This is a genomic window from Methyloligella sp. GL2 (genome assembly GCF_013341275.1).
Lineage (GTDB): Bacteria > Pseudomonadota > Alphaproteobacteria > Rhizobiales > Methyloligellaceae > Methyloligella.
Genome location: NZ_CP054476.1, coordinates 3102288 through 3157765 on the forward strand (window position 1 = coordinate 3102288; position 55478 = coordinate 3157765).

Below are 55478 nucleotides of genomic sequence, written 5' to 3' on the forward strand. Positions count from 1 at the left end.
GGGATGGCGATGTTGCGCACCGAGAGCAGGTCTTTGAGCGAGAAATGCATGCCGACGCCGAACATCAGCAGGATGACGCCCATCTCGGCGAGCTCGGCGGCGAGGTCCTGATCGGCGACATAGCCCGGCGTGAACGGGCCGACGAGGATGCCGGCGACGAGATAGCCGATAAGTGGTGGGAGCTTGATGCGCTGGGCAATGACGCCAAAGACAAATGCAAGCAGCAAGCCGAGCGTGATCGTGGAGATCAGCGGTGTTGCATGCGGCATCTATCGGCTCACCTTCGTGTTTCGAGCTTTGCGCTCGCCGGAGCCTCTACCGTGACAACGAAACGGAAGGCGGACAAGCGCTTTGGCTTCGTTTTCGCCGGTCTCGCGACGAAATATCGGGAAGCGTGCTTAATCGACGGGCGGGGTGAGCAGCGGCGGCTTGCGCCCGCGCGGGCCGCGGCCGAAGCGGCCGATGATCACCGCAAGGGCGATGGCGATGATCAGCGCGATGGTAAGCGAGATGCTGGAGAGCGCCACGACGCCCGGCCAGTGATAGGCCGACCAGGCGAGCCCGCCCAGGAACCCCATCAGGCTGGAGCCGGTGTAATAGGCGAAGAGATAGAGCGAGGAGGCCTGGGCCTTGGCGTGCTCGGCGCGCACGGCCACCGAGCTCGCCAGCACCGAATGGGCGCCATAGAAGGCGAAGGTGAGCAGGGTGAGCCCGGCAAGGATCATCCAAAGCCCCTCGGCAAGCGTCATCAGCACGCCGGCAAAGATCATGGCGACGAGAGCCCAGAGCACCCGCGCCCGGCCGAGCTTGGCGGCGAAGTCGCTGACGAAAGCGGAGGTGAGAATGCCGATCACCGAGATGCCGAAGATCAGGCTGACCGCAGTCTGGCTGAAATTATAGGGGGGCTCCATCAGCCGGTAGCTGGAATAATTGTACATCGAGACGAAGACGCCCATCAGCAGGAAGCCTTCGACGAACAGGCTGACCAGCACCGGCTCCTTCAGATGGCGTGCGAAAGAGGAGAGGATGGTGTTCAGCCGCGGCGCGCTTTCGCGGAAATGGCGCGAGGCGGGTAGCGCCTTCCAGAACACCACGCTGGAGATCAGCGCCAGCACGCCGATGACGAAAAGCCCGATGCGCCAATGGCCGAAATCGGCGGCGAAGCCGGCGATGAAGCGGCCGCCCAGAGCGCCAAGCCCGGTGCCGGCGATATAGAGCCCCATGGCGAGGCCGGAGGATTTGGCGTCGATCTCCTCGCCGACATAAGCCATGGCGGCGGGCGGCAGGCCGGAGAAGGTGATGCCGGCCAGCGCGCGCAAGATGAGCAGCGTGTTCCAGTCCGGCGCGAAGGCGGTCGCCATCATCAAGGCGGAGGAGGCGAACAGCGAAGCGATCATCACCGGCTTTCGCCCGAACACTTCCGACAGCGAGCTGGCCGCCAGCATGGAGACGGCGAGAAACTGGGTGGTGACCGAAAGCGATAGGCTCGCCTCGGCGGGGGTGACGCCAAAATCGTCGGAGAAGACGGGGAGGATCGGCTGCACGCAGTAGATCAGCGCGAAGGTGGTGAAGCCCGCGGCGAACAGCGCGATATTGACCTTCACGAAGTCGCCGCTGCCGCGGACGATCTTCGCCGCAGGCGGTGCATCGGTGGCGTCGGAAGGCTTATGAGGAATGCGGGCGATGGTGCGAGGTCTCGCAAGACGTGGACGGTTACAAGCGGAGCATGCCGCAGAGAGCCCATCAAGCGACTTAACGTTTCTACGATTTTTGTAGGATGTGCGCCATGCGACGGTTATCGGCGGCGGCCCAAAAGCGAAACGCGCCTGGCGGTGAGCCAAGCGCGTTTCAATTGCTGAAGCTGATCTTCCAGACCAATCGTCTAGTGATCGCCGTGATCGTGCTGGTGATCTTCCATCGCGTCGTCGCTTGAGGACGGGGCCCCGATCGCCTCCACCTTGAAGGTCACCTCGACATCGCCGGCCTTTTCGAAATGCAGCACCGCCTTGAACGGCTCGCCTTTGACGATGGGCTGCTTCAGCCCCATCAGCATCAGGTGATTGCCGCCGGGCTTCAGCTCCACCGTCTTGCCGGCCGGGATCTCCAGACCGTCCTTCAGATGGCGCATCTTCATGACGCCGTCGGTCATGGTCATCTGATGCACTTGCAGCATCTTGGCGATGGGGGTGGTGCCGCCGGTCAGGCGGTCGGCCTCCGCCCCCTTATTCTCGATCTTCAGATAGCCGACGCCGACCTCGACGCCGCCGGGAGTGGCCCGCGACCAGGGGTGGACGATCTTCAGACCGTCTTTGGTAACGTCATGGGCGATGGCGCCCGTGCCAGCGAAGGCGGCGAGCGCGAAAGTGAGCGCCAATGCGCCGCGAAGGATCCAAGACATTTCCTTGCTCTTCCTCATCTAGAAGCTCTTCTGCCAGCCGACGGTCATGGTCCAGTCGGTCTCCATCTGCGGGCCGTTCAGGTCCTGATAGACGGGCAGGCCGAATTCGAAAGCCAGGCGCTGGCCGCGCAAGACGCCGCGCTGGCCGACCATATTGGCGCCGAGCAGAAGCTGCACCTCGTCGCCGCCATAGAAGGCGGGGTTGGCGGTCTGCACCGGGGCCACGATGTTGGGATCGATGCCGTCGATCGGATCTTGGGTCGAGGCATCGATCCGGAACGAGGTGCTGATCCAGGGTGCCCATTCATAGGCCGCCCAGGCGGTCACCTCATGCTTGTCGCCCCAGGCATAGCCTTCGTCATTGGCACTCTCCAGCGGAAGCGTGGCGATATATTGCGCGCCCCAGGAGACGCTGCCCTTGCGGCCGGTATAGGTGATGCCCGGCATCAGATCGTAGGTGCCGGTGCCGAGCTGCATGGAATAGGGCAGCCGCATTGTGGGCCGCATGCCCATGGGCGTCAGCACCCTGCCCTCCTCGTCGATACTGCCGGTGGGCAGGCTCAGGCCGAGATTGAGATGCAGGTGATTCACCGCATCGTCATGCAGCCGGTAGAGCGCGGAGATCTTGGTGTCGCCGATGCCGCTCGCCCCGGTCGAGAAGGTGCCGAGCCGGGTGGTGCCCATCATCCCCTGATAGGTGAGGAGGTCCATGTTCTTGTCGAGATAGGTGACCATGGCCATCAGGGTGAGGTTATCGGTCGGTGCATACATGGCCCCGAACATGTGCATGTCCATGTTCATCTCGGTGGGCACGACGCGCAATGTCGGCGGCTGCATCGGCGCGCCGAAGAAGCGGTTCGGCACCGTGGTGACGATATGGTCGGGCGAGACGCTGTCGTCGCCGATCCGGTTCCCCTCCATGCCCATATGCATATAGCGGTAGGAGAGCATCCACTCGCCGGCATGATGCATATGATCGCCCATCACGCCGATGGGGCCGTGGCTGTCGGCGCGGATGGCATGCTCGTTTCCGATGCTCAAAGCGGTGCCGGGCGGCAGGCTATAGTCGTGGGCTTTGGCATCGTCGGGCGCAAAAAAGGCGCCGAGCGAAAGGGTGATAGCCGCCGCGAGCTCGGCTGGGCTCACGCGGCGCCGGTCCATGGAGGCCGGCAATTTTCCAACAAGCATTGTTCTTCGATCCTTGAAATCCGAACGTAAAAATACAGCCGTCCGAACCGGCTTGGCGCGAAGCTTGCGCGGGTCGGGAGAGACGGCAGGTGATCAGACGTCAGGACGAGAAAGGCGGATCGTGGCCCTTGCGGATGAACGGACGGCGCCCTTGGCTCGTCGCCGTTTCGGCATCGAAGTGAAGCGCGATCCAGACTTTGGGCCCCTCGAGGGCCGGCGCATCGGGCAGGAGCGGGGTGACCGCACCGGCGACGCCCTGGCAGACCGGGCAGGATTTGCCCGGGTCCGGCAGATGCGAATTCTCGATCGGCTGGCCGTCCTGATCGACGGCGACGACGCGCGGGCCGCTCGAGGTGCACAGCACGATGGTCTGGGCGGCGAGCTCCGGCGCCAGCAGCCGGGCGAGCGCCATGGCCGGCACCTGCCAGGCAAGCAGGCAGGTATAGAAAACCAGCGTGGCGATCATCGAGAGGACGACCGGGCGCTGGCGCATGGCCCTTAAGCGCTTCATGGCCGGCATATTGGCAAAACCGCATCCCGCAGGCTAGAAGATGCGAACAGGTGATGTATAAAACATCATTCATGATGTCGCATACCAAAATAGCCATGGATGAGATATAGATCGCTGTGATTACAGCCGCTCAAATGCGTGCCGCCCGGGCACTGCTCAAGCTCGATCAACGGGGCTTGGCGAAGCTTTCCGGCGTCTCGCTCCCCACGATCCAGCGCATGGAGGCCAGCGAAGGCACGGTGCGCGGGGTGGTGGACAGCCTCACCAAGGTGGCGGAGGCGCTGGACCGTGCCGGAATCGAGCTGATCGGCGAAGGTGCGGCGAGCATGGGCGGCGGCCGCGGCGTGCGGCTCAAGGGCGAATAACGGCCGGACCCCGGCCTCAAGGGACGACGAAGCGGCAACAGACATGGCGAGCCCCGCGCAGGAGCCGAGCTTCAAAGCGCTCTTCACACCGAAGCTGATCACGGTGCTGAGGGAAGGCTATGGGCTGTCCGATTTCCGCGCCGACGCCATTGCCGGGCTCACCGTCGCCATTGTCGCCCTGCCGCTTTCCATGGCCATCGCCATCGCCTCCGGGGTGACGCCGGATCGCGGGCTTTATACGGCGATCATCGGCGGGTTTCTGATTTCCGCACTCGGCGGCAGCCGGTTCCAGATCGGCGGCCCGGCCGGCGCCTTCATCGTGGTGGTGGCGACCACCGTGGCGGTGCACGGGGTGGAGGGGCTGCTGCTCGCCACCATGATCTCCGGCGTATTTCTGATGCTCGCCGGTTTCCTGCGCCTCGGCACCTTCGTGAAGTTCATCCCCTACCCCGTCACCGTCGGCTTCACTGCGGCCATCGCGCTGATCATCTTCGCAAGCCAGATCAAGGAGCTTCTGGGCCTCGCCATGCCGAATGGAGAGCCGGGCCCGCTTCTGCCCAAGCTGGTGGCGCTGTGGGACGCACTGCCCAGCATCAGCGTCTCGGCCGTGGTGCTGAGCCTCGCCAGCATCGTCGTCATCATGGGCTTGCGCCGCACCCGGCCGGGCTGGCCTTCCATGCTGATCGCTGTGGTCGGCGCCTCGCTCGCCGCCTGGGGGCTGGGGCTGGATGTGGAGACCATCGGCACGCGCTTCGGCGGCATTCCGGCCTCGCTGCCGAGCCCGGCCTTGCCGGAAATCAGCCTTGCCAAGGCCATCGCGGTGCTGCCGGCGGCGGCCTCCTTCGCGCTGCTCGGCAGTATCGAGAGCCTGCTCTCCGCCGTGGTCGCCGACAGCATGACCGGGCGGCGGCACCGCTCCAATTGCGAGCTGGTGGCGCAAGGCATCGCCAATATCGCCGCACCGCTGTTCGGCGGATTCTGCGTCACCGGCACCATCGCGCGCACGGCAACCAATATCCGCTCCGGGGCACGGGGCCCCGTCTCCGGCATGCTGCATTCGGGCTTCCTGCTGCTGTTCCTGGTGGTGGCCGCGCCGCTTGCCGCCTTCATTCCGCTGGCGGCACTGGCCGGCGTGCTCGCCACCGTCGCCTGGAACATGTCGGAGCGGCATGCTTTCGCAACGCTGCTCAAGGCCAGCCGGGGCGATGCGGTGGTGCTGCTGGTCACCTTCCTGCTCACCGTGTTCGTCGACCTCACCACCGGCATTCTGGTCGGCTTCGCCGCCGCCTCGCTGCTCTTCCTGCACCGCATGTCGCAATCGGTGGAGGTGGAGGCGGGGCTCGCCTTGGAGGATAAGGCCGACCGGATCGAGGGGGAGGCGCGGGAGGCGTACGATCCTTCCGAGGCGGGCGGGCGCGAGATCGCGGTCTGCCGCATCTCCGGCGCGTTCTTCTTCGGCGCTGCGGCGAGCGTCGCCAATGCGCTGGAGCGGATCGCCGCCAAGCCCAAAGCCTATGTCATCGACGTCTCGGCAGTGCCGTTCCTGGATTCCACCGCGGCGGCGACCATCGAAGGCTTCCTGCGCAAAGGACTGCAGCGGGGCACGGCGATCTTCATCTCCGGCGCCAATCCGGCGATCCGCAAGATGCTGCACGCGCAAGGGCTGAAGCCGCCGGAGGTGCATTTCCGAAAAGACCTGCCCACCGCCATGACGGCGGCACGCAAGGCGATCGACGAAGCCAAGGCGGCATCCGCCGTGGCCGCCGCGGAGAGCGCCGACGACGCCGCATTCTGAGCGGAGCGTCTATCCCGCGTCGGCAAGATAGGCGCCGAGTTGATCCATCGTTCCGCTCCAGCCCTGCACCATGCTTCCGCTGTTCTCCTCGAAGGCCTTGCCGCTAGGCACATCGGCAAAGCTGAAAGTGGAAAGCAGGGTCAACGGCGATCCGGAGCAGCTTCGCGAAGAGCTCAGAGCCCTGTCATAAATGTCATAGAGGCTTCACCGGGTTTCGCCATGGTCCGGCTCCCAGCATCACGGCGTTTGCCGTAAACTGACGCGTCGAGGCAACGGACGGGTGAGCATGACCAGCACAGCGGACGCTCCCTCTGGCGCATCGCGCGGATCGGCGGGCGAAGTCTTCGGCGCCTTTCTCAAGCTCGGGCTGACCTCATTCGGCGGACCCGTCGCGCATCTCGGCTATTTCCGCGACGAGCTGATCCTGCGACGGCGCTGGATGGATGACGGCGCCTATGCCGATCTGATCGCGCTTTGCCAATTCCTGCCCGGCCCGGCGAGCAGCCAGGTGGGGTTTGCGCTCGGGCTTTACCGGGCGAAGACCTTGGGCGCTTTGGCGGCTTGGTGCGCCTTCACGCTTCCCTCGGCCATCGCGCTCGTGATCTTCGCATTCGGCGCGGCGGCGTTCGGCGGGCCTGTCGGGGAGAGTATCCTGCACGGGCTGAAGCTGGTGGCCGTCGCGGTGGTGGCGCAAGCGGTTTACGGCATGGCACGGAGCCTTTGCCCCGATGCTGTGCGCGCCGGGATCGCAGTCGCCGCCGCGGTGCTGGTGCTATTCCTCGCCAGCGCACTGGGGCAGATCGCGGCCATCGTTCTCGGCGTCCTCGCGGGACTCGCGCTTTGCCGGGGGGAAACGGTGCAGCCGAGCGCCACGCTGGGCTTCCCGGTCTCGCGGGGCGTTGGCGTTCTCGCGCTCATCGCCTTCTTCGGGCTTTTGATTGGCCTCCCCTTCGCGGCGAGCCTTTCGGGCGCACAAGGCGTCGCCTATGCGGATGCGTTCTACCGCGCAGGCGCGCTGGTGTTCGGCGGCGGCCATGTGGTGCTGCCGCTGCTGCAGGCGGAAGTCGTGCCGCCTGGCTGGGTCAGCGAGGATGCGTTCCTCGCCGGTTACGGTGCGGCGCAGGCCGTGCCCGGACCGCTCTTCACCTTCGGCGCCTATCTCGGCGCGGCCGTGGGGCCGGAACCCAACGGCATCGCCGGCGCCGCGCTCTGCCTGGTGGCGCTGTTTCTGCCCGGCATGCTGCTTCTGGTCGGCGCGCTTCCGTTTTGGGATGCGCTTCGCGGCCGCCCGCTAGTGCAGGCGGGCATGCGCGGGGCCAATGCGGCTGTGGTCGGTATCCTCGCCGCTGCGCTCTATCATCCGGTCTGGCAAAGCGCGGTGCTGGGACCGAAGGATTTCGCCCTGGCGCTCGCCGCCTTCGTCGCGCTCACCGTGTGGAAACTCCCGCCCTGGATCGTCGTCGTGCTGACGGCGCTTGGCGCCGCGGGAATTGCCGCGTTTGCCGGCTAGCGGCGGAGGACGGCGCTGGGCGGGACGCCGAAGCGGCTGCGGAAGGCGTGGGTGAAGCTCGCCTGATGGGTATAGCCGATGCGCCAGGCGATCTCCTTGATCGAAGCGCGTCCTTCAAGCAGCGCGGCCTTGGCGTAATCGAGCCGGGCATTCTGCAAGGCTTGGAACAGGCTCACGCCGAAGCGGGCTCGGAAGGCCGCCTGGAGCCGGCGCGGCGCCATGCCGGCCTCTGCGGCGAGGACGATCAAATCGGGGGGATTGCGCAAGTCGGCGAGCAGCTTCTCGCGCACCCGGTCGAGAGCGCGCTCCTCCTGAACGGTCAGACCGCGGGTCTCCCCCCTGCCATCTTCGGCCAGCCCCTCCAAGGTCGCAGAGACGGCTTGCAGGGCCGCACCTTCAATCGCCATACGGCGGATGCTGCTCTTTCGCCTTGTGCCGGCGACCTCGGCCGCGAGGCTATTGAGGTAGGCGGCAGCGGCGGGCGGCACAGGAAGCGCGCCCGGCTCTTGCGACAGAAGCAGCCGGCGCAGGCGGCGCGGCACGCTCCCCCCGAACCATTCGGCGAGTTGAGCCTCCGATAGGTCGATGCTGACGATCTTCAGCGGCGTATCGGCCGGGGCGGCCCAGCCGGTGATGCCGCCGGAAGCGAACAGAAAGGCGGCGGGCCTGGCCGGATCGAGCGCCAGATCGCGGCTCCTCTGCCCGGAATAGAAGGTGCAGGCGCCGGAAGCGAGGCATTGCAGGTAAAGCGCAGCCTCGCCGTTTGGCGGCGCTTCGAATGCGGTCTCCGCCTCGCAGCACGCCTCGACGCCGCACACCGCAAACCCATCGCTGAAGGAGAGCCGTTCGCATGCGGCGGCATAGCTCGGCGATTGGAACGTCGCCGCCCCTTCGCGCGGGGCACGGACGCGGGCTTGCTCTTTATCGAGCTGCCAATCGGTGCTGGGTTGCATTGACGCCTCTATACTCGGAAAATCACAAACGATTGTGCATTCTCATAAGGAATTTGCGTGGAAACAATGGCGCTACGTCGTCCAAGACTCCAGCGAGACTCCTTGCGGGCCCGCGGCGGACCGACGACTTGCACCAAAATCGAGGGACGAATTCAGTGATGAGACGCATTGCCAGCTTTCTGATCGCCGGAATGATGCTCGTTCTCGGCACCTTTCCTGCCACTGCCCAAGAGGCCTGCCAGGACGCCGAAGGCGTCTCCGACTATCCGGGCATTCCCCGCTACGAGGGCTCCTGTCTGATCGGCTACGAGCATAAGAGCTTCGATGCCTACGATCTGCCATTGGGGCCGGCGGTGAAGAAGGACGGCAAGTGGACCGCCGAGACGGTGCAGGAACTGGAAGGCGAGATGACCCGGCTGCTCTACGTGGCGCCGAAGGGCCGCTCTACCCTGGAGGTCTACCGCAACTACCAAAAGGCACTAAAGGAGCGCGGCTTCGAGACCCTGTTCGCTTGCTCGGGCGAGGAGTGCGGCACGTGGAACAGAGCTTTCGGTCAGTGGGTGATCTATCCGCGCGAGCGGCAGCTCGCCACCAGCGGCCAGGTTTCGGGCATGGCTTTCTCCGGCCTGTCGGACGATCACTATCTGGCCGTGCGCAACAAGGAGGGCACGCTCTATGTCGGGCTCTACGTGGCGCAGAACAATTTCAGCTATTTCAAGCAGACCTTCGAGCACGCCATCGTGCATCTCGACATCATGCAGGTCGCTGCCATGGAAGAGAAGATGGTGGACGCCGATGCGATGGCGAAGAGCATCGCCGAGACCGGCAAGGTGGCGCTGAACAATATCTATTTCGACTTCGCCAAGGCGACTTTGAAGCCGGAATCGAACGAAGCGCTGACCGAGATGGCGAAGCTGCTTTCCCAGCACCCCGATATGTCGGTCTATATCGTCGGCCATACCGACAGTGTCGGCTCTTACGAAGCGAACCTCGCCTTGTCGCGCGCCCGCGCCGAGGCGGTGGTGGCGGCGCTCTCCGGCCAGCACGGCATCGCGCAGGGGCGGATCATTCCGGCAGGGGTCGGACCGCTGGCGCCGGTCGCAAGCAACAGCTCGGACTCGGGCCGGGCGCAGAACCGGCGCGTGGAGCTGGTGCAGCGCTAAGCCCTGCCCCGCGCGGTTTCGCATCTGCCCTCCTGGCGCTTCGGGAGACATGTCTCACGCGCGTTCATTTTACCGTGACCTGAGGCCTTTCAAGCTTGCCTTCCGCCTGCGAGAGCGCGAGCCTTGTTGCACGTCATGCTGGTGCCGGAAGAGACGGCGCAACGCTCATAAGCCCGCAGCCGGCATCGGCTTCTGCTGAGATGAGATATGGGAGAAGCGTTCGATGCCGTGCATTTCATTCCGGGGCTTCGCTCCGGCATTTCGCGTTGGGGCAATTGCCCTGACGACGTGTTTTCTCTTCGCCTTTGCCCTCGCCCTGCCCGCCGCGGCCGAGGACGGCGAATTCGACAATCTTTGCGCCATGGGGCTCGCCACCGGTCAGGTGGTGGAGACCGATTGCTCGATCAATTGGACGAATCCCGCCGGCAAGACCTATTGCTTCGGCTCGGAGGGCTCGAAGACCGCCTTCCTGGAGAACCCGGACGAAAACCTGGAAAAGGCCAAGGAGTTCTTCATCGCCAAGGACCTGGCGGCCAACGGCGCTGAAGAAGGCGCCGCGGTGGGGATGGGCGAGCATGACGCGATGGGCCATCAGGCCAGCCCGATGAGCGCCAAGCCGCAGACCCTCTCCAAGGAATTCACCGAGGAGGATGTGAACCAGGCGGTGAAGCAGGTGATGGATGCCCGCAGCGAAGACGGGGTGTTCCAATTCCACGATCCGCGCATCAACCAGGATTTGGATCTGGTGTTCGAGAAGACCCGTATCGTCCGCGGCATGGCGGGCTATGGCTGGTTCGCCAATCTGATCTTCCACGACGAGGCCGAACCGAAGAAGCAATACGCGCTCGACTTCTGGTTCAAGCCGGAGGGCGAAAAGCTCAAGCTGATGGATATCCGGGTTCAGAAGGGGCCGAAGCGCGACGGCGACGGCTGGATCATGGTCACCCGGCTTCCCGTGGCCTGGTGGTGGCTGCCGGTCTCCGAGCATCCCGGCGAGACGGAGGTGATCCGCGCCTGGCACGTGATGAGCGCGGTGCATAACTACATCGCCGATCACAAGGAGAAGGGCGGCGCGCTGATGGTCGAGAACGAGGAAACCGGCCAATCGGTACCGCTGGAATTCGTCGAGATCCACCAGCCGGTGCGCCGGCTGAAGAAGGACGGCGAGTATTTCATCTGCACCGACTTCCGAAAGAAGGGCACCCAGAACGAGTACTACGACATCGATTTCTGGGTCGACGACAAGACCGGCGAGCTGAAGGTCAACAAGATCAAGATGCACAAGGTGCCGGTGGAGGAAGACGGCATCTGGCAGCAGAAGATGCTCTACGACTTCAAGGACATGGATTTCGACATCACCAATTGATGGTGCGTCTCTCGCGTAGGGCCCCGGCGCCGCACGCGTCGGGGCTTGCCGTTTTTCTCTCTATCCATCGCCAACGCTGAGACCGGGCCGCCGAGCGAAATTTAACGCCGGCTATTTGTCGCCGTCATCCCCGTCATAGCCTTCGTCGCCTTGCGCCACCGCGGTCGCCGCATCGGTTTTGACGCGGGGGGACGGTGCGGAGCTTTCCGGCGCTGCCGGCAGCGACCGGCCATAGACGTGCAAGTCCCGCTGCGGGAAGGGAATGGAGATGCCGTTGCGGTCGAAGGCTTCCTTCACCTGGCGGGTCAAATCCCACAACACGGTCCAGTAATTCTCGCTGCGCACCCAGGGGCGGGCGATGAAGTTCACCGCACTGTCGCCGAGCTCGGAGACGCGGATGATCGGCACCGGATCGATCAGCACCAGAGGATGGGCGGCGATGGTCTCCTCCAGCACCTTCTGGGCCTTCTCGATACTGTCGCCGTAGCCGATGCCGAAGACCAGATCGACGCGCCGCGTGGTGGAGCCGGTGACATTGGTGATGACCTGGCCCCAGACCTGCTTGTTGGGAATGACAATGATCTGATTGTCGGGGGTCACGACGGTGGTGGCGACGATGCTCACGGCCGTTACCGTGCCGGCCACGCCGCCGACATCGACATAGTCGCCCTCGTCGAAGGGGCGGTTGATCATGATCATCAGACCGGAGGCGAGATTGCTGAGCGTGTCCTGGAAGGCGAAGGCCATGATGAAGGAGGCACCGCCGATCAGGGCGAAGATCGGCGTGATGTCGATGCCGAGCGCGGCGATCACCACGAGCAAACCGAAGGCCAGAACCAGCCAATAGACAAACTTCACGATGAAGCTCTGCAGCAGCTTGGAGAGCTGGCGGGCGTGGCGGATCCAGCCTTTCACGGCGCGCCGTACCAGGCGCGCGACCACGAGGAGCGTTAGACCGGCGATCACAATGATCAGAAGATTGCTGCCGACTTTGACGCCGCCATCCCACGCGACCAGCCAGCTGCGCAGCCGCGTTACGATGGTCTCGAAATCGCTGGAGCGTGCTTCCTCCACGAGGATGGCATCGCGGAAGGAGCGGTATTCCTGAATCAGATCCTTGTTGCCGCCTTTCTGCTCGAGGGCGTCGACGACGATATTGAACTTGTTGAACAGCGCATTCCGCTTGTTGATGAACTCGATCAGCGTGTCACGGCTGGCATCCTCCAGCGGACCCTCCGCGCGAAGCACCTCCAACTGCTTCTCCACCACCATGTTGGTCCAGCGTTGGACGATCAGCAGCCACTCGCCGGCAACCTTGGTCAGTTGGTCCTTGGTGAGCGGTGCGAGCCGCATCTTCAGCTCGTTGGCGGGGATGTCGGGATCGACCACCTCTTTTGGAATGGAAAGCGGCGCTGCAGAGGCATCGTTCTTCTCCGCCTCGGGTGCCTTCTCTTCCGGCGCGGCTTCCGCCTTCTTCTCTTGCGCTGCAGCCGGATCGGTAAAGGGGAAGCCCAGCGTCTGGGCGCTTGCGGGGCCGAGTCCAGCGGCAAGAGCACTAATAAGGGCGCAGAGCAGACAGAAGACGGTCAGGAGGTCGCGAACGAGGCGCATTCAATACTCACTTCGTGGCGCTTGAGCGATTGCCGAGCCTTCCGCACGGCAAGGCGTAGCCGACAGCTAAGTCGCAACGATCATTAGAGAAATTTCGGCAAGACGGTGTCTGAGCCGCCGTCTCGCGCGCGCAAGGAACAAAATGTCTATGCAGATATTGTGGCAGGGCCGATGCCTTGCGCGTTTGTGCCTCAGGAAAGGCGGCACTCAGAGGCGAAGCTGAGAGCTGAAACTTGCGTTTTTTGCCAATTAGGGCTTTCGCCGTCCGGGTTTTGGCGGAATCCTTGGGTCGTCCAAGCCTTTCACTCTCAAGCGGATTGCCCTCGGCCCCATGACGAAATCTGTGCTGCTCGATCTGGCAGGCGTTGTCTATCAGGGCGAAGCCGCAATTCCTGGCGCCATCGAGGCCATTGCACGCTTACGCGACGCCGGGCTCGGGGTGCGCTTTCTCACCAACACGACCCGGACGCCGAAAGGCGTGCTGGTCCAGCGGCTGCAGGCTATGGGCTTCGATATCGCCCCCGACGAGGTCTACACCCCGGCGAAGGCGGCCTGCGACTGGCTGAATGCCCACAAGCTGGCGCCGCATCTCCTGGTGCACGAGGATCTGAAACCGGAGTTTTCCGGCTGCGGCGGCGATGCGGGCGAAGCGGTGATCGTCGGCGATGCCGGGCACGACTTCACCTATGAGGCGCTGAATGCCGCCTTCCGCAGCCTGATCGGCGGGGCGGAATTTCTGGCGCTGGCCCGCAACCGCACCTTCAAGGATATCGACGACGAGTTGAGCCTGGATGCCGGCGCCTTCGTGGCGGCGCTGGAATACGCCACCCAGCGGCAGGCGCATGTGCTCGGCAAGCCCTCGCCGGAGTTCTTCCACTTGGCGCTGGAGACGCTGTCCTGCCCGCCGGAGGAGGCGGTGATGGTGGGTGACGATGCGGAATCCGACGTTGCCGGCGCGCTCGCCGCCGGGATCGGTGCCGGGCTCCTGGTGCGCACCGGCAAATACCGCGAGGGCGACGAGGATGCAGTCGAGCCGAGACCGACCGCGGTGGTGGACGATCTCCCCGCCGCGGTCGATTGGATCCTCAGGCCGCGCTGAGGCGAACGACCTTGGCGCCGACTTGGCCCGCTATTTGGCCCGTTACTTCACCCGCTACTTGGCCGGCCGGCCGGTCATCGTGGCGATGGGACCGTAATGCTCCGGGCGCCGGTCACGGAAGATATGCCAATAGTCGCGATGGCGCGCGATCTCGTCGAGATCGAAGCTGTGGGTCAGCACGGCCTCCGCTGTGCTGTCGGCCTCCTGCACCTTTTCGCCGAACTGATCGGCGATGAAGGACGAGCCGTAAAAGGTCATCTCCGTGCCGGCCTTGCCTTCCTCGGTGCCGACGCGGTTGGAAGCCACCAGCGGCACCAGATTGGCGCCGGCATGGCCCTGCTGCACCCGCTGCCAATGGGGCGCGGAATTCCACTGCTCGTTGCCGACTTCGGAGCCGATGGCGGTGGGGAAGAACAGGATCTCGGCCCCCATCAGCGCCATGGATCTGGCGCTTTCGGGAAACCACTGATCCCAGCAGATGCCGGCGCCGATGCGGCCGAAGGCGGTATCCCAGACGCGGAAGCCGGTATCGCCCGGGGAGAAGTAGAACTTCTCCTGATAGCCGAAACCATGGGGAATATGGGTCTTGCGGTAGGTGCCGAGATTGCTGCCGTCGGCATCGATGATCGCGATCGAGTTGAAGCGGGCATTGCCGGCATGCTCGTAAAACGAGACCGGCAGGACGATGCCCAGCTCCTTCGCCAGGGCGCTGAAATGCTCCAGCGTCGAGTGGCCTTCGACGGGCTTCGCCCGCTTCAGGTTCTCGGCCAGCTCGTCCTGGCAAAAATAATGCCCCTCGAAGAGCTCCTGCAGCAGCACGATATTGGCGCCGCGTTCCGCCGCCTCGCGGATGAGCTTCTCCCCCTTGGCAACATTCTCTTCGACGACATCGCTACAGGCCATCTGAGTGGCGGCAACGGTCACTTCGCGCATCGGTCTTCGTCCTTGTCGTTCTTCGCTACCGGAACCTGCTGGGTCACGCAGCCGATCCCGCCGCCGCCCACAGCCTGCCATTCGCTGCGGCAGGTGACGATTTCGCGGCCCGGATAGGCTTCCTGTAGAATCGCGAACCCGCGATCGTCCAGCGCCGGATCGACCTCGGGCGCGACAATCGCGCCGTTGAGCACGTAGGCGTTGGTGTAGGGAATAGCCAGACGCTTTCCTGGCGGTTCGGTGCTGTAAGGCAGAACATCCATTTCGATGATCTCGAGCTGTCGGCCCCGCGCATCGCGGGCCGTGCGCAATATATCAAGGTTCTCCCGCAACAGGTCGTAGTTCGGATTGGATTTGTCCCGCACCACCTGGGCCAGCACTTTGCCGGGCGCGACGTATTCCACGACATTGTCGACATGGCCGTCGGTCCCGCTGTCCTCATAGAGCCCCAAGGGCAGCCAGATCACCTTCTCGATGCCGAGATATTCGTGCAGGTGTTCCTCGATAGTCTGGCGGCTCATGCCGGCATAGCGGTTGACGTTGCGCATGTTCTGCGCCGTGGTGATCAAGGTCCCCTCTCCGTCGACGCTCATGCCGCCGCCCTCGCCGATGAACGAGGTGCGGAAGCATTTCACCCCGAGATGCTCGGCGATCTTCGAGGGCATCTCCTGGGTCTTCGGGCATGCGAATCGTTCGCCCCAGCCATTGAAGCCGAAATGCACCGCGGCCACCTCGCCGATCTCATTGCGGACGAAGACCGGGCCGTTGTCGCGGATCCAGCAGACATCAATCGGGATCTCCACGACCTCCGCCACGTCGCCGCAACGCGCCCTCGCCTCGGCAATATCGGCCGGATCGGCAATGAGAGTGACCGGCTCGAAAGCGGCGATGCCGCGCACCAGAGATTCGATCTCGTTGCGGAAACCAGGGACGTCGGTGCCGGCGCCTTCTTCGATAGGCGGCCAGCTCACCAGAGTGCGGGCGTGCTCGTCGAACCGCGGCGGCATGCGGTAGCCTTCGGCGAAAGGCGTGCTTGGGGTATCGCTCACGATCGTGTCCTTTCCGACAGTGGAGACGAGAGAGGGACGGCGTGATGCCGTCCGGTTTTCAGCTGGGATGGGAGCCGAGGCGCCAGCCGACAAGCTGTCCGGCCGGCGCCTCGGTTGCCGGCTTTAATTGCCGGTCTTGAAGCGGCTCCAGGTCCGGGTGGTCATGCGAAGCGTCTTCGGGTCGCGCGGCAGGTTGGGGAACAGCTTCGCCATCAGATCCTCCGGCGGATAGACGTTCGGGTCGCTCTTTACCGCCTCGTCGACATAGTCCAGCGAGGCCGCGTTGCCGTTGGGATAGAAATAGCTGTTGGTCACGGTGGCGATCACCTCCGGCTCCATCAGATAGTTCAGGAAGGCGTAAGCGTTGTCCGGATCGGGCGCATCGGCCGGGATCGACAGGAAATCGAAGAAGATGTCGGTGCCCTGTTTCGGGATCGAATAGTAGACCTCGACACCGTTGCCCGCCTCTTCGGCGCGGGCGTAAGCAAGCCCGGCATCGCCGCTCCATCCAAGCGCCAGGCAGAGATTGCCTTGCGCCATATCGTTGATCATGGCGGCGGTGTTGAAGTTCGTAATGTAGGGGCGGATCTTCGCGAACAGCGCGTCGACCTTCTTAAAATCCTCCGGGTCGGTGCTGTAGGGATCGAGGCCGAGATAGTTCAGGGCGATGGAGACGATCTCTTCCGGCGAGTCGATAATCGCCACGCCGCAATCGGCGAATTTGGAGACGATCTTGGGATCGAAGATCATCGCCAGGCTATCCACCGGCGCATCCTTCATGCGCTCTTCGATCAGCGCCGGATTGTACATGATCCCGGTGGTGCCCCAGAGATAGGGCACGCCATAGCGGTTGCCCTTATCGTGGCGGGCGAGCAGCGCCATGATCTTGGGATCGAGATTGCCGCTATTGGGCAGCTTGTCCTGATCGAGCGGCGAGAGCGCCCCGATCTTGATCAGCCGGTCGGCCATAAAGGCGCTGGGGAAGATGACGTCGTAGCCGCTATCCCCGGTCAGCATCTTGGTCTCAAGGGTCTCCAGCGTGTCGAACGGGTTATAGATGACCTTGATCCCGGTCTTGTTCTCGAACCCGTCGATCACCTCTTGCGGGATGTATTCCGCCCATGCCGAGACGGTGACGACATTGTCCTCCGCGGCGGCGGGCAGCGGTGCGGCCGTTCCCACCATGGCGAGCGCGATCAGCGCACCGGCGGCGCGGCGTACAAGCATCGTATCCAGCAGTCGTTCAAACATATCGGTGTCGCCCCTATAGATCCTGGAAAGCTGCCAACGGCGTCGCAGCTCAAGTTGATTTCCAGCGATGCTGTCCCGGAACTGCTGCATTGCACAAACGATGTTTATCGATCTGTTCGGATCGATTACATTCATCTGAAAGACATGAAGAAGACGCTGCCACATCTGATCGCGCTCAGGGCTTTCGAAGCGGCCGCGCGGCATGGAAGCTTCAAGAGCGCCGCCGAAGAGCTCTGCGTCACGCCGTCTTCGGTGAGCCATCAGATCGCCAAGCTGGAGGATTGGCTGGGCGTCCCGCTATTCCGCAGGCTGAATCGCAAGGTCGTTCTGACCGACGCCGGCCGCACCTATTTCCACACGGTGTCCAACGCCTTCGAGGAGATCGCGGCGGTGACCGACCTGGTCAGCCAGCGCCACCGGACGGTCTCGGCCAGGAAGCGGCTGAAGATCGTCGCCGATCCGGGCTTCATCGAGACCTGGCTCGGGCCGCGGTTCGACAAGATGCAGTCGGTGATGCCGGAGGTTCAGCTCGATATCGCCTTCGGCGAAGATATCGACGATTTTCTCAAGGCCGATGCGGATGTCGCGATCCATTATGGCCGGGGCAACTGGCCGGAGTTCGACTCCATCCTGTTGCGGACGGGCTACGAGTTTCCCGTCTGCAGCCCAAGGCTGCTGCGGAACGGAACAGTGCTGTCCGAGCCGAAGGATCTGGCCGGCTTCACGCTGCTGCATGAGCGGGACCCATCGGGTTGGACGGCCTGGCTGACGAGTGCGGGCACGCGCCATCCCGGTCTGCTGGAGGGGCCGATCTTCCATTCCACCCAGACCATCTTCAACAAGGTGCGGGCGCTAGAAGGCATCGCGCTCGGCGATGACATCGTCGCGGCCGATCTGCTGCAGGCCGGCGAGCTGGTCAAACCGATCGGCAAGGTGCGGAAGTCCAACTCCTCGCTGTATTTCATGCAGTTCAAGACCGGGGGCGAGCCGGAATTGCGCAACGCCTTCAAGGCTTGGCTGATGCAAGAGCTGGAGGTGCATAGCCGGGCGACGGCGATGCTGCGCGAGGACCTGCCCTACGCGGCGGAGAGCTTAGGCTCTCTCGACACCTGATCTCGCATGGAAAAGGGGAAGTGGCGCGCCGGGGAAGATTCGAACTCCCGACCCCCAGATTCGTAGTCTGGTGCTCTATCCAGCTGAGCTACCGGCGCTTAAGGATTTCGGCCGCAGATTTGCGGAAACCGCATGATGCGGTCCGCCGGTGGAACGGCGGCCCGAGCCGCCCTACCTAATACCTTGTTGGCAGGAAGGCAAGGCCTCCTATCAAGGCTTCGTATTGAGCCTTCGTATCGGCGCTTCGTATTGAAGCTTCGCATGAGACTCGGTTGCGAAGCTTGGAACCCAAACCCGCCGACGCGGTTGTTGCCATAATAAGTGCGCTTCAAATCCGGAGGAGAAGCAGCCATGCAAGCGTATTTCTCTTTTCATAGAGTTTTTGCGGCGGTTTGCGCCGCGCTTATCGCGGTCGCCATTTCGGCGGGCGCCGCTTTTGCCGCGAGCGACTATGTCGGCAAATACGAGACCAAGGACACCCAGGGCAAGCCGATGACCATCACGCTGGCCGATGACGGCAGCGCCTCGGGTCAACGCACCGACGAGGCCCTGAAGGGCACCTGGAAAGAGAAGAAGAATATCGCGGTGATCGACTGGGGCGACGGTTGGACCACCAAGATCAAGAAGAAGGGCGAGGTCTATCGGAAGATCGCCTTCGAGGGCAAGAAGCCGGAAGGCAAGCCCGCCAGGGCCAAAGCCAAGAAGGTCGAGTAGCGCACGGGCGCCTGCGGCCTAGGCCGCACGCCGGCCGGCTTTGCCGCCGGCAACATAATCGGGGATCGCCACCTGGAAGGTGGCGCCCCCCTCATTTCCCGTCAGCTCGATACTGCCGCCATGGGCCTGGACCAGCTCCGCCGCGATCGCGAGGCCGAGCCCGGCGCCGCCCTTGCGCGCCACGCTCTGGAAGGGCTGAAACAGATGCGCCGCGGCGCGCTCCGAAACGCCGGGACCGGTATCGGCAAGCTCGATCACGCTGCTCTCGCCGTCGCGCCAGGCGCGCACCGAAATCGCTCCCTTATTAGCTCCCTTGCCAGCCCCTGTGCCGCCATTGGCGGTCTCGATGGCCTGGAGCGCATTCTTCGCCAGATTGCTCAACACGCGGAAGAGCTGATCGCGGTCCGCGTCTACCTCCAAATCGTCCGGCACGTCGATGCTCCAGTCGACCGTCCCGGCCCGGGGGAGGCCTAGGCTCTCGCCGATCTCCACGACCAAGGGACGTAAGGCGAGGCGCTCGCGCTCCGGCGCGGCTTCCTCCGCCTGGCCGTAATCGAGGGTGCGGGCGCAGAGCCGGATGGCCCGCTCCAGCGAAGCCAGCAGCTTGGGCAGTACGCGCTGCACGGTCGGATCTTCGACCGCGCCGAGACGGTCGGAAAGAAGCTGGGCGCTGGACAGCATGTTGCGCAAATCGTGGTTCACCTTGCTGACGCCGAGGCCGAGGGCGGCAAGCCGCCGCTTCTGGCCCAGCGTATTGGCCAGCTCGTGCTCCATCGCAGCCAGGGTATGCTCGGCCTGGCCGATCTCGTCCTTGCGGTTGGAGGGGCGGATGATGCTGGACGGGCTCTCCGGATCGTCGCGGAAATTCACGATGTTGCGGGTGAGCCGCATCATCGGCCGCACCAGGAGCCAGATCAGCGCCAGATAGACCAAGGTGCCGGTGATGACGGAGATCAGGATCGACAGGCCCAAAATATCCAGGCTGTAACGGATCACCGCGGCGCGGAGCGGCCCCTCCTCCATCACCACCATCATGGTGTCGCCATCGGCCATGCCGGGATCGCCGATCACCCGGATCACCCGGTCGTCGCTTTGGAAATAGAGCGCCATGGTCTCGGCGATCATCATCGGCCAGGACCTGGTCCTCAGATCGTAGGTGGCGTCGATCACCCGCGGCGCCGTCATATTGAGGACCAGCTTCCTTGCGTTCGGCCGGCGCAGCAGCACGGCGAGCACGCCGGCATTCATCAGAAGCTCGTCGCGCAGGCTCATCGGCACTTCGCCATTGGGGGCGGCCTCGGCGGCCAGCGCCGCAATCTCCGCGGCGGCCAGCCGGTCGACCAGCCATTGGTGGCGGAAATTGGAGACCGAGGGCACGAAGACCAGCACTTCGGCCAGCATCACGAAGACGATGGTGAGGAACAGAAGCTTGGCGGAAAGGCCGGGACGCCAGACGAGGCGGCGCCTCTCTTTCCGCTTGCCGGTTTTTGCAGCGTGCTCGTTCACAACGGGCTCCGAAGCTGACGACAGGGTCTTTCTGCCCGGTCTAGCCGAACTTGCGCAGAAAGCCGGCGATACGACGCAAATAGGGTTTACGCAAGAGCGGTTGATAATAGGTGATGGCGGCTCGCTTCGCGAGTTCGGAGAGGGTCGGGTAAGGCAGGATCAGCCCGGCGATATCGCCGATCTTCAGCGCCTTGGCGATGGCCAGGATCCAAAGCCCGATCAGCTCGCCGGCATCCGCCCCGACGATGACGCAGCCGAGGATGCTGCCCTTCTCCGAGGTAATCACCTTGATGAAGCCCGCCGTCTTGTGCTCGGCCTGCGCCCTGTCGTTATCGGCATAGGGCCAGCGCAGGATGCGGATCCTGCCGCCATATTGCTTGCGGGCTTCGCTCTCGGTCAGACCGATCTCGGCCAGCTCCGGATCGGTATAGAGGCTGCGCGGCACGGCACTGAGATCGAGCTTCGGCCGCAGCCGGAACAGCGCATTCTTCACCACCAGCTCGGCGTGATGAGACGCCATATGGGTGAATTGCGGCGGGCCAGTCACGTCGCCTATGGCGTAGACGCGGCCATTCCTTGTCTTCAGCCGGCGGTTCACCTTGATGCCGGTCTCGTCATGGCGGATGCGCGCCTTGTCGAGGCCGAGCCCCTCCACATTGGGCTTTCGCCCGGTGGCGACAAGAAGATGGCTGCCGGTAATCTCCTGGCTGTCATCGGTATTGGCGACGGTGACGGTCAGGCCGCGCGCGCCGAGCGCAACATTCTCCACCTTGGCGGCCGTGTGGAAGGCGATGCCCTCGCCCTTCAGTGCCTCGATCACGACGCGGGCGGCCTCCGGATCGCTTTTGGCCAGCGGCTTGCCCTGATCGACGATGGTGACCTCGGCGCCGAGCCGGCGATAGGCCTGGCCGAGCTCGAGCCCGACGGGACCGGCCCCCAGCACAATGAGATGGGAGACCTTTTCGGTGAGGTCGAAGATGGTCTCGTTGGTGAGATAGGGCACCGTATCGAGCCCGGGGATTTCCGGGACCTTCGGCGAAGAGCCAGTTGCGATGATGAAGCGGCGCGCCTTGATGATCTGCTCGCCCGCCTCCACGGTGCGCTTATTGGTGAAGCGTGCCTCGCCCTGAATCACGGTGACGCCGAGCCCGGTGAAGCGGGCAGCGGAATCGTTGGGTGCGATATCGGCGATGACGCTGTGGATGTAATCGTGCAGGCGCCCGAAATCGACATGCGGGTGGTTTGGCGAGATGCCGAACGTACTCCCCTGGCGCATCCCCTCGGCCAGCTTGGCGGCCGACAGCAGCGCCTTGGAGGGCACGCAGCCATAGTTCAGGCAATCGCCGCCCATGCGCCCGCGCTCGATCAGCACGACGGAAACGCCGAACGCCGCCGCTCCGGCGGCAACCGACAACCCGCCCGAGCCTGCGCCAATCACGCAAAGATCCGGCCGCAATACTTCGTTCATTCAATCCGTCCGATTTGCCGCTAGCTGCTTCTGGCTCCGGTGCCGCCCGATCAATACGGCGTTTTGCGCAACCGTTTTACGATAACCGGCACAAAAGCCAGTAACCCGAGGGCGACGAAGCCTGCAACGAGCTGGGGCGTGAGAAAAGAGGAAGCGTCCAGTTGCAGGCAAGTTTTTGCCGCTTCGGTGCCGGTTTCGGCGGCGCAGCGGGCGGTTTGGGCGGCAATCACGCTGTCGAGCCCGGCGCCGGCGATGGAGAAGGCGAAGGTGCCGGGAATGATGCCGATCACGGTGGCCAGGGTGTAGGTGCGAAACGAAACGCCGAGAAGACCCGGCGCCAGATTGACCAGCCAGAACGGAAAGACCGGCACCAGGCGCAAGAACAGCAGGTAGCTGAACGCGTCTTCCTGGAAATTCTTGCGGAACTTGTCGAGCGGCGTGTCCACCTTGGGGATCAGCGCTTCGCCGAGCGCGCCCTTGGCGATCAGGAACACGATCACCGCGCCGATGCTGGCGGCGACCAGCGCCGCCATGCCGCCCCAGAACCAGCCGAACAGGAAACCGCCGGCCAGGGTCAGAACCGCGCCGCCGGGAAGCGACAGCGCCACGCTCACCGCATAGACGGCGATATAGGCGGCAAGGGTGAGGGCCAGATGGTCGGAGAGCATACCGCGCAAGGCCTCGCGATGAGCGGCGAGCTGCTGCAATGTCAGATAGCGGTGGCCGCCGAGGGCAAAGACGAGCCCGGCCGCGGCGACCAGCAAGATCAGGGGCCAGAGCCGCTTCAGGGACAGCTTGCCGGAGGAGGCCGGCTCGGTGAGCATAGGCATGGCTCCTAGATAGGCGCGCTTCGCCGCTTCCGAAAATGCCAAGTCGCAGGGTTGTGATAAGGCGTCAGCAATTGTGATGCGAGAAAGTCGTTTGCCGCTCTTGCCGGTTGCGTCATGCTTCCTGGCGGATTCGACCGCCAACTCATAAAAGGAGACGTTCCTATGGATATGCGCATCATCACCGCCGCGGTTGCGGGCAGTTTCGCCGCCTTTTCCTTCGCCGTACCGGTCAGTGCCGACTCGCTTTCCGAGCAGCGGGAAGCCGGCATGATCATCCTTGCCGAAGAGATCGAGATGAAGGGCGAGGAAAAGATGATCGAGAACGACGATTTCGACGGCGGAGAGGACGACCGCTACGACCTGACCGACGGCGAGCCGCCGATCGACGACGCCTTTAGCGATGAGCCCGGCGACGACATGATGGGCGATGGCGGCATGGCCTCCGAAGGCGAGGCGATGGACTAGGCCAAAGCGGACCGCGAGGAGGCGGACCCGCGCACGTTTTCTCTCGATCTCGTGAACGGCCGTCACCAATTGTGATCCGCCAAAATCTTCCTAAAACCTGGGGGTTAGGCCAGACTTTGACTGGCTTCTCGGCCCGCCGAGACAGCCTTTTGAACGCACACCAACCACGTGACCTTAGGGAGTTTTTCCAATGGAAAACCGCAACTGTCTGACCGCCACCGCCTTTATCTTCGCCGCTGCGCTGTTTGCAGCCCCCGCCGCCGTTTCGGCATCCCCGGCAGCGCTGTTCGCCAGCCAGGGCGCCAATGCCGCGCCGCAGATCATCCTCGCCGCCGACGACATGATGGAAGGCGACGAAGGTATGATGGACGACGGCATGAAAAACGACGGGATGAAGACCGACGACATGATGGAAGGCGACGACGACATGATGGAAGGCGACGGGATGAAGGATGAGGGCATGATGGAAGGCGACGACAAGATGTAGCCGCCCCGCCGCGAAGGATCGTCGCCTGCCGGGCTGTTTTTTAGATTTATGCAACCCAAATTTGCGGTTTGTGTGAAACTTATCCCGGCGAGACTTCCAAATATGGCAAGTTTCGGGCAAGAATGATTCGCGTTTTGCCGAGGAACTGAACAGCTGATCAACTAGGAGGATCCGCCATGGAATTTCGTCTGACTTTGACTGCCGTTGCAGCTCTTTTTTCCGCAATGGCGCTTGCGGCGCCGGCCTCTGCCTGCCCGATGGGCGCCTCGAATAAGGAAGCCAACGCCAAGCCGATGATCATCCTGGCTGCGGATGAGACCATGGGCGAAGCCGAGAATGCAGACGGTGCCATGACCTCGGGCGACGAGATGGACGATTCCACTGCCGGCAGCGAAGAGCCGATGGAGGAATCGGAGACGTCCGACAGCAAGATGCTGGAAGGCGAGTCCACCGACGAAGGCATGGGCGAGCAAGGGGACATGATCGAAAAGGACGAGATGTCCGAGTAAATCGAAGGTCCCATCCGCGTCCCATTTCGGGCGCGATGCGAAAACGAGGCCCCTTTGCCTTAACGGCAAGGGGGCTTTTTGTTGCGCCGCGTCCGTTGACTTGCGGCCAAGCGCAACCTATAAGCCGGCCAAGTTTTTGATTGGAGAACGGCAGTGAAGCGCACTTTTCAGCCCAGCAAGATCGTCCGCAAGCGGCGCCACGGTTTCCGCGCCCGCATGGCGACCAAGGCTGGCCGCCAGGTTCTGGCACGGCGGCGCGCCAAGGGCCGCAAGCGCCTTTCGGCGTAGCGCCCCCAGGCGGCTGCCTCAGCCCCTGTGACAGCAATAGAACGGCTCAAAAAACGTTCCGAATTCTTGCGGGTACGCGGCGGGGCGCGTTTTGTCACGCCTGGACTTATCCTGCAGGCGCGGGCGCGAAAGCCCGAGACCGAAGCGCCTGAGGATGCGGGCATCCGGTTCGGATTTACCGCCAGCAAGAAGGTCGGCGGAGCGGTGCAGCGCAACCGCGCACGGCGCCGGCTGAAGGAGCTGGTGCGGCTGCATGGGCAAGCTCATGCGGCAAAAGGCTTTGATTATGTCTTGATCGCCCGGTCAGGAACGCTACAACGGCCCTTCATCGAGCTTATCAGCGACCTTGAGCGGGCGTTTCTCAGGGTCCACCGGCCGCGACATGAGAAGCGCTGAGGCTCAAAAAATCCAAGGGCAACAACGATAAAGCCCTGATTCAAGGGGATCGACCTTCCCGGCCGGATGGCCTGCAATGGCTGGCGGCAGCGGGGCAAGACGGCATTTTTTCGGACCAGGATCAGGCTTCGGCAGACGGACATGGACGATAACAACCGCAATTTTATCCTGGCGATCATCCTTTCCATCGGCGTATTGTTCGCCTGGCAATTCTTCTTCGCCCTGCCACAGCAGGAAGAGCAGAAGGCTCAGCAGGAGAAGATCGAGAACCCGAGCCAGCCGGGACCGCAAAAGCCCGATAGCGAGGTGGCGCTGGATGGACAGGTCTCCCCTGGCCCCGGCAATACCGAGCCGCAGCGCAGCCGCGAAGCGGCGATCGCCGCATCCAAGCGCATCGAGATCGATACGCCGAGCCTGAAGGGCTCGATCGCGCTGAAAGGCGCCCGCATCGACGATCTGACCCTGAAGCGCTACCGGGTGACGGTGGAGAAGGACAGCCCCGATGTGATCCTGCTGTCCCCTGCCGGCACGCCGCATGCCTATTACGTCGAATCCGGCTGGGTGGCCGGCAGCAAGACGCAAACGCTGAAGCTGCCCGATGCGGAGACCGTGTGGACGCCTGAGAGCGAGGCGCCGCTGACCCCCGATCATCCGCTGGTGCTGACTTACGATAACGGCGAAGGGCTGACCTTCACCCGCACCATCTCGCTTGACGACGACTACATGTTCAGCGTGAAGGAAGAGATCGCCAATGCCGGCGATCAGGACGTCACCCTGCACCGCTATGCGCTGGTCTCGCGTCACGAGCTGCCGGAGACGGAAGGCTTCTACATCCTGCATGAGGGGCTGATCGGCGTCACCGACGACGGTCTGGAGGAAATCTCCTACAAGGATGCGCTGGAGGATCCGGAAGTCAGCATGAAGAGCCAGAATGGCTGGCTCGGCATCACCGACAAATATTGGGCGACCACCGTCATCCCGCAGCAGGGCAAGGAATTCACCGCCCGTTTTGCCGGGGTGGACAATAACGGCAAGGACCGCTTCCAGACCGACTATCTGGAGTCCGGGCTGACGGTTCCGGCCGGCGGCACCGCCGAGGCCGAGGGCCACGTCTTCGCCGGCGCCAAGGAGGTCGGGCTTCTCGACCACTACTCGGACGAATTCGGCATCGTGAAATTCGACCGGCTGATCGACTGGGGCTGGTTCTACTTCCTCACCCGGCCGATGTTCTATTCGCTGGATTTCTTTTTCAAGCTGGTGGGGAATTTCGGCGTCGCCATCCTGCTGGTCACGCTCTGCATCAAGCTGATCCTGTTCCCGCTGGCGAACAAATCCTACGTCTCCATGAGCAAGATGAAGAAGCTCCAGCCGGAGCTTGCGAAGCTCAAGGAGCGCTATGGCGACGACAAGATGCGCCAGCAGCAGGAGATGATGGCGCTGTACAAGAAGGAGAAGGTGAACCCAGCCGCGGGCTGCCTGCCGATCCTGGTGCAGATCCCGGTGTTCTTCTCGCTGTACAAGGTGCTGTTCGTCACCATCGAAATGCGCCACGCGCCGTTCTTCGGCTGGATCCGGGACCTTTCGGCGCCCGATCCGACCACCGTCTTCAACCTGTTCGGGCTGATCCCCTGGGATCCGCCGAGCTTCCTGATGATCGGCATCTGGCCGCTGATCATGGGCTTCACCATGTTCGTGCAGATGAAGCTGAACCCGTCTCCGCCGGACCCGGTGCAGCAGAAGATCTTCACCTGGATGCCGGTGTTCTTCACCTTCCTGCTGGCAAGCTTCCCGGCCGGTCTGGTGATCTACTGGGCCTGGAACAACACGCTCTCGGTGCTGCAGCAATCGGTGATCATGGCCCGCCAGGGCGTGGAAATTCCGCTTCTGGAAAATCTCGGCATCAAGCCGAAGGCGGCCGAGAAGGATAGCGGCAAGGGCAGCTCCAAGTCTGACGCAAAGGGCGGCAGCAAGGGGTAGCCCTGCTCCGCTTCGTCATCGCCGGGCTTGACCCGGCGATCCAGAGCGGCAAGCTCCGAGATCGTAGCCCTGGATGCCCGGGTCAAGCCCGGGCATGACGTGACCCCATCACCGCCCATGACAGATACAGAGATCGAAGAGCCCGACGCCGAAGCCGCCGCAGCGCTTGCCGCGGGCGAAAGGCTGTTCGCTCAGGGGTGCGACTTCGTCAAAGGCGTGGTCAAGATCGACGGGCTTCCGGCCGACGGGCGCAACGAGGTGGCCTTCGCCGGACGCTCCAATGTCGGCAAATCCAGCCTGATCAACGCTCTGACGGGGCGCAAGGCGCTGGCCCGGGTCTCGGTCACACCGGGCCGCACGCGGGAGCTGAACTTCTTCACCCTCGGTAAGGACGACACGCTCTATCTCGTCGATATGCCCGGCTATGGCTACGCCAAGGCGGCAAAGTCTGAGATCAAAGGCTGGAACCGGCTGATCGAGGATTATCTGAAAGGCCGGCAAGAGCTGCGCCGCCTCTTCCTCTTGGTCGACAGCCGGCATGGGCTGAAAGATTCCGACCGCGCCACCATGGCGCTGATGGACGAATCCGCGGTCTCCTATCAGGTGGTGCTGACCAAGGCGGACAAGCCGAAATCGCAAGAGCTGGCCAAGGTGATGGAGAAGCTCGCCGCGGAGCTCGCCAAGCATCCGGCGGCGCATCCGGAGATCCTGATCACCTCGTCGCGGGAGGGCTACGGCCTGCCGGAGCTGCGCGCCGCCATCGCCGCGCTGGCTTAGCGCGATCCATTTCCCTTCGACTTTGCTCTTGGCCGGACGTGCGGGCCGCACGGACTGCTCCCTCTCCCCGGCGGGGAGAGGGCTGGGGTGAGGGGGTGCCGTGCTATCGCGAGTCCCTAACCTCTCACCCGGTCCTTCGGACCGACCTCTCCCTGAGGGAGAGGTGACACCACCATTCAGCCGCCTTTTAGACCCCCCTCCTGCTCCCCCCTTTCAGGGGGGAGAGTCCCGACGTGCCAGGTTCCCTCCCCCTGCAAGGGGGAGGGTTGGGGTGGGGGTCAGGCCGATCAGCCGGCAGGCGCATGCACTTCGGCAGTTTCCCCTTAACGCCTCCCCGGCTATAAAGCGGCGGTGAGCAAGAACAAAGACACCCTGCCCGATCTGCAGAACGACCCGGAGGCGCCCGCCTCGACGGGGGAGTCGCGCCTGCCCGATCTTCAGAACGATCCGGAAGGCCCGACCGGTCATCCCCACGACGGCAAGCCGGGAGACGGCCCCTCGCATCTGCCGGGCGTGCAGGACGACCCCGAAGCGCCGCATGGCGAAGGGAAATCCCATCTGCCGGAGCTGCAGGACGACCCGGAAGGCCCGTCCGGCAAGCCGCATCACGCCGCGCCGAAGGCGGAAGCCCCGCATCCGGCCAAGCCGGAGCTGCCCGGCCTGAAGGACGATCCGGAGGCGCCGCGCAAGGCGAGCGACCCGGTGCACGATCAGGCCAAGCTGCTGTCCGAGGCGCTGCCCTTCATGCAGCGCTACGACAAGGCGACGGTGGTGATCAAATATGGCGGCCACGCCATGGGCGATCCGGAGCTTGCCAAGCAATTCGCCCGCGACGTGGTGCTTTTGAAGCAGGCCGGGGTGAACCCGGTGATCGTGCATGGCGGCGGACCGCAGATCGGCAAGCTGCTGGACCGGCTCAACATCCGCTCCGAGTTCAAGGACGGGCTTCGCGTCACCGACCGGCAGACGGTCGATGTGGTGGAGATGGTGCTGGCCGGCTCGGTGAATAAGGAAATCGTCGCCGGCATCAATGCCGCGGGCGGCCGCGCGGCCGGCATCTCCGGCAAGGACGGTAATCTGATGCGCGCGCAGAAGCTGACGCGCAGCGCCCGCGATCCGGAATCGAATATCGAGAAGGTGGTGGATCTGGGCTTCGTCGGCGAACCGGTGGCGGTCGATCCGCATATCGTCGATGTGATCATCCGTTCCGATCTGATCCCGGTGGTGGCGCCGATCGCCTTCGGCCCCGAGGGCGAGACGCTGAACATCAATGCCGACACGTTTGCCGCCTCGCTGGCCGCAGCGCTGCGGGCCAAGCGGCTGTTGCTGCTGACCGACGTGGAAGGCGTGCTGGACAAGGACGGCAAGCTGCTGAAGTCGCTGACCACCAAGGAGGTGGAAGAGCTGATCGAGGACGGCACCATTTCGGGCGGCATGATCCCCAAGATCGAAAGCTGCATGGCGGTGGTGAGCCAGGGCGTCGAGGCGGTGGTGATCATCAACGGCAAGGTGCCGCATGCGGTGCTGCTGGAGCTGTTCACCCGGCATGGTGCGGGCACGCTGATCGAGCGGCCGGGAGCGCGCAGCTGATGGCCGGGCCTGCTGCCGGATCCGGCTTCGAGACCACCAAAGCCTGGGTGTTCGATCTCGACAACACGCTGTATCCGGCCGACTGCAATCTGTTCAGCCAGATCGACACCCGCATGGGTGCGTTCATCTCAGAGCATCTGGGGCTTTCCCACGAGGAAGCCCACACGCTGCGCAAGCATTACTACTACACTTACGGCACCACGCTGGCGGGGCTGATGAAGCTGCACGACGTGCCGCCGCAGCTGTTCCTCGACTATGTGCACGATATCGACCTCTCCGCGGTGCCGCGCGCGCCGGAGCTGGCCGCGGCGGTGAAGGCGCTGCCAGGGGAGAAATACGTCTTCACCAACGGCTCGCGCGAGCATGCCGAGCGGGTGCTGACCCGGCTGGGGCTGACCGATCTGTTCGACGATATGTTCGATATCCGCTCCGCCGATTACATCCCCAAGCCGCAGCCGGAGACCTATGACCGGTTCTTGCGCGCCCATGGCGTGGCGCCGGAGCGGGCGGCGATGTTCGACGACCTGCCGCATAATTTGAAGCCGGCGCATCAGCTGGGTATGACCACGGTGCTGGTGGCGTGCGGGGCGACGGATCACCCCGAGCATCAGGCCATCGCCGGGTGGGATGCGCTGCCGCCGTTCATCCATCACTGGACCGATGCGCTGGATCAATTTTTGAGCGAGATTTCGCCCGCAGCGCTGGCGGCGGGCTCTCTCACCGTTACCGAAGACACCAAACTGTAGGCGTAAGCAATTATGAGCACAGCGGAACTGAAACCGGTCATCGAGGCCGCCTTCGAGAAGGCCGCCGATATCGGACCCGACACCAAGGGCGAAGTGCGCGATGCGGTGGAGACCACGCTCGCCATGATGGATAAGGGCGAGCTGCGCGTCGCGGAAAAGAAGGACGGCGACTGGGTCGTCAACGAATGGGCCAAGAAGGCGATCCTGCTCTCCTTCCGGCTGGAAGATTCCAAGAAGGTGAGCGGCGGGCCGGATGACGGCGCCTGGTGGGACAAGGTGCCCAGCAAGTTTGCCGATTGGAAGAGCAAGGATTTCAAGGCGGCGGGCTTCCGCGCCGTGCCGGGCGCCTTTGCGCGCTATTCGGCCTATATCGCGCCGGGCGTCGTTCTGATGCCCTCCTTCGTCAATCTCGGCGCCTATGTCGATAGCGGCACCATGGTGGATACCTGGGCGACGGTCGGCTCCTGCGCCCAGATCGGCAAGGACGTACATCTTTCCGGCGGCGCCGGCATCGGCGGCGTGCTGGAGCCTTTGCAGGCGAACCCGGTGATCATCGAGGATCACTGCTTCATCGGCGCGCGCGCCGAGGTGGCCGAAGGCGTGATCGTCGGCGAGGGCTCGGTGCTTTCCATGGGCGTCTATCTCGGCCAGTCGACCAAGATCGTGAACCGGGAGACCGGCGAGATCTTCTATGGCCGCGTGCCGCCCTATTCGGTGGTGGTTTCGGGCACGCTGCCCGGCAAGCCGCTGCCCGACGGCTCGCCCGGCCCCTCGCTCTACTGCGCGGTGATCGTAAAAACGGTGGACGAAAAAACCCGCGCCAAGACCTCGATCAACGATCTCCTGCGCGCCTAGCCAAGTGCGCAGCGGAAAGGCACTTTTCGCGATGGATTTGAAGTTTCTCTATCTCGCCTCGAAGGGCCGCATCTCGCGGAAAACCTTTCTGCTGGCGCTGATCGGTCTGATGGCAGCCGCCTATGCGGCGAGCTTCATCGTGCAGTGGATGGCGGGAACGCTGGCCGGCAACGAGCTGATGGGCCGCCTCGCCTCTGGCATGATGATGGTGATCGTCGTTGCCTTCCTGGTGGGGCTGATCTCCATCTGCGTGAAGCGGTTTCACGATCGGAACCGCTCGGCCTGGTGGATGGCGCCGCTCTATGTGGTCAGCATCGTCAGTGTGTTCGCCCTCTCCGCCAACCAGGGCGTTCCGGCGGAGGGAATCGCGAATTTCGGCATGGCCGTGCACGCCCTCTGGCTCGGCATCGTGCTTTGGATGCTGCTGGAGCTCGGCATTCTCAAAGGCACGGCGGGGCCCAATCAATTCGGTCCCGACCCGCTTGCGCGCCCGGAAGACGACGCGGGCTGAGGAGCGGAGAAAGGTCTGGCCTTATGAGTGGACATAAAGGCGGGCTTGGCGAGAAGACGATCGAGATCGCCCAGACGCTGATCCGCTGCAAGAGCATCACGCCGGAGGATGCCGGCGCGCTGACCGCGCTGGAGCAGGCGCTGGGCGGGGCGGGCTTCTCCTTCGAGCGGCTGATGTTCGAAGATCAGGACACGCCCGCGATCGACAATCTGTTCGCCCGCGCCGGGCATCAGGGCCCGCATCTTTGCTTTGCCGGACACACGGATGTTGTGCCGCCAGGAGACGAGGCCGATTGGAGCCATGCGCCCTTCTCCGCCGATATCGCCGACGGCTTTCTCTATGGGCGCGGCTCATCCGACATGAAGGGGGCGATTGCGGCCTTTGCCGCCGCGGCGCTGGATTTCATCGCCGCCAAGGGCGATGCCCTGCCCGGCTCGATCAGCTTCCTGATCACCGGTGACGAGGAAGGACCGGCCGTCAACGGCACGGTGAAGGTGCTCTCTTGGATGGCCGAACACGGCCATACGCCGAGCCACGCGCTTGTCGGCGAGCCAACCAACTCCACCAAGCTCGGCGAGACCATCAAGATCGGCCGGCGCGGCAGCCTCAACGGCACGCTGACGGTGAAGGGCATTCAGGGCCATGTCGCCTATCCGGCGCTGGCCCGGAACCCGGTCAAAGGTCTGATCGCGGTGCTGGCGAAGTTCTATGAGAGCCCGCTGGATCAGGGGAACGATCATTTCACGCCCTCGAACCTCGAGGTGACCAGCATCGATGTCGGCAACCCGGCGACCAATGTGATCCCGGCCAAGGCGACCGCCTCGTTCAATATCCGCTTCAACGACAATCACACGGCGGACAGCCTGCAAACCCTGCTGCGCGAGCAAGCGCTCGCGGTTCTGAAGGACACCGGGCTGGAAGCGGCGTTCGAGTTCCCGCCGGCCCATCCGGCTTTCGTCACCGCGCAAGGCGAGCTTTCCACGCTTCTCAGCCAGGCGGTGAGCGATATCACCGGCGAGACGCCGCAGCTTTCCACCGAGGGCGGCACCTCGGATGCCCGCTTCATCAAGGACTATTGCCCCGTGGTGGAGTTCGGGCTTACCACCGAGACCATCCACAAGGTCGACGAGCGGGCGAGCATCGCCGATCTGGAGCAGCTTGCGGTGATCTACCGGCGCTTCCTCGACCTCTATTTCCAGGTCTTCGCCAAGGCGTGAATCGCTTTGGCGGGGCGGCGATCCTGAAGGATTTTGGCATGAGCGATCAGCGGCCGATCGGCGTTTTCGATTCCGGCATGGGCGGGCTGACGGTGCTGCGCGCCATGGCCGAGCGGCTGCCGAACGAGCGCTTCATCTATCTCGGCGATACGGCGCGGCTGCCGTACGGCACCAAGAGCCCGGCGACGATCCAGGCCTATGCCCTGCAAGCCACCAAGCTGCTGATCGACGAGGGGGTGAAGATGGTGGTGATCGCCTGCAACACCGCCTCGGCTGTCGCCATCGAGCCGCTGTCGAAGGCACTCGCGCCGGTCCCGGTGCTCGGGGTGATCGAGCCTGGTGCGGCGGCCGGCGTCGCGGCGACCCACAACAAGCATATCGCCGTGCTGGCGACGGAGAGCACGGTGAAGGGCAACGCCTATGCCAAGGCCATCACCGCGCTGAACGGCGATATCCGCGTGTTGCAGCAGCCCTGCCAAGTCTTCGTGGCGCTGGCCGAGGAGGGCTGGATTTCCGGCGGGGCGGCGGAGGCGGCGGCGCAGCGCTATCTGGCGCCGCTCTTTGCGCGGGACGATGCGCCCGATACGCTGGTCTTGGGTTGCACGCATTTTCCTGCGCTGGCGGCGACCATTGCCGCGGTGGCCGGGCCTTCGGTCCAAATCGTCGATTCGGCCAAGACCACGGCGGAGGCTGTGGCCGGCGAGCTGGCGCGGCTTGGCTTAGAGAGCGACGGTCCCCGCGGCAAGACGCGGATCCTGGCGACAGATTCTCCGGAGCGCTTCGCCCGGGTCGGCGAGATCTTTCTGGGGCGGAAGCTCGCGGCATCCGAGATCGAGCCGGTCGACCTCGCCATGGGCAAGGTCGGGGGCTGAGGCGTCCGGCAGTTACACCTCCCCCTAAAAGGGGGAGGTCGGCTTGGGGCTTCCCCCAAGCCGGGTGGGGGTCAAACGACGACCCTAAGCCAACATAAGCCGACCCCCTCCCAACCTCCCCCTTTTAGGGGGAGGGGTCAGTCCGTGCTCGCGTCCCACCACCTTCGTCGTGGAAGACTTCCGCATCTGCTGCGCGGTAACGGCGTGGATGCCCGGATCGAGTCCGGGCATGACGATTGAGAGCTTGGCGGGCGAAACGCGAAATCTCCGTCTCCGGAGATTTCCGCCCTACCCCTTGCCTTCCGTTCCCTCGCCGGTCGGCACGCCGGAGATGCTGCTCTCCTCCTCTTCCTCGGAAAGTTCCGTGGCGGTGAGGGGCGCGGTGCTGCCGCGCATCAGGCTACGCAACCAGGGGCGGCCGAGCAGCAGAAGCACCGCAGCGCCATAGACGATGCCGCCGATGCCGATCAGCAGCACCAGCTCCGTCTCATCGCGGAAGGCGGGAAGACCGGCGAGCAGCCCGGGCAGAACCAGGCTCGCGCCATAGATGGCGGCGGCGAGCACCAGCCCTGCGAGGAGCAGCTTGCTAACGGGCGTGAACAGGGCCCAGCCGGGCGGGGCAAAGCCTCGGCGGCGGGCAAACCAGGAGAGCAGGCCGAGATTGATCCAGGCGCCGATGGCGGTGGCGAGCGCCAGGCCGACTTGGGCGAGCGGTCCCATGAGCACGAATTTCAGCCCGATATTGATGGCGGCGGCGCTGAGCGCGGCCATCACCGGGGTTGCGGTATCGCCGCGGGCGAAGAACGGCGCGGTGAAGCTGCGCATCAAGACGAAGGGGATCAGCCCGATGGCATAGGCGCTCAAGGTGATGCCGGCCGCGGCGGCATCTTCGGCGGTGAAAGCGCCGCGGCCGAACAGCGCCCGCATCATCAGATCGGGGATGGTGAGGGCGGCGGCGAGCACCGGCAAGGTGAGCAGCAGCGCCAGCTGGATGCCGCGGGACTGGGCCGAAGCCGCCCCTTCGTCGTCTCCGGCCGCGATGCGCTTGGACATCTCCGGCAGCAGCACGATGCCGATGGCGATGCCGACCACGCCGATGGGAAGCTGGTTGATGCGGTCGGCATAGTAGAGCGCCGAAAGCGCACCCGCGGGGAGGAAGGAGGCGATCAGCGTATCGGCGAAGAGGGCGAGCTGCACCCCGCCCGCCCCGACGATGGCCGGGCCGAGCGCCTTGAGGAAGCGGCGGGTCGGCTGGTCTAGAACGGGAAGACGGAGGCGCAGGCCGAAACCGTGGCGCTCCGCATCGATCCCGACGAGAAGCAGCTGGGCGATTCCGGCCACCAGGACGCCCCAGGCCGCGGCATGGCCTGCGGTGGGGAACCAGGCGGAGAGCGCCAGCGCCGCAATCATCGAAAGATTGAGCAGGATCGGCGCGCCGGCCGCGGCGGCGAACCGGTTATTGGCGTTGAGCTCGCCGGAGATCAGGGTTTGCAGCGAGACCAGAAGCAGCGCCGGGAAGGTGATGCGGGTCAGCGTCACGGCGAGCTGGAAGCGCTCCGGGTCTTCTTTCAGACCGTGCGCCAGCAGGCCGACCAGCGCCGGCGTATAGAGCAGCGCAATCGCGAGGATGACGAGATTGACGGCGAGCAGTGCCGCGGCGACCCGGTCGGCAAACAGCCGCGCGCGCTTCGGCCCTGCCTGTTCCAGCTCCCGGGCATAGGCCGGCACGAAGGCGGCATTGAACGCCCCCTCGGCGAGAATGGCGCGAAAATGGTTGGGCAGGCGGAAGGCGACGAAGAAGGCATCGGCCACCGGCCCGGCGCCGAGCACGGCGGCGAGCACCACATCGCGGAAGAATCCGGTGATGCGCGAAAGCAGGGTGAAGCCGCCGACGGTCGCGATATTGCGGATCATCGCGGGCGCCTCGCGCAAAACATGCCGTTCAATAGTCGACCCGGGTGAGATAGAGGCCGCAAGGGGGCGCCAGCCCGCCGCATTGGGCGCGGTCGGCGCTTTCCAGCGCCGCCTTCAGATCTTGTGGCTGCCATGTTCCCTCGCCAACCAGTTTGAGCGACCCGACCATAGAGCGGACTTGGGTATGCAGGAAGGACCGGGCGCTGGCCCGGATCTCGATCAGCTCGCCGCTCCGCTGGACGGTCAGAACGTCCAGCGTCTTCTCCGGCGAATTTGCCTGGCATTCGGCGGCCCGGAAGGTGGAAAAATCATGGCGCCCGACGAGGTGCTTCGCGGCCTCGGCCATGGCGTCGGCATCCAGCGGACGATGCACCAGCCAGGCGCGGTGCTTCTCCAGGGTCAGCGGGCTGCGGCGGTTGATAATGCGATAGAGATAATGCCGCGCCTTGGCCGAAAACCGTGCGTCGAATTCTTCATCGACCTGCTCGCACGCCACCACGGCGATCGGATCGGGGCGGAGATGGGCATTCAGCGCATCGCGCACTTTCTGCGCCCCCCAATCGCGCGACAGGTCCAAATGCGCCACCTGAGCCAAGGCATGCACGCCGGCATCGGTGCGGCCCGCGCCGCGTGGGATGAACTCTTCGCCGGAGAAAGCCGTTACAGCTTCGGCGAGACGCCCTTGCACGGAAGGCACAGTCTCCTGCGCCTGCCAGCCGCAATAGGGCGTGCCGTCATATTCGATTGTCAGCTTATAGCGGGGCATAGTTGATCGCGGCGGCGTCCTGCTCAATGCTTGGGTCAAGATCTCGGCTTGGGCGCGGGTCTCGGCAAGCTCGGCTCAAATCCAAATCTCGAACCCCAAAGGCGGATAGGGTTATGGAAAATTCTCTGAAGCAGAAAGCACTCTCCATTCTCGGCGACAACCGCATCATGAGCGTCGCCACCATAAGGCCCGATGGCTGGCCGCAAAACACCACGGTGGGTTTCGGCAATAGCGGGCTGACGCTGTATTTCGTCTGCGACCGCGGCAGCCAAAAGGCCGCCAATCTCGCCCATGACAACCGGGTTTCGGTGACCATCGATCACGACGTCACCGATATGCATTCCATCGAAGGCCTCTCCATGGCGGCGCATGCCTTTGTGGACGAGAGCAGCATGGAGAATGCGGCGGCGCTGATGGCCCAGAAATATCCCGGGGTGATCGATTTTCCCGTTCCCGATCCGAGCCAAGTGCATCTCGTCCGCCTGGTGCCCAAGGTGATCTCGGTGATCGATTACAGCAAGGGCTTCGGCCATGCCGATACGGTGGAGATCGGGCCGGACGATCTGAGCTGAGCTCAATTGAGACGGCTGCCGGCGGCAAGCGGCATGCCGCGCAGGAAATCCTCCGCCTGCATCGCCTTCTTGCCGGCGCGCTGAACCTGAAGCAGACGCAGCGCCCCTTCCCCGCAGGCAACCGTTAGCGTGTCGTCGAGCAGCGTGCCAGGCGTACCCTGGCCCTTGCCAAGCTCGGCGCGCAGCACCTTCACCCGCTCGCGCTTGCCGTCGCGCTCCAGCTCGAACCAGGCGCCGGGGCGGGGTGCGAGGCCGCGGATCTGGTTGTGGATCTCTGCCGCCGGTTTCGACCAATCGATACGCCCGTCCTCCGGCTTGATTTTCGCCGCATAGGTGACGCCTTCGGCGCTTTGGGAAACGCAGTCCAGCGTTCCGGCTTCGGCGCGGGACAGCGCCTCGACCATGAGCCGCGCGCCATCTTCGGCCAGTGCATCGTGCAATTCGCCGACGCTCATCGCGAGCGGAATCGGGATGTGGGATTGCAGACAGACATCACCGGTATCCAGCCCTTCATCCATGCGCATGATGGAATTGCCGCTCTCGGCATCGCCGGCCATGATCGCGCGCTGGATCGGGGCGGCGCCGCGCCAGCGCGGCAGCAGCGAGGCATGCAGGTTGAAGCAGCCGAGGCGTGGGGCTTCCAGGATCGGCTTCGGCAGGATCAGCCCATAGGCGACGACCACGGCGAGATCGGCGTGAAACGCCTTGAATCGCGCCTGCTCTTCTTCCGATTTCAGGCTTTCGGGGGTGAGCACGGTGAGGCCTTGGCTCTCGGCGAAGGCGTGCACAGGGGTCTTGCGCAGATCCATGCCGCGGCCGGCGGCGCGGGGCGGCTGGCTATAGACCGCCACCACATCGTGGCCGGCATCGAGAATGGCTTTGAGGGTGGGCACGGAGAAATCCGGCGTGCCCATAAAGACGATACGCATCATGGCGGGGTGTTTAGCACGAGTTTCCGATAAGCGGTGCGCTAAGCGCTAGGCCGCGTTCTCTTCCTCGATCTCGTTGCGGATCTCGTCCTGATAGGCCTGCAGCGCGGGGCTGATCTCGACCGTATAGGGCGGATCGGCCGGCTCCAGTCCGCGCAAGGCCGGCGGCAGCTTGGCGCATTCGATGGCGGCATAGTCGCGCCTTCGATCGAGGCTCAGAGCGGGGTTAAGGCGCTTGCCGCCGCGCATGACCGGCTCGAGCAGCGGCTGGCCGCCGAGGGTTTCGCCTTCGCGGGCAATGATATCGCGGCGGGCGATGCCGCCCTCCTCGATGCGGAAGACCTGCTTGCGCCCGGGCAGAACCGGCTTTCCGGTGGCGAGCTTGATGCGCCCCTCGCCGGCATAGGATGTCAGCTTATAGACCAGGTCGAGACCGGGCGCATCGCTCGACAGCCCCATGGCAGTGCCAACGCCGAACCCGTCGATCGGCGCACCGGCGGCAACCAGTTCGGCGATGGCATATTCGTCCAGCCCGCCGCTGGCGAAGATTTCCACTTGGCCGAGCCCTGCCGCATCGAGGCGACGGCGCGCCTGTTTGGCAAGCTCCGCCAGATCGCCGGAATCCAGTCTTATGGCGCGAACACCGAAGTCTTCGCCCAGCTCGCGTGCCAACGCGATGACCTTATCGACGCCGGCCAGGGTGTCGTAGGTATCGACGAGGAGAATGGTCTCGGGAAAGATCTTGGTGAAGGCGCGGAAGGCCTCCATCTCGTCGTCATGGGCCTGGATATAGCTATGGGCCATGGTGCCGGAGAGGGGCACGCCGTAGAGCTTGCCGGCCAGGACGTTGGAGGTGCCGGCGACGCCGGCGACATGAAAGGCGGGCACCGCTTTCAGCGCCGCGTCGATCCCCTGCATGCGGCGGGGCGCGAAATCGACGACCGCCCGCCCGTCCGCCGCATCGACCACGCGCACCGCCTTGGAGGCCAGCGTTGTGGCCAGATTGATCTGGTTCATCACCAGGGTCTCGATGAGCTGGGCCTGCGGCAGCGGGGCGACGATCTCCAGGATCGGCTCATTGGCGAAGACCGGCGTTCCTTCGGCTATCGCATAAACATCGCCGCGGAAGCGGAAATCGGCGAGATGGCGGAGGAAGGGCTCGGAGAACAGACCGAGCGTTTCGAGATAAGCGAGATCGCTATCACTGAAGGCGAGGCTTTCCAAATAGTCCAGCACCGTCTCCTGGCCGCAAGCCAGCAGATAGTTGCGCGTCTTCGGCAGGCGCCGGACGAACAGGCTGAACACCGCCTCATGCTCCAGGGCCTCGTCGAAATAGGCCTGGAGCATGGTGAGCTCGTAAAGATCGGTGAACAGCGCCAGGGCGCTTCCCGGAACGAGCGTGGCGTCGTCGGATATCGGCTTTAAGCTATCCAAGCGCGGCCTCTAAAGCACCTCGGCCTTTTTCGACTTGGTGAGCTTGCGTACGATCATGTCGCGCTTCAGCCGCGAGAGATAATCGATGAACAGCACGCCGTTCAGATGGTCGACCTCATGCTGCACCAAGGTGGACCAGAGATCCTCGAAGCTGCCCTCTTGCGGCTTGCCTTCCGCGTCGAGATAGGAGACGCGGATGATCGCCGGGCGCTCGATCTCGGCGGTCTGCTCGGGGATGGAGAGGCAGCCCTCCTCGTGGCTGCGCATCGCCTCGGAGCGCTCCAGAATGGTCGGGTTGATCATCACCAGCGGCTCGGGCTCGTCGTCGTCCCGCGCCGGATCCATGACGACAAGCCGGCGCAGCACGCCGATCTGCGGCGCGGCCAGGCCGATGCCGGGCGCCTCGTACATGGTGTCGAACATGTCGTCGATCAGACGCTTCAGATCGTCGTCGATACGCTCGACCTGCTCCGCCTCCTGGCGCAGCACCGGATCGGGGATGGTGATGATGGGTAACGTGCTCATATGCGGCTGAGATAAGGCGGCGCGGCCCGGCGGTCAACTGGAAGGGCTGTGGCCCAGGCTCCCGCTGCAAACACCATCGTCATGCCCGGACCGCGCTCAAGTAGCGCCGAGCGCGATAGCGCATAGAAGAGGCCGGGCATCCACGCCGTTTCCGTGACGCAAGTTCAGCGCTTGCTAGCAGGGACCATTCGTTGCCGAGGGGTAACGGCATGGACCCCCGGGTCAAGCCCGGGGGTGACGAAGGAGAGGGAGTGACGTCCGGCACCGATTGCTGGGGAGAGTGCCGTGCAAATGTTCCCGTTTTGGTCTTGAGCAGCGTCCGAATCGGATACAGTGCGCCGATGTTTTCCGAACCCATTCAAATCGGCACGCTGTCCCTCGATCCGATGCTGGTGCTGCTGGGCATCGCAGGGCTCGGCGTTTTGATCCTGCTCGCACTGCTGATCACCTTCATCGTGATGCTGTCGCGGCGAAAATCCGAGGCCCGCAGCTCGGACGAGCAGATGACGGAGCTGAAGGTGCGGCTGCAGACCCTGGCCGAGGTCTCGGTCAACCGCCATGGCGAGCTTGCCCGCGCCGTCAACGAGCGGCTGGACCGGATGAGCCACCGGGTCGGCGCCGACCTCACCGAGACCAGCCGCAAGACCCATGAGAGCATCGCCAAGCTGAACGAGCGGCTGGCGGTGATCGACACGGCGCAGAAGAACCTGACCGATCTCTCCTCCAACATGGTGAGCCTGCAGCAGATCCTGGCCAACAAGCAGGCGCGCGGCGCCTTCGGCCAGATGCGCATGGAGACCATCATCACCGATGGGCTGCCCAAGGGCTCCTACAGCTTCCAGCCGACCCTCTCCAACGGCCGCCGGCCCGACTGCATGCTGCATATGCCCAACACCGAGGCCGGCGTGGTGGTGGATGCGAAATTCCCGCTGGAAGGCTTCGAAGCCTTCCGGGTGGCGCGTTCCGAAGCCGAGCGCAAAGAGGCGGCGCGGCGTATCAAGACCGATGTCGCCAAGCATATCGACGATATCGCGGCGCGCTATTTCATCCCCGGCGAGACCCAGGATACGGCGATTCTTTTCGTGCCCTCCGAATCCATCTATGCCGATCTGGCGGAGCATTTCTCCGATCTGGTGCAGAAGGCGCACCGGTCCCGCGTGGTGATCTGCGCGCCGAACATGCTGATGCTGGCGGTGCAGACCATGCAGGCGATCCTGAAGGACGTGCAGATGCGCGAGCAGGCAGGGCTGATCCAGAAGGAAGTGGCGATGCTGGCCGCCGATATCGGCAGGCTGGGCGACCGGGTTTTGAACCTGCAAAGCCATTTCGCGCAAGCCAACAAGGATATCGACCAGATCGTCACCTCGTCGGAGAAGATCGCCAAGCGCGGGCGCAAGATCGAGAACTTAGAGTTCGATCAGAGCCCTTCGGAGATTTCACAACCTGCCCGCGCCGCAGGACCGCGCATCCAGCGCGAGGACACGCCGAAGCCGCGCGCGCAGGCCGACTTTCTGGCGGGGGAATAGAGGCGCGATGCTGACACCGGGGGTGGGACTGGAAGCGACCTGGGACGAGCTGATGGTCGGCGGGGGCACCAGCGCGGTCAATCTGGTGATCCATTCGGTGCTGCTGGCCGTCATCGTGCACACCGCCGAGCGCATCGCCAACAGATCCTGGACGCTCTATGGCTGGGGGTTTTCCGACCTGATCCAGCGTTCGGCCGTGATCATCACCACCGGCGTGCTTCTGGTCATCGCCCACTACGTGGAGGTGCGGGTCTGGGCGCTCACCTATGAATGGGTGGACGCCGCGCCGCCCAACACGCCGCTGGTCTATTTCGCCTTCTCCAACTACACGACGCTCGGCTATGGCGACATCGTGCCGGTGGATGAGTGGCGGCTTCTGGGACCGATCACGGCGCTGAACGGCGTGATGCTGATCAGCTGGTCCACGGCATTGGTCTACGCCGTCCTGCAAGGAACCGGCGTGATGAAGATCCGGGGCGGGGCAACGAGCAAACGCGACCAGGCGCCATAATTGCTCAAGCCTCGCCCCCGGTCCTTTCGCCCCATTTCATGCCTTCCAGCTTGAGCCCGTCGGGATCGAGAAAGAACACGGCGTAATAATCGTCGTAATACTCATCGGCCGGATCGACGATGGTCGCGCCCTGGGCTTTCAGGAAATCCTGCAATTCGTCGACATCGTTGCGGTTGCGCAGCTCGAAAGCGTAGTGGTGGAAGCCGACATCGCCAATGCGGTGCTTGTGCTTCTTGCCCTCCGCGTCGGCCTGGCCGATCCAAAACCGCGTCTTGCCGTTGGTCCAGCCGATCATGTCGCCATATTCCGCCAGCACTTCGAAGCCGAGAAAGGCGAACAGCGCGCCATAGAAGCGCTTGGATTTTTCGTAATCACTGACGCGGATCACCAGATGGTCGATGCCGACGACGCGGCATTCGGGCTTCGCCATAACGCAAGGCTCCTGTTTTAAGTTTGCCTGTGGCGGGACAAACGTGGCAGCCAGGGAAACGTTGCGGACGGGCGCCGCGGCGAAGGACCGCGAAGGGCGAGGATGATGACGGGGACCGGAGAAACGGACGAGCAGCCGAGCCTGGCGGATATCCGCCGCAGCTGGACCGAGATTCTGTTCAGCCGCAAGATGCTGGCCTGCGTCTTCCTCGGCTTCAGCTCCGGCCTGCCGCTCTATGTGCTGATTTCGCTGGTGCCGGCATGGCTGCGCAGCAACGACGTGGACCTCGCCACCATCGGCCTGTTCGCCCTGGTCGGGCTTCCCTATACCTGGAAATTCCTGTGGTCGCCCCTGATGGACCGCTACAAGCTGCCGTTTCTCGGCCGGCGGCGGGGCTGGGCGCTTCTGGTGCAGCTCGTTCTGCTCATCTCCATCGGCGTGCTCGGCGGGTTCAATCCGGCCACCTCGCTGCAAAGCATCGTCGCGGTGGTCTTCATCGTCGCCCTGTTCAGCGCCAGCCAGGACATCGTGATCGATGCCTATCGGCGCGAGCTCCTGGCCGATGACGAGCTCGGGACCGGCACCTCGATTTTCGTCAATGCCTACCGGCTCTCCGGCCTGGTGCCCGGAGCGCTGGCCCTGATCCTCGCCGACCATCAGCCCTGGTCGGTGGTGTTCTGGGTCACTGGCGGCTTCATGCTGATCGGCATCGCCACCACCATGCTGATCAAGGAGGTGAGCGACGATGCGCTGGCGCCGCATACATTGCGCGAGGCGGTGGTCGATCCCTTCGTGGAGTTCTTCAGCCGCGACGGCGGGCTCAAGACAGGGCTGGCCATCCTGGCCTTCCTGTTCCTCTACAAGCTGGGGGACAACATGGCCACGGCGCTGGCGACGCCGTTCTATATCGATATGGGCTACAGCCTGACCGAGATCGGCTCGGTGGCCAAGGTGGCAGGGCTGTGGGCCAGCATCGCCGGCGGGGTGCTCGGCGGCATCATCATGCTGAAGGTGAGCATCAACCGGGCGCTGTGGCTGTTCGGCTTCGTGCAGCTCGGCACCATCGTGCCCTATATCTGGCTGAGCCAGGCGGGGCATTCGCTCCCCGGGCTGTTCGTGGTGGTGAGCGGGGAATATCTCGGCGTCGGGCTCGGCACCATCGCGCTGACCGCCTTCATGGCGCGGGAGACCAGCAAGGCCTTCACCGCCACCCAGTTCGCGCTGTTCTCAAGCTTCATCGCCGTGCCGCGCACTTTGGCCAATGCCTCGACGGGCTTTATCGTCGATGCAGTGGGCTGGACGCAGTTCTTCATCCTCTGCGCCTTCATCGCCATTCCCGGCATGCTGCTTTTGTTCAAGGTGGCGCCGTGGACGGAAAAACCGCCGGTGGAGGCGCCGCCGGCTCCAGCGCCGCGGGTTCCCTAGACAGCCACGCCTTTGGTACCAACCAAGCGGCGCGCACAGATCGGCAAGGAAAGCCCATGAGTACGACTGCGAAATGGATCTTGGCGATGATCGGCGCCACCGTCGCCAGCTTCGTTGCCGGCGCCTTCAGCGGTAGCGAGATCGAACGCGGCGTCTGGCTGGAGATGATGGGCAAGCTGCAACTGTCGCCCGCCTGTTTCGACGAGATGAAGGCCGGCTTCGAAGGCCTGCTGGACGAGATGGAGGAGGAATAACCCCTAAACCGCCTTGCGGGCCTTGATGGCCGCGGCGAGGGTGCCGTCGTCGAGATAGTCGAGCTCGCCGCCGACGGGAACGCCATGGGCAAGGCGCGATATGGAGACGCCGGCCCCTTGCAATTGCTCGGAGATGAAATGGGCGGTGGATTGGCCCTCGACCGTGGCGTTGAGCGCCAGCAGCACTTCGGTGACGCGCGGATCCTTGGCGCGCTCGATCAGGCTGCCGATGGCGAGGTCTTCGGGGCCGATGCCGTCGAGCGGCGATAAGGTGCCGCCGAGCACATGGTAGAGGCCGCGCAGCACGCCGGCCCGCTCCAGCGCCCACAGATCGCCGACCTCCTCCACCACGCAGATCAGCGAGCGGTCGCGGGTCTCGTCGGTACAGATGCTGCAGGGATTGGCGGTGTCGATATTGCCGCAAACCTCGCAGGTGACGATGGTGTCCTTGGCGACGTTGAGGGCGGAGGCGAGCGGCTCTAACAGCTGCTCTTTCTTCTGCACCAGATTGAGCGCCGCACGCCGGGCCGAGCGGGGGCCGAGCCCCGGCAGCCGCGCCAGAAGCTGAATCAGATGCTCGATTTCGGGACTTGCAGTGCCGCGCGCCATCGCTTGCTTGCCAACAAAGGATTTGCCGAGAAAAGCCGGAGGCCAGGCGGGAATCACCGCCTCGCCTCCATGCCGGTCACGTTAGCACGCGGGCCGAGCCTTGTTGATGCCGAACGCTTACGCGGCGGCGGACTCGTCGGCCTTTTCGAGATACTCGGTCAGGGTCTCCGGCGAGCTTACGCCGTAAGGGTCCTCGGGGTGGTTGTCGCCGAGACCCGGCTCCTCGAACCACGCCTCGATCACGCCGTCATTGACGATGGCGGCGTAGCGCCAGGAGCGCATGCCGAAGCCGAGATTGCTCTTGTCGACCAGCATGCCCATGCGGCGGGTGAACTCGCCCGAGCCGTCCGGAATCACCTTGACGTTCTCCAGCTCCTGCGCCTGGGCCCATTTGTTCATCACGAAGCTGTCGTTGACCGACAGGCAGTAGATGTCGTCGACGCCGAGCTCCTTGAACGTGTCGAAGGCTTTCTCGAAGCCGGGCAGCTGATAGGTGGAGCAGGTGGGGGTGAAGGCGCCGGGCAGCGAAAACAGGATGACGCGCTTGCCGGCGAAATAATCATCGGTGGTCTTGTCTTCCCAGCGGAACGGGTTCGGTCCTTCGATGGACTCGTCACGCACGCGGGTGCGGAACGTGACCTTGGGGAGTTTGGTGCCAGTCTTCATTTTAAAACCTTGGACTCTTCTTAGCGTTGGAACTTCAGTGCGCCGACTGCTTGAGCGTCCCAATCCCTATGGATGCCGCGGGCAAGGCGAGCCTCGTGGCAAAGCCTCATGGCAAGCTCGACCGTTTGCTGCGGCGACGTTTTTTGTTTGCCGAGCATTTTTCGGCCGGCCTTGAGCTTTCGCGGTGGGGCCGGCTCAACTTCGGAAAGTCGGGATTATAGGCGGTTTTCGCCGCGCGATCTTTGCGTCATATCGCGGCACGCTGGGGGCCGCGGCGGCGCGGGCGGCAGGCTAGCCGCCGAAGGGATTCATTCCCGGCGGGAGCGACAGGCCGCCGGTGAGGCCCTTCATCTTCTCCTGCATCATCGCCTCGACCTTGGCCTTGGCGTCGTTATGGGCGGCGACGATGAGGTCTTCGACGATCTCGGCCTCGTCGGGCTTCATCAGCGAGGGATCGAGCTTCACGCCGGTCATCTCGCCCTTGCCGTTCAAGGTGACGGTGACCATGCCGCCGCCGGAGACGCCGTCCACGGTCGCATCGGCAAGCTCGGCCTGCAGCTCGGCCATGCGGCCTTGCAGCTCCTGGGCCTGCTTCATCATGCCCATCAAGTTCTTCATCCGCTTCTTCCATCCTCTTTGCGCCGTTCATCGGCGAATGGCTGATCCATATCGGTTTCCGGTTCCGGCTCGCCGGTTTCTTCGGAGAGCGGCCGGATATCCTCAATTTTCGCATCCGGGAAGTGGGCAAACACCTCCTTGATCGCCGGATGGCTGCTGATCTCGGCAATCTCGGCGGCACGCGCCTCGCGGCGCTTCTCGCCGAGGGTCGCCTCGCCTTCGGCCTCCATATCGACGATCACCGCCCAGCTCGAGCCGGTCCAGATCTCAAGCCAGCGCTTGATCTCCTGGGCCAGCTCCTTGGGCGCCGTCGGCGTCGGCTTGATCACGATCTTGCCCGGCGCGAAACGCACCAGGCGCACCTCCTCCATCAGCTTGCGCTTCAAGATCAGGTCGCGATTCTCCTCGGCGAGCGAGATCACATCCTCGAAGCTTTTGGGCTGCGGCAGGGCGGGACCGGGATCGGCCTCTTGCGGCGGCTGGTAAGGCGGCGGCTCTTCGGCCTGCGGCGGTGGGGCTTTGCGGCGTTCCGCCTCCTCCCGCAAGCTGGCGACAGGGGCCGGATCGCGCTGCGGCGCGGCAGGCTGGCCGCCCGATCCGCTCTTACCGCTATTCGGCGCGGCGCCGCCCTCCCCCTTCTCAATCCGGCCGACGAGATCGCCGGGGGTGGGAAGGTCGGCGGTATAGGCGATGCGCACCAGCACCATATCGGCGGCAGCCAAAGGCCGGGGCGCGTTCTGCACCTCCTCATGACCTTTCAGCAGCATCTGCCAGGCGCGAGCGAGAACGGGAATGGAAAGCGTCTTGGCCAGCGCCACCGCGCGCTCGGTCTCCGCCTCCGGCATGGCGCCGTCGGCGATCTTGCCGCCGGTCGCCTTGATGCGGGTGACGGCATGCACCGCCTCGGCGAGATCGGCGATCACCTGAGCCGGCTCGGCACCGTCGCGGTTGAGGCCGGCAAGCTGCTCCAGCGCAGCCCCGGTCTCGCCCTTCAGCACGGTCTCCAGCAAATCGAAGATGCGGCCGCGATCGGCGAGGCCCAAAAGCCCGCTGACGTCTTGGGCGGTGAGCTCGCCGGTGGCGAAGGCCAGTGCCCGGTCCAGAATAGAGAGCGCATCGCGCACCGAGCCTTCCGCCGATTTTGCGATCAGGGCCAAAGCCGGTTCGGCGGCCTTGGCGTTCTCGGCTGCCGCCACCTTGGCGAGATGGCCGGTGAGCGGCTCGATATCGATGCGTTTCAGATCGAAGCGCTGACAGCGGGACAGCACGGTCACCGGGACTTTGCGCACCTCGGTGGTGGCGAAGATGAACTTCACGTGCTCCGGCGGCTCCTCCAAGGTCTTGAGCAGGCCGTTGAAGGCCGCCTTGGAGAGCATGTGCACCTCGTCGATGATGTAGACCTTGTAGCGCGCCGTGTTGGGCTTGTAGTGGGCGCTGTCGATGAGATCGCGGATATCGTCGATGCCGGTATGGGAGGCGGCGTCCATCTCGATCACGTCGAGATGACGGCCTTCCAGAATGGCCCGGCAATGCTCGCCCTCCTGCGCCAGATCGATGGTCGGGCCGCCCTCGCCGTCGGCGCCGACGTAATTCAGCCCGCGGGCGATGAGCCGCGCGGTGGTGGTCTTGCCGACGCCGCGCACGCCAGTGAGCATATAGGCTTGCGCGATGCGGCCCTGCGCGAAGGCGTTCTTCAGGGTCTGCACCATCGCATCCTGGCCGATCAGCTCGGCGAAGGTGTTGGGGCGGTATTTGCGGGCGAGCGCGGTGTGGCTCTCGGGAGCGGGCTTTGCGGGGTCTATCTCTCCGGCTCCGGCCATAGGGGCAAAAATCCCAAACGAACCGCTCGCAAGCCCGATAATGCCCTTCAAAAGACCTTGGGCGCGGCGGAATTAAAGAACGTCACGCGAGGTGGGCGGTAGAAGCGGGAGGCTGGACGAGCAACCCGCGAAACGCTCGTTAGGGCTGCTTCCTTCCGGACCTGACCCGGTTGGCGAGGCACGCGCCTGCTGCCAACCTCCCTAACGGCAGTATATCGGCTATCGGACCGTCCTTAGCAACCCTCAACCCGGGCTGCGGGGGCTGCGGTCACGCGACGCGGCCGGAAAATCCGCCTTCGCGCCAATACAGAAACAGCAGCAAAAGCAGCCAGAGCGCGATGAATCCGTCGGAAAAGATCATCAGGAAATTGTAGGGCGCGTAATTGCCGTGGGCGACGGTCTGGTAGACATGGCCGATGGTGGCGCCGAGCATGAACAGCGCCCAGCCGAGCCCCGTCGCCAGCCAGAACGTGCCGCCGATCCAGATACAGAGGAAGCCGAGCACACCCCAGGCACCGTCATGGATGCCGACCTCGGTCTGGAACGGGCTTCCCGGCGCCCAGCCGATTTCCTTGGCGGTCTCGGCAGCGAAGAAAATATGGGGAATGAAGCCGAAGATCAGCCCCATGACGCCGACGCCGAGGACCAGGGCGTAGAGCAGGAGAATGCGCAGCACGCGGAGCTTGCCGCGCGGCTGCTTGCTCAAGAAAAGATGGAGTAGCGGCAAAGCCACGCTTAAGGCAGCGACAGTCAGGCCGATCATCTTCGCCCTCCTTCGGCAGCAACGGGCAAAGGATACGCGATTCGGGGCGAAACGGACCTAGTCGCTTTGCGCGTTGATCTTGGCGCGGAAGGGGCTGGCCGGATAGGTGCCGAGGATCTTCAGCTCCGCCGAGAAGAAGGCCAGCTCCTCCAAAGCGAGCTTGACCAGGCGGTCTTCCGGATGGCCCTCGATATCGGCATAGAACTGGCTGGCATTGAACGAGCCGCCGAGCTGATAGGATTCCAGCTTGGTCATGTTGATGCCGTTGGTGGCGAAACCGCCCAGCGCCTTATAGAGCGCCGCCGGCACGTTGCGCACCCGGAACACGAAGGTGGTGATGACGGGCCCGTTTCCGGGCTCGGGCGTCTTGAATTCTGGCGTCTTGGGTTCGGTGGCCAGGATCACAAAACGCGTGGTGTTGTGCTCGGCATCCTCGATATCGGAGCGGGCGACCTTGAGACCGTAGATCTCCGCGGCCAGGCCGGAGGCGATGGCGGCGCGGGTCTTGTCCTTGGATTCGGCCAGATCCTTGGCGGCACCGGCGGTATCGGCCTCGGTCACCGGTTTCAGCTTCAGCTCGCGGATCACCTTGCGGCATTGGCCGAGCGCCATGGTGTGGCTGTGCACGGTCTTCAGCCCGTCCAGCGGCGCATCGGGCAGGGTGAGGAGCTGGTGGCGCACCCGCTCGAAATGCTCGCCGATGATGAACAGGCCGGACTCGGGAAGAAGATGATGGATATCGGCGACGCGGCCGGCCACCGAATTCTCAATCGGGATCATGGCAAGCGCCGCCTCGCCCGATTTCACCGCGGTGAGCGCATCCTCGAAGGTGGCGCAGGCCAGCGGCTCCATATCGGGATAGGCATCGACGCAGGCGAGGTGCGAATTGGCGCCCGGCTCGCCCTGATAGGCGATGTAAGGACTTTTGCTCATGATTGTCCGGAAGTGCTGAGAAAGGCCCGCGCCCGCTCAAGATCGGCCGGAGTATCGACACCGAGCGGAACGGTGTCAACGAGCGCCACATTGATGCGCATGCCCGCTTCAAGGGCGCGCAGCTGCTCAAGCTTCTCGCGCTGCTCTAGGGCCGATTGCGGCATGGCGACGAAGCGCTCCAGCGCCTGGCGGCGATAGGCATAAATTCCGATGTGATGATAATGCGGCCCTTCGCCATGGGGGGCGGTGGCGCGGGTGAAATACAGCGCCCGAAGCACGTCCGGGGTGGCCGTGGCGGCGCCCACCACCTTGACCACGTTGGGATTCTCGCGCTCCTCCTCCTCGGTGATCTCGGCGGCGAGCGTGGCGATATCGGCCTCGCCCTCGTGCAAGGCGCCAAGGCAGGCTTCCACCAGATGGGGGTCGAGGGTCGGCAAATCGCCCTGCAGATTGACGATGGCCTCGACCTGGTTTTCCGGATCAATCTCTTGCAGCGCCTCGAAAATCCGGTCCGAACCGCTCTGGTGATGGCCGCCGGTCATCACCGCCTTGCCGCCGGCTCCCAGAATCGCTTGCCGGATTTCCTCAGAATCGGTTGCCACAAACACCTCACCGCAGCGGGCTTCCGCCGCGCGGCGCCAAACATGAACGATCATCGGGGCATCTCCGATCATCGCCATGGGTTTATCGGGCAAACGGCTTGCTTTAAGCCGCGCAGGAATAACAATGAGAGTCTTGCACATATTGGATTTGCTCGACATAACAGGCCGTCGACAATTCGGTGTAGCGGCTTTTTGGCTCGTTTGCTGTGTTCATCGCTTTAGTTGCCATGGCGTGGGGCGCCCATTAGTCTCAGCCGCCGCCGCAAAAGGTCATAAGACGCCTTTGTATCCCGGGGGGAAGAACCAAGATGAATAGTTACCGCCTCAATCAAATCGCGATGGCCGTATTGGCCGCTTTAGTCCTATTTTTCGGTACGCGCACGATGATTAACATCATCACCGCAGAACACGAGACCGATACTGCCGGTATGCATGTGGAAGGCGGCAAGGAAGAAGGCGCCAAGGCCGAGGCCGAAGCGCCCGCCGACGCCGGGCCGGATCCTGTCCTGGCTATGCTGGCCGATGCCAGCGTGTCAAAGGGCGAAGCTGCGGCCGGCATCTGCAAGGGCTGCCACACTGTGGATAAGGGCGGCCCCAACACGGTCGGCCCGAACCTCTGGAACATCGTGGATCGTCCGGTCGGCAGCCATGAGGGCTACGACTACTCCACGGCGGTGAAGGACCATGGCGGCGATTGGACCTACGCTGCGCTCGACGACATGATCGAGCATCCGGCGGTGCATATTCCGGGCACCAAGATGGCCATGTTCCCGGGCATTCCCGATGCCAAAAAGCGCGCCGACATCATCGTTTACCTGCGCACGCTGAGCGACGATCCGAAGCCGCTGCCTGAAGAAGGCGGCTCCGAGTAAGGCTCGCGCCTCTTCTCAAGACCTGTTTTCGAAGCGGGCACCGGTTAGACGCCGGTGCCCGTTTTGTTTTGGCGGTTCACCACCTAACCGATAATTCATTTGGGGTTCGGGGCTGCCATGGTAAGACCCCAAATCCGCAAAACGAGCGGCGCGGGGGCAACTTTGCGCCGCTTTTCCAACGCCACGTCGGCCGCCGCGGCAAGCGGATGATTGGCCTTTGCCGCGTCTCCTGGCCCTCATTACAATCGGACCAGTCATGATGCTTTTCCCCCGACGCCGTTTTCCTCTCGCCGCCACCGCCGCTCTTGTCGCGGCGCTCGCGCTGCCATTGGCGCCTAAGGCGCAAGCCGAGGACGCCCATCACCATGCGCTGTCGCTGATCGGTACGCCGAAATATCCGGCCGACTTCACCCATTTCAACTATGTGAACCCCGATGCCCCGAAAGGCGGCCGGGTGCGCATGGCCGCGATCGGCGGCTTCGATAGCCTGAACCCAGTGCTCTATCGGGGCGAATCGGCGGCCGGGCTCGGGCTGAGCTATGAGCCCCTGATGGCCGACAGCCTGGAGGAGGATTCCACCGCGTACGGGCAGATCGCCGAATGGGTCTCCTATCCGGACGATTATTCCTCCGTCACCTTCAAGCTCCGGGACGAAGCGCGCTGGCATGACGGCGAGCCGATCACGGTGGAGGATGTGATCTACAGCCTGAAGGTGAACAAGGAGGCCAATCCGCGGCTCGGCCTCTACTACAAGAACGTGACCGGCGCGGAGAAGACCGGCGAGCGGCAAGTCACCTTCCATTTCGACAGCAAGAACAATCGCGAGCTGCCGATGATCATGGGGCAGCTCACCATCCTTCCGAAGCATTACTGGACGGGGAAGGACACGAACGGCAACACTCGCGATCCTCTGAAGACCACCATGGAGCCGCCGCTCGGCTCCGGCCCTTACAAGATCGACAAGGTCAATCCCGGCCGCTCCATCAGCTACAGCCGGGTGCGCGATTACTGGGGCAAGGATCTGCCGGTGAATAAGGGGCAGTGGAATTACGACGAGATCCGCTTCGACTATTACCGCGATCCCACGGTGGCGTTCGAAGCCTTCAAAGCGGGCTCGCTGGATTATCATCGCGAGACCAGCGCCAAGAACTGGGCCACCGGCTACGATTTCGAGGCGGTGGAGAAGGGCTGGGTCCAGCGCCAGGAGGTGAAACTGGAGACGCCGCAGCCGATGCAGTGCTTCGTGCTGAACCTCCGCCGCAGCAAATTCGACGATCCCCGGGTGCGGCGCGCCTTCAACCTCGCCTTCGACTTCGAATGGTCGAACAAGAACCTGTTCTTCGGCCAGTACAAGCGGACCCGCAGCTTCTTCGAGAATACCGAGCTCGCCTCGCCCGAAGCGCTGCCGGAGGGGCGAGAGCTGGAGATCCTCAACGCGCTGAAAGGCGAAGTGCCGCCGGAGGTCTTCACCAAGGTGCATGAGAACCCCACCACAGACGGCGAAGGCGGCATCCGCACCAACTTGCGCAAAGCCATGATGCTGCTGAAAGAGGCCGGCTGGGAGGTGAAGAACGGCGTTCTCACCAATGCCAAGACCGGCGAACAAATGAAGGTGGAGTTCCTGATCGTCTCGCCGCTGTTCGAGCGCGTGATCCAGCCCTACCTTCGCAATCTTTCGCGGCTCGGCATCAAGGGCACCATCCGGCTGGTGGATTCGGCGCAGTACACACGGCGCCTGCAGAATTTCGACTACGACATCATCGTCAGCGGTTTTGCCCAGTCGCGCTCGCCGGGCAACGAGCAGCGGGCCTATTGGGGCTCGGCGGCGGCCGACCGGCCCGGCAGCCAGAACCTGATCGGCATCAAGGACCCGGCGGTGGACAAGCTGGTCGACCAGATCATCTTCGCCAAGGACCGCGAGGAGCTGGTGGCCGCGACCCATGCGCTGGACCGGGTGCTGTTGTGGAAGGATCTGGTGATCCCGCAATGGTATGCGCCGGTGGACCGGATCGCGTTCTGGGACCGCTATGACGAGCCGGAGACCCTGCCGAGCCTGACGCCGGGCTTCCTGCAGGTTTGGTGGTACGACAAGGAGAAGGCAGCCAAGCTGCCCAACGGATAGCCGCAGATGAGGAGATGGGCGAGCATGCGACGAAGCGGTTTTGGCCTTGCGCTTTGGTTTTGTCTCGCCCTTCCCCTCCTCGCCTTCGCTCCGCTGGGCAAGGCCGTCGCGGCGGAAGAGAGCCACGGGCTTTCCGCTTTCGGCGATCTGAAATACCCGCCCGATTTCTCCCATTTCGACTATGCCGATCCGGATGCGCCGAAAGGCGGCGCCTTCTCGCTGATCGGCTGGGGCGGGGTCACCACCTTCAACAGCCTCAACCCGTATATCTTGAAGGGCGATGCGGCCCAGGGGATGGAGCTTCTGTTCGATTCCCTGATGACCCGGGCCCAGGACGAGCCCGACGCGGTCTATGGGCTGGTGGCCAAATCGGCCGAGGTCGCCGACGACAAGATGTCGGTCACCTTCAAGCTTAGGCCGGAAGCGGAATTCTCCGATGGCAGCCCGCTCAGGGCCGAGGATGTGGTCTATTCCTTCGAGGCGCTGAAGGAAAAAGGCCATCCGCTCTACCGCCAGATGCTGCGGGACGTGGTCAAGGCCGAAGCGATCGATCCGGAGACGGTGCGCTACACCTTCGAAGGCGACCAGGTGCGCGATCTGCCATTGGTGGTGGCCGAGCTGCCGATCTTCTCCAAGGCCTATTACTCCGACAAGACTTTCGACGAGACGACGCTTGAGCCCCCGCTCGGCTCAGGGCCCTACGCGGTCGCCGATTTCCGTCAGGGGCGGAATATCACCTATAAGCGGCGGCCCGATTACTGGGGCAAGGATCTGCCGGTCAATCGCGGACGCTGGAATTTCGATCGCATCCGCTTCGAATATTTCCGCGACCGCACCGCCGCCATGGAGGCGTTCAAGGCCGGCACGTACGATTTCCGCGAGGAGTTCACCTCCAAGGTCTGGGCCACCGAATACGACTTCCCGGCGATCCAATCGGGCAAGGTGAAGAAGGAGGTGCTACCCGACGAGACGCCGTCGGGCACGCAAGGCTATTTCCTCAACACGCGGCGCGGTGCGCTAAAGGACCCGAAAGTGCGCCAGGCGCTGGGGCTCGCCTTCGATTTCGAATGGACCAACCGCAATCTGTTCCACGGGCTCTACGAGCGCACCCAGAGCTATTTCGAGAATTCGCCGATGAAGGCGGAAGGAAAGCCGTCCGAAGCGGAGGTGGCGCTGCTGAAATCGCTGAAGGCCGATGTGCCCGAAGCGGCGTTCGAAGAGGTCTACACCCCGCCGGTGACCGACGGCTCGGGCCATGACCGCGACCTGCTGCAACAGGCGGGCAAGCTGCTGGACGAGGCGGGCTGGAAGATCGAGAACGGCGTGCGGGTGAACGACAAGGGCGAGACGCTGACCCTCGAATTCCTGAATTTCGAGCCGGCTTTCGAGCGGGTGACGGCGCCGTTCTTAAGCAATCTGCGGCGGCTCGGCATCGACGCCAAGATGCGCATGGTGGACCCCTCGCAATATCAGCAGCGGCTGAAGAGCTTCGATTTCGACGTCACCACCGAACGCTACGGCATGAACAACACGCCGAGCACCGAGCTTCGCGCCTATTACAGCTCCGAGGCCGCCAAGATTCCCGGCTCGCGCAATCTCGCCGGCATCTCCGATCCGGCGGTGGACGAGCTGATCGGCCATGTCATCGCCGCGAAATCCCGGGAAGAGCTGATCACCGCATCGCGCGCGCTCGACCGGGTGCTGCGGGCCGGGCATTACTGGGTGCCGCATTGGTATAAGCCGTCCCACACGGTCGCCTATTGGAACAAGTTTTCGCGCCCAAAGACCAAGCCGCGCTTCGACCGGGGCATCCTGGATAGCTGGTGGTTCGACGAAGCGAAGGCGGATGAGCTGGCAAACGCGCCGACGCCGAAGCCCGATGCGGCACAAGCGAAGACCGGCGAGAGCGAGGCGGCAACGCAGGCGGAAAGCGGCGGCTCGTCCCTGCCCTATATCGCGATTGCGCTGGCGGTTGCGGCGCTGCTCGGCTTCTTTCTTCTGCGCCGGCGGAACTCCGACGACTAGACCAGCAGATCGAAGCGGTCAATCTTGCGGAACACGAAGGCCGGATTGATACCGAACGTGTCGCGGAAGCAGCGGCTGAAATGGGTGGCGTCGGAGAAGCCGGAATCCACCGCCGCGAAGGTCATGTTGTCGGATTGGTGCAGCAGCTCGGCGCAGCGCCACAGACGCTTCCACATGCGGTAGCGGCGGAACGGCACGCCGGTCTGCGCGCTGAAAAGATGCTGCACGCGGGAGGCGGAAAGCCCCAGCGCGCTGCAAAGCTCCGCCTCTGTGTGATTGCGGTCGGGCTCGGCCAGCATCAGCGCCACGGCTTTTCGGATACGCGCATCGAGCAGCCCTTCGCTCGATCCTTCTTGCGGCACGTCTTGCGGCAAGAACCGATCGAGCCGGGCCTCGACATCCTCTTGCGCCGGATCCTCCTCATAGATCCAGCGGAAGCATTCCAGCACGTCCCTGTCGGCGAAGGGGGTGACGACGTCGCGGCGATAGGGGAAGCGCCGGCAAAAGGCGCTGATATAGGGGCTGTCGGCCTCGACGAAGATCTTGCCGTGCACGCCGCCGGCCACATCCAGCGCGTGGCGCAGGCCCGGCGGGGTGACCGCCATGCGGTAGCTCTGCCAGTCGCCGCCAGCACGCTTCAGTTTGAAGG

At 64.0% G+C, this 55478-nt stretch carries 57 protein-coding genes, 1 tRNA gene and 1 other RNA gene (2 of these 59 cut by a window edge); 29 read left to right on the top strand and 30 right to left on the bottom strand.

The window, feature by feature from the left end; translation table 11 throughout:
- The 5 genes from ybaL to HT051_RS14440 all read right to left on the bottom strand — a co-directional run.
- Nucleotides 1–269 carry the beginning of a YbaL family putative K(+) efflux transporter gene (ybaL, locus tag HT051_RS14420; RefSeq protein ID WP_174542677.1) on the bottom strand. The gene continues 1546 nt to the left of window position 1, outside the view, so 269 of the gene's 1815 nt are visible here — the first part of the coding sequence; its start codon is at nucleotides 267–269; its stop codon lies off the left edge, out of view.
- A 129-nt stretch (nucleotides 270–398) separates the two neighbouring features.
- Nucleotides 399–1604 carry an MFS transporter gene (locus tag HT051_RS14425; protein WP_246810110.1) on the bottom strand — a complete coding sequence of 402 codons (1206 nt, stop codon included), beginning with the start codon at nucleotides 1602–1604 and terminating at the stop codon, nucleotides 399–401.
- A 278-nt stretch (nucleotides 1605–1882) separates the two neighbouring features.
- Nucleotides 1883–2398, bottom strand: a complete 516-nt coding sequence (locus HT051_RS14430) for a copper chaperone PCu(A)C (protein WP_174542678.1) — start codon at nucleotides 2396–2398, stop codon at nucleotides 1883–1885.
- A gap of 18 nt (nucleotides 2399–2416) precedes the next feature.
- Nucleotides 2417–3586 carry a hypothetical protein gene (locus tag HT051_RS14435; RefSeq protein WP_208454339.1) on the bottom strand — a complete coding sequence of 390 codons (1170 nt, stop codon included), beginning with the start codon at nucleotides 3584–3586 and terminating at the stop codon, nucleotides 2417–2419.
- A gap of 100 nt (nucleotides 3587–3686) precedes the next feature.
- Entirely contained in the window at nucleotides 3687–4097 is a 411-nt protein-coding gene (locus HT051_RS14440) for a DUF2946 family protein (protein ID WP_174542679.1), read from the bottom strand.
- A gap of 116 nt (nucleotides 4098–4213) precedes the next feature.
- On the opposite strand from HT051_RS14440, the gene HT051_RS14445 reads away from it, so the two are divergent.
- Nucleotides 4214–4462, top strand: a complete 249-nt coding sequence (locus tag HT051_RS14445; protein ID WP_174542680.1) for a helix-turn-helix domain-containing protein — start codon at nucleotides 4214–4216, stop codon at nucleotides 4460–4462.
- A 43-nt stretch (nucleotides 4463–4505) separates the two neighbouring features.
- Nucleotides 4506–6257, top strand: coding sequence for a SulP family inorganic anion transporter (locus HT051_RS14450; protein WP_174542681.1), 1752 nt, complete (start codon nucleotides 4506–4508; stop codon nucleotides 6255–6257).
- 9 nt (nucleotides 6258–6266) lie between these two features.
- On the opposite strand, the gene HT051_RS15225 is transcribed toward HT051_RS14450, so the two are convergent.
- Nucleotides 6267–6401, bottom strand: coding sequence for a hypothetical protein (locus HT051_RS15225; RefSeq protein WP_256395772.1), 135 nt, complete (start codon nucleotides 6399–6401; stop codon nucleotides 6267–6269).
- 142 nt (nucleotides 6402–6543) lie between these two features.
- Between HT051_RS15225 and chrA the strand changes: the two genes are divergently transcribed.
- Nucleotides 6544–7767, top strand: a complete 1224-nt coding sequence (chrA, locus tag HT051_RS14455; protein WP_174542682.1) for a chromate efflux transporter — start codon at nucleotides 6544–6546, stop codon at nucleotides 7765–7767.
- Here chrA and HT051_RS14460 read toward each other — a convergent pair.
- Nucleotides 7764–8720: an AraC family transcriptional regulator gene (locus HT051_RS14460; protein WP_174542683.1), complete on the bottom strand. Its 957-nt coding sequence runs from the start codon at nucleotides 8718–8720 to the stop codon at nucleotides 7764–7766. The genes chrA and HT051_RS14460 overlap by 4 nt on opposite strands.
- Nucleotides 8721–8878: 158 nt before the next feature.
- Between HT051_RS14460 and HT051_RS14465 the strand changes: the two genes are divergently transcribed.
- Together HT051_RS14465 and HT051_RS14470 are read left to right on the top strand one after the other, a co-directional pair.
- Nucleotides 8879–9883: an OmpA family protein gene (locus HT051_RS14465; RefSeq protein ID WP_174542684.1), complete on the top strand. Its 1005-nt coding sequence runs from the start codon at nucleotides 8879–8881 to the stop codon at nucleotides 9881–9883.
- A 223-nt stretch (nucleotides 9884–10106) separates the two neighbouring features.
- Nucleotides 10107–11249, top strand: a complete 1143-nt coding sequence (locus tag HT051_RS14470; protein WP_174542685.1) for a hypothetical protein — start codon at nucleotides 10107–10109, stop codon at nucleotides 11247–11249.
- A gap of 111 nt (nucleotides 11250–11360) precedes the next feature.
- Here the strand turns inward: HT051_RS14470 and HT051_RS14475 are convergent, their stop codons facing one another.
- Complete coding sequence (locus tag HT051_RS14475) at nucleotides 11361–12860, bottom strand: mechanosensitive ion channel family protein (RefSeq protein WP_174542686.1); 1500 nt, start codon at nucleotides 12858–12860, stop codon at nucleotides 11361–11363.
- A gap of 331 nt (nucleotides 12861–13191) precedes the next feature.
- Between HT051_RS14475 and HT051_RS14480 the strand changes: the two genes are divergently transcribed.
- Nucleotides 13192–13959, top strand: coding sequence for a TIGR01458 family HAD-type hydrolase (locus HT051_RS14480; protein WP_174542687.1), 768 nt, complete (start codon nucleotides 13192–13194; stop codon nucleotides 13957–13959).
- Between the two features lie 54 nt (nucleotides 13960–14013).
- Here the strand turns inward: HT051_RS14480 and aguB are convergent, their stop codons facing one another.
- The 3 genes from aguB to HT051_RS14495 all read right to left on the bottom strand — a co-directional run bounded on the left by aguB (nucleotide 14014) and on the right by HT051_RS14495 (nucleotide 17192).
- Nucleotides 14014–14892, bottom strand: coding sequence for an N-carbamoylputrescine amidase (gene aguB, locus HT051_RS14485; protein ID WP_174542688.1), 879 nt, complete (start codon nucleotides 14890–14892; stop codon nucleotides 14014–14016).
- Nucleotides 14880–15941, bottom strand: coding sequence for an agmatine deiminase family protein (locus tag HT051_RS14490; RefSeq protein ID WP_174542689.1), 1062 nt, complete (start codon nucleotides 15939–15941; stop codon nucleotides 14880–14882). Before HT051_RS14490 ends, aguB begins: the two co-directional genes overlap by 13 nt.
- 123 nt (nucleotides 15942–16064) lie before the next feature.
- Entirely contained in the window at nucleotides 16065–17192 is a 1128-nt protein-coding gene (locus tag HT051_RS14495) for a polyamine ABC transporter substrate-binding protein (protein WP_174542690.1), read from the bottom strand.
- A 144-nt stretch (nucleotides 17193–17336) separates the two neighbouring features.
- Here HT051_RS14495 and HT051_RS14500 point away from each other — a divergent pair, with 144 nt between their 5' ends.
- Nucleotides 17337–18305 carry a LysR family transcriptional regulator gene (locus HT051_RS14500; protein WP_174542691.1) on the top strand — a complete coding sequence of 323 codons (969 nt, stop codon included), beginning with the start codon at nucleotides 17337–17339 and terminating at the stop codon, nucleotides 18303–18305.
- Nucleotides 18306–18326: 21 nt separating this feature from the next.
- Here HT051_RS14500 and HT051_RS14505 read toward each other — a convergent pair.
- Nucleotides 18327–18403, bottom strand: a tRNA-Arg gene (locus HT051_RS14505).
- Nucleotides 18404–18656: 253 nt separating this feature from the next.
- Between HT051_RS14505 and HT051_RS14510 the strand changes: the two genes are divergently transcribed.
- Nucleotides 18657–19019: a hypothetical protein gene (locus HT051_RS14510; protein ID WP_174542692.1), complete on the top strand. Its 363-nt coding sequence runs from the start codon at nucleotides 18657–18659 to the stop codon at nucleotides 19017–19019.
- Between the two features lie 18 nt (nucleotides 19020–19037).
- Here the strand turns inward: HT051_RS14510 and HT051_RS14515 are convergent, their stop codons facing one another.
- The 3 genes from HT051_RS14515 to HT051_RS14525 are packed head-to-tail and all read right to left on the bottom strand — an operon-like array spanning nucleotide 19038 to nucleotide 22817.
- Entirely contained in the window at nucleotides 19038–20525 is a 1488-nt protein-coding gene (locus HT051_RS14515; protein ID WP_246810111.1) for a HAMP domain-containing sensor histidine kinase, read from the bottom strand.
- Between the two features lie 40 nt (nucleotides 20526–20565).
- Complete coding sequence (locus tag HT051_RS14520; RefSeq protein ID WP_174542693.1) at nucleotides 20566–21993, bottom strand: NAD(P)/FAD-dependent oxidoreductase; 1428 nt, start codon at nucleotides 21991–21993, stop codon at nucleotides 20566–20568.
- Between the two features lie 50 nt (nucleotides 21994–22043).
- A complete protein-coding gene (locus HT051_RS14525) occupies nucleotides 22044–22817 on the bottom strand; it encodes a TVP38/TMEM64 family protein (RefSeq protein ID WP_174542694.1) in 774 nt (257 codons plus the stop codon).
- A gap of 168 nt (nucleotides 22818–22985) precedes the next feature.
- Here HT051_RS14525 and HT051_RS14530 point away from each other — a divergent pair, with 168 nt between their 5' ends.
- The 13 genes from HT051_RS14530 to murI all read left to right on the top strand — a co-directional run bounded on the left by HT051_RS14530 (nucleotide 22986) and on the right by murI (nucleotide 33513).
- Complete coding sequence (locus HT051_RS14530; RefSeq protein WP_174542695.1) at nucleotides 22986–23288, top strand: hypothetical protein; 303 nt, start codon at nucleotides 22986–22988, stop codon at nucleotides 23286–23288.
- Between the two features lie 190 nt (nucleotides 23289–23478).
- Nucleotides 23479–23775 (top strand): hypothetical protein, encoded by a 297-nt coding sequence (locus HT051_RS14535; protein WP_174542696.1) that lies wholly within the window; start codon nucleotides 23479–23481, stop codon nucleotides 23773–23775.
- A 176-nt stretch (nucleotides 23776–23951) separates the two neighbouring features.
- Nucleotides 23952–24284: a hypothetical protein gene (locus HT051_RS14540; RefSeq protein ID WP_174542697.1), complete on the top strand. Its 333-nt coding sequence runs from the start codon at nucleotides 23952–23954 to the stop codon at nucleotides 24282–24284.
- 153 nt (nucleotides 24285–24437) lie between these two features.
- Entirely contained in the window at nucleotides 24438–24572 is a 135-nt protein-coding gene (gene rpmH / locus HT051_RS14545) for a 50S ribosomal protein L34 (protein WP_069096272.1), read from the top strand.
- 27 nt (nucleotides 24573–24599) lie between these two features.
- Entirely contained in the window at nucleotides 24600–24968 is a 369-nt protein-coding gene (gene rnpA, locus HT051_RS14550; protein ID WP_174542698.1) for a ribonuclease P protein component, read from the top strand.
- Between the two features lie 141 nt (nucleotides 24969–25109).
- Entirely contained in the window at nucleotides 25110–26945 is a 1836-nt protein-coding gene (gene yidC / locus HT051_RS14555; RefSeq protein WP_174542699.1) for a membrane protein insertase YidC, read from the top strand.
- A 117-nt stretch (nucleotides 26946–27062) separates the two neighbouring features.
- Nucleotides 27063–27722 carry a ribosome biogenesis GTP-binding protein YihA/YsxC gene (gene yihA / locus HT051_RS14560; protein ID WP_174542700.1) on the top strand — a complete coding sequence of 220 codons (660 nt, stop codon included), beginning with the start codon at nucleotides 27063–27065 and terminating at the stop codon, nucleotides 27720–27722.
- Between the two features lie 744 nt (nucleotides 27723–28466).
- Nucleotides 28467–29312 (top strand): acetylglutamate kinase, encoded by an 846-nt coding sequence (argB, locus tag HT051_RS14565; RefSeq protein WP_174543048.1) that lies wholly within the window; start codon nucleotides 28467–28469, stop codon nucleotides 29310–29312.
- Nucleotides 29312–30058, top strand: coding sequence for a pyrimidine 5'-nucleotidase (locus tag HT051_RS14570; RefSeq protein WP_174542701.1), 747 nt, complete (start codon nucleotides 29312–29314; stop codon nucleotides 30056–30058). The genes argB and HT051_RS14570 overlap by 1 nt, the downstream gene beginning before the upstream one ends.
- Before the next feature lie 12 nt (nucleotides 30059–30070).
- On the top strand, nucleotides 30071–30913 hold the full coding sequence (gene dapD / locus HT051_RS14575; protein WP_174542702.1) for a 2,3,4,5-tetrahydropyridine-2,6-dicarboxylate N-succinyltransferase: 843 nt from the start codon (nucleotides 30071–30073) through the stop codon (nucleotides 30911–30913).
- A 31-nt stretch (nucleotides 30914–30944) separates the two neighbouring features.
- Nucleotides 30945–31424 carry a DUF805 domain-containing protein gene (locus tag HT051_RS14580; RefSeq protein WP_174542703.1) on the top strand — a complete coding sequence of 160 codons (480 nt, stop codon included), beginning with the start codon at nucleotides 30945–30947 and terminating at the stop codon, nucleotides 31422–31424.
- Between the two features lie 23 nt (nucleotides 31425–31447).
- Nucleotides 31448–32641: a succinyl-diaminopimelate desuccinylase gene (gene dapE, locus HT051_RS14585; protein WP_174542704.1), complete on the top strand. Its 1194-nt coding sequence runs from the start codon at nucleotides 31448–31450 to the stop codon at nucleotides 32639–32641.
- A gap of 38 nt (nucleotides 32642–32679) precedes the next feature.
- Nucleotides 32680–33513, top strand: coding sequence for a glutamate racemase (gene murI, locus HT051_RS14590; protein WP_174542705.1), 834 nt, complete (start codon nucleotides 32680–32682; stop codon nucleotides 33511–33513).
- Between the two features lie 288 nt (nucleotides 33514–33801).
- Here the strand turns inward: murI and murJ are convergent, their stop codons facing one another.
- Both murJ and truA read right to left on the bottom strand, forming a co-directional pair.
- A complete protein-coding gene (gene murJ, locus HT051_RS14595) occupies nucleotides 33802–35427 on the bottom strand; it encodes a murein biosynthesis integral membrane protein MurJ (RefSeq protein WP_174542706.1) in 1626 nt (541 codons plus the stop codon).
- A 28-nt stretch (nucleotides 35428–35455) separates the two neighbouring features.
- Entirely contained in the window at nucleotides 35456–36193 is a 738-nt protein-coding gene (gene truA / locus HT051_RS14600; protein ID WP_174542707.1) for a tRNA pseudouridine(38-40) synthase TruA, read from the bottom strand.
- Between the two features lie 113 nt (nucleotides 36194–36306).
- Between truA and HT051_RS14605 the strand changes: the two genes are divergently transcribed.
- The gene (locus tag HT051_RS14605; RefSeq protein ID WP_174542708.1) at nucleotides 36307–36765 is read left to right on the top strand and encodes a pyridoxamine 5'-phosphate oxidase family protein; all 459 of its coding nucleotides are present in this window, start codon (nucleotides 36307–36309) and stop codon (nucleotides 36763–36765) included.
- Between the two features lie 2 nt (nucleotides 36766–36767).
- Here HT051_RS14605 and fmt read toward each other — a convergent pair whose 3' ends face one another.
- From fmt to def, 3 genes are read right to left on the bottom strand one after another with little or no spacing between them, the layout of a single operon-like run.
- Complete coding sequence (gene fmt, locus HT051_RS14610; RefSeq protein WP_174542709.1) at nucleotides 36768–37697, bottom strand: methionyl-tRNA formyltransferase; 930 nt, start codon at nucleotides 37695–37697, stop codon at nucleotides 36768–36770.
- Nucleotides 37698–37742: 45 nt separating this feature from the next.
- Entirely contained in the window at nucleotides 37743–39128 is a 1386-nt protein-coding gene (locus HT051_RS14615) for a nicotinate phosphoribosyltransferase (protein ID WP_246810112.1), read from the bottom strand.
- A 9-nt stretch (nucleotides 39129–39137) separates the two neighbouring features.
- Nucleotides 39138–39653: a peptide deformylase gene (gene def / locus HT051_RS14620; RefSeq protein WP_174542710.1), complete on the bottom strand. Its 516-nt coding sequence runs from the start codon at nucleotides 39651–39653 to the stop codon at nucleotides 39138–39140.
- Nucleotides 39654–39994: 341 nt separating this feature from the next.
- Here def and HT051_RS14625 point away from each other — a divergent pair, with 341 nt between their 5' ends.
- Together HT051_RS14625 and HT051_RS14630 are read left to right on the top strand one after the other, a co-directional pair.
- Nucleotides 39995–41179, top strand: a complete 1185-nt coding sequence (locus HT051_RS14625; RefSeq protein ID WP_174542711.1) for a DNA recombination protein RmuC — start codon at nucleotides 39995–39997, stop codon at nucleotides 41177–41179.
- A 7-nt stretch (nucleotides 41180–41186) separates the two neighbouring features.
- The gene (locus tag HT051_RS14630; RefSeq protein WP_174542712.1) at nucleotides 41187–41690 is read left to right on the top strand and encodes a potassium channel family protein; all 504 of its coding nucleotides are present in this window, start codon (nucleotides 41187–41189) and stop codon (nucleotides 41688–41690) included.
- Nucleotides 41691–41694: 4 nt separating this feature from the next.
- Here HT051_RS14630 and HT051_RS14635 read toward each other — a convergent pair whose 3' ends face one another.
- Nucleotides 41695–42120 carry a VOC family protein gene (locus tag HT051_RS14635; protein WP_174542713.1) on the bottom strand — a complete coding sequence of 142 codons (426 nt, stop codon included), beginning with the start codon at nucleotides 42118–42120 and terminating at the stop codon, nucleotides 41695–41697.
- Between the two features lie 102 nt (nucleotides 42121–42222).
- Between HT051_RS14635 and HT051_RS14640 the strand changes: the two genes are divergently transcribed.
- Complete coding sequence (locus HT051_RS14640; protein ID WP_208454340.1) at nucleotides 42223–43545, top strand: AmpG family muropeptide MFS transporter; 1323 nt, start codon at nucleotides 42223–42225, stop codon at nucleotides 43543–43545.
- A gap of 56 nt (nucleotides 43546–43601) precedes the next feature.
- A complete protein-coding gene (locus tag HT051_RS14645) occupies nucleotides 43602–43799 on the top strand; it encodes a hypothetical protein (protein WP_174542714.1) in 198 nt (65 codons plus the stop codon).
- Nucleotides 43800–43802: 3 nt separating this feature from the next.
- On the opposite strand, the gene recR is transcribed toward HT051_RS14645, so the two are convergent.
- The 8 genes from recR to HT051_RS14685 all read right to left on the bottom strand — a co-directional run bounded on the left by recR (nucleotide 43803) and on the right by HT051_RS14685 (nucleotide 49951).
- Nucleotides 43803–44408 carry a recombination mediator RecR gene (recR, locus tag HT051_RS14650; protein ID WP_174542715.1) on the bottom strand — a complete coding sequence of 202 codons (606 nt, stop codon included), beginning with the start codon at nucleotides 44406–44408 and terminating at the stop codon, nucleotides 43803–43805.
- Between the two features lie 117 nt (nucleotides 44409–44525).
- Entirely contained in the window at nucleotides 44526–45074 is a 549-nt protein-coding gene (locus HT051_RS14655; RefSeq protein ID WP_174542716.1) for a peroxiredoxin, read from the bottom strand.
- Nucleotides 45075–45365: 291 nt separating this feature from the next.
- Entirely contained in the window at nucleotides 45366–45692 is a 327-nt protein-coding gene (locus HT051_RS14660; RefSeq protein WP_174542717.1) for a YbaB/EbfC family nucleoid-associated protein, read from the bottom strand.
- Nucleotides 45689–47512 carry a DNA polymerase III subunit gamma/tau gene (locus HT051_RS14665; RefSeq protein WP_174542718.1) on the bottom strand — a complete coding sequence of 608 codons (1824 nt, stop codon included), beginning with the start codon at nucleotides 47510–47512 and terminating at the stop codon, nucleotides 45689–45691. Before HT051_RS14665 ends, HT051_RS14660 begins: the two co-directional genes overlap by 4 nt.
- Before the next feature lie 105 nt (nucleotides 47513–47617).
- An RNA gene (gene ffs / locus HT051_RS14670) (signal recognition particle sRNA small type) lies at nucleotides 47618–47712 on the bottom strand.
- A 68-nt stretch (nucleotides 47713–47780) separates the two neighbouring features.
- Complete coding sequence (locus tag HT051_RS14675; protein ID WP_174542719.1) at nucleotides 47781–48275, bottom strand: DUF6790 family protein; 495 nt, start codon at nucleotides 48273–48275, stop codon at nucleotides 47781–47783.
- 57 nt (nucleotides 48276–48332) lie between these two features.
- Nucleotides 48333–49208 (bottom strand): prephenate dehydratase, encoded by an 876-nt coding sequence (locus tag HT051_RS14680; protein WP_174542720.1) that lies wholly within the window; start codon nucleotides 49206–49208, stop codon nucleotides 48333–48335.
- A complete protein-coding gene (locus HT051_RS14685) occupies nucleotides 49205–49951 on the bottom strand; it encodes a 3-deoxy-manno-octulosonate cytidylyltransferase (RefSeq protein WP_174543051.1) in 747 nt (248 codons plus the stop codon). Before HT051_RS14685 ends, HT051_RS14680 begins: the two co-directional genes overlap by 4 nt.
- A gap of 242 nt (nucleotides 49952–50193) precedes the next feature.
- Between HT051_RS14685 and HT051_RS14690 the strand changes: the two genes are divergently transcribed.
- The 3 genes from HT051_RS14690 (at nucleotide 50194) to HT051_RS14700 (ending at nucleotide 54829) form a co-directional block, all read left to right on the top strand.
- Nucleotides 50194–50682 carry a cytochrome c family protein gene (locus HT051_RS14690; RefSeq protein WP_174542721.1) on the top strand — a complete coding sequence of 163 codons (489 nt, stop codon included), beginning with the start codon at nucleotides 50194–50196 and terminating at the stop codon, nucleotides 50680–50682.
- A 256-nt stretch (nucleotides 50683–50938) separates the two neighbouring features.
- On the top strand, nucleotides 50939–52804 hold the full coding sequence (locus HT051_RS14695; protein ID WP_246810113.1) for an extracellular solute-binding protein: 1866 nt from the start codon (nucleotides 50939–50941) through the stop codon (nucleotides 52802–52804).
- 24 nt (nucleotides 52805–52828) lie between these two features.
- Complete coding sequence (locus tag HT051_RS14700) at nucleotides 52829–54829, top strand: extracellular solute-binding protein (protein ID WP_174542722.1); 2001 nt, start codon at nucleotides 52829–52831, stop codon at nucleotides 54827–54829.
- Here HT051_RS14700 and HT051_RS14705 read toward each other — a convergent pair.
- Nucleotides 54826–55478, bottom strand: the 3' portion of a protein-coding gene (locus tag HT051_RS14705; protein ID WP_174542723.1) for an AraC family transcriptional regulator. 124 nt of this gene lie beyond the right edge of the window; 653 of the gene's 777 nt are visible here — the last part of the coding sequence; the start codon falls outside the window, past its right edge — the gene reads right to left on this strand; it ends in the stop codon at nucleotides 54826–54828. The two genes, HT051_RS14700 and HT051_RS14705, sit on opposite strands and share 4 nt — an antisense overlap.

Bases quoted from the DNA above. Each gene is read 5' to 3' on its own strand.
- HT051_RS14430 (WP_174542678.1), bottom strand. From the start codon at position 2,398: ATGTCTTGGATCCTTCGCGGCGCATTGGCGCTCACTTTCGCGCTCGCC.
- HT051_RS14435 (WP_208454339.1), bottom strand. From the start codon at position 3,586: ATGCTTGTTGGAAAATTGCCGGCCTCCATGGACCGGCGCCGCGTGAGC.
- HT051_RS14440 (WP_174542679.1), bottom strand. From the start codon at position 4,097: ATGAAGCGCTTAAGGGCCATGCGCCAGCGCCCGGTCGTCCTCTCGATG.
- HT051_RS14450 (WP_174542681.1), top strand. From the start codon at position 4,506: ATGGCGAGCCCCGCGCAGGAGCCGAGCTTCAAAGCGCTCTTCACACCG.
- chrA (WP_174542682.1), top strand. From the start codon at position 6,544: ATGACCAGCACAGCGGACGCTCCCTCTGGCGCATCGCGCGGATCGGCG.
- HT051_RS14460 (WP_174542683.1), bottom strand. From the start codon at position 8,720: ATGCAACCCAGCACCGATTGGCAGCTCGATAAAGAGCAAGCCCGCGTC.
- HT051_RS14465 (WP_174542684.1), top strand. From the start codon at position 8,879: ATGAGACGCATTGCCAGCTTTCTGATCGCCGGAATGATGCTCGTTCTC.
- HT051_RS14470 (WP_174542685.1), top strand. From the start codon at position 10,107: ATGCCGTGCATTTCATTCCGGGGCTTCGCTCCGGCATTTCGCGTTGGG.
- HT051_RS14475 (WP_174542686.1), bottom strand. From the start codon at position 12,860: ATGCGCCTCGTTCGCGACCTCCTGACCGTCTTCTGTCTGCTCTGCGCC.
- HT051_RS14480 (WP_174542687.1), top strand. From the start codon at position 13,192: ATGACGAAATCTGTGCTGCTCGATCTGGCAGGCGTTGTCTATCAGGGC.
- aguB (WP_174542688.1), bottom strand. From the start codon at position 14,892: ATGCGCGAAGTGACCGTTGCCGCCACTCAGATGGCCTGTAGCGATGTC.
- HT051_RS14495 (WP_174542690.1), bottom strand. From the start codon at position 17,192: ATGTTTGAACGACTGCTGGATACGATGCTTGTACGCCGCGCCGCCGGT.
- HT051_RS14500 (WP_174542691.1), top strand. From the start codon at position 17,337: ATGAAGAAGACGCTGCCACATCTGATCGCGCTCAGGGCTTTCGAAGCG.
- HT051_RS14510 (WP_174542692.1), top strand. From the start codon at position 18,657: ATGCAAGCGTATTTCTCTTTTCATAGAGTTTTTGCGGCGGTTTGCGCC.
- HT051_RS14520 (WP_174542693.1), bottom strand. From the start codon at position 21,993: ATGAACGAAGTATTGCGGCCGGATCTTTGCGTGATTGGCGCAGGCTCG.
- HT051_RS14525 (WP_174542694.1), bottom strand. From the start codon at position 22,817: ATGCTCACCGAGCCGGCCTCCTCCGGCAAGCTGTCCCTGAAGCGGCTC.
- HT051_RS14530 (WP_174542695.1), top strand. From the start codon at position 22,986: ATGGATATGCGCATCATCACCGCCGCGGTTGCGGGCAGTTTCGCCGCC.
- HT051_RS14535 (WP_174542696.1), top strand. From the start codon at position 23,479: ATGGAAAACCGCAACTGTCTGACCGCCACCGCCTTTATCTTCGCCGCT.
- HT051_RS14540 (WP_174542697.1), top strand. From the start codon at position 23,952: ATGGAATTTCGTCTGACTTTGACTGCCGTTGCAGCTCTTTTTTCCGCA.
- yidC (WP_174542699.1), top strand. From the start codon at position 25,110: ATGGACGATAACAACCGCAATTTTATCCTGGCGATCATCCTTTCCATC.
- yihA (WP_174542700.1), top strand. From the start codon at position 27,063: ATGACAGATACAGAGATCGAAGAGCCCGACGCCGAAGCCGCCGCAGCG.
- argB (WP_174543048.1), top strand. From the start codon at position 28,467: ATGCAGCGCTACGACAAGGCGACGGTGGTGATCAAATATGGCGGCCAC.
- HT051_RS14570 (WP_174542701.1), top strand. From the start codon at position 29,312: ATGGCCGGGCCTGCTGCCGGATCCGGCTTCGAGACCACCAAAGCCTGG.
- dapD (WP_174542702.1), top strand. From the start codon at position 30,071: ATGAGCACAGCGGAACTGAAACCGGTCATCGAGGCCGCCTTCGAGAAG.
- HT051_RS14580 (WP_174542703.1), top strand. From the start codon at position 30,945: ATGGATTTGAAGTTTCTCTATCTCGCCTCGAAGGGCCGCATCTCGCGG.
- dapE (WP_174542704.1), top strand. From the start codon at position 31,448: ATGAGTGGACATAAAGGCGGGCTTGGCGAGAAGACGATCGAGATCGCC.
- murI (WP_174542705.1), top strand. From the start codon at position 32,680: ATGAGCGATCAGCGGCCGATCGGCGTTTTCGATTCCGGCATGGGCGGG.
- murJ (WP_174542706.1), bottom strand. From the start codon at position 35,427: ATGATCCGCAATATCGCGACCGTCGGCGGCTTCACCCTGCTTTCGCGC.
- truA (WP_174542707.1), bottom strand. From the start codon at position 36,193: ATGCCCCGCTATAAGCTGACAATCGAATATGACGGCACGCCCTATTGC.
- HT051_RS14605 (WP_174542708.1), top strand. From the start codon at position 36,307: ATGGAAAATTCTCTGAAGCAGAAAGCACTCTCCATTCTCGGCGACAAC.
- fmt (WP_174542709.1), bottom strand. From the start codon at position 37,697: ATGATGCGTATCGTCTTTATGGGCACGCCGGATTTCTCCGTGCCCACC.
- def (WP_174542710.1), bottom strand. From the start codon at position 39,653: ATGAGCACGTTACCCATCATCACCATCCCCGATCCGGTGCTGCGCCAG.
- HT051_RS14625 (WP_174542711.1), top strand. From the start codon at position 39,995: ATGTTTTCCGAACCCATTCAAATCGGCACGCTGTCCCTCGATCCGATG.
- HT051_RS14630 (WP_174542712.1), top strand. From the start codon at position 41,187: ATGCTGACACCGGGGGTGGGACTGGAAGCGACCTGGGACGAGCTGATG.
- HT051_RS14635 (WP_174542713.1), bottom strand. From the start codon at position 42,120: ATGGCGAAGCCCGAATGCCGCGTCGTCGGCATCGACCATCTGGTGATC.
- HT051_RS14640 (WP_208454340.1), top strand. From the start codon at position 42,223: ATGATGACGGGGACCGGAGAAACGGACGAGCAGCCGAGCCTGGCGGAT.
- HT051_RS14645 (WP_174542714.1), top strand. From the start codon at position 43,602: ATGAGTACGACTGCGAAATGGATCTTGGCGATGATCGGCGCCACCGTC.
- recR (WP_174542715.1), bottom strand. From the start codon at position 44,408: ATGGCGCGCGGCACTGCAAGTCCCGAAATCGAGCATCTGATTCAGCTT.
- HT051_RS14655 (WP_174542716.1), bottom strand. From the start codon at position 45,074: ATGAAGACTGGCACCAAACTCCCCAAGGTCACGTTCCGCACCCGCGTG.
- HT051_RS14660 (WP_174542717.1), bottom strand. From the start codon at position 45,692: ATGAAGAACTTGATGGGCATGATGAAGCAGGCCCAGGAGCTGCAAGGC.
- HT051_RS14665 (WP_174542718.1), bottom strand. From the start codon at position 47,512: ATGGCCGGAGCCGGAGAGATAGACCCCGCAAAGCCCGCTCCCGAGAGC.
- HT051_RS14675 (WP_174542719.1), bottom strand. From the start codon at position 48,275: ATGATCGGCCTGACTGTCGCTGCCTTAAGCGTGGCTTTGCCGCTACTC.
- HT051_RS14680 (WP_174542720.1), bottom strand. From the start codon at position 49,208: ATGAGCAAAAGTCCTTACATCGCCTATCAGGGCGAGCCGGGCGCCAAT.
- HT051_RS14685 (WP_174543051.1), bottom strand. From the start codon at position 49,951: ATGTGCAAGACTCTCATTGTTATTCCTGCGCGGCTTAAAGCAAGCCGT.
- HT051_RS14690 (WP_174542721.1), top strand. From the start codon at position 50,194: ATGATTAACATCATCACCGCAGAACACGAGACCGATACTGCCGGTATG.
- HT051_RS14695 (WP_246810113.1), top strand. From the start codon at position 50,939: ATGATGCTTTTCCCCCGACGCCGTTTTCCTCTCGCCGCCACCGCCGCT.
- HT051_RS14700 (WP_174542722.1), top strand. From the start codon at position 52,829: ATGCGACGAAGCGGTTTTGGCCTTGCGCTTTGGTTTTGTCTCGCCCTT.